This window comes from Aerosakkonema sp. BLCC-F183, from assembly GCF_041929145.1.
GTDB lineage: Bacteria > Cyanobacteriota > Cyanobacteriia > Cyanobacteriales > Aerosakkonemataceae > Aerosakkonema.
In genome coordinates this window covers 1-55,339 of the sequence record NZ_JBHFNU010000127.1, presented here as the reverse complement: position 1 = coordinate 55,339, position 55,339 = coordinate 1, and the positions used below count along the sequence as shown (strand labels likewise).

At 42.4% G+C, this 55,339-nt stretch carries 62 protein-coding genes (1 of these 62 cut by a window edge); 32 read left to right on the top strand and 30 right to left on the bottom strand.

The features are described from left to right. On the bottom strand, positions 1-1,006 hold the 5' portion of the coding sequence (locus tag ACE1CD_RS37370; RefSeq protein ID WP_374827973.1) for an AAA family ATPase. Its footprint begins 392 nt before the window's first position; only the first 1,006 of its 1,398 coding nucleotides appear in the window; the start codon lies at positions 1,004-1,006; its stop codon lies beyond the left edge, outside the window. Between the two features lie 216 nt (positions 1,007-1,222). On the opposite strand from ACE1CD_RS37370, the gene ACE1CD_RS37365 reads away from it, so the two are divergent. Both ACE1CD_RS37365 and ACE1CD_RS37360 read left to right on the top strand, forming a co-directional pair. Continuing rightward, entirely contained in the window at positions 1,223-1,465 is a 243-nt protein-coding gene (locus tag ACE1CD_RS37365; protein WP_374827972.1) for a hypothetical protein, read from the top strand. 212 nt (positions 1,466-1,677) lie between these two features. Next, positions 1,678-2,649 (top strand): MvdC/MvdD family ATP grasp protein, encoded by a 972-nt coding sequence (locus tag ACE1CD_RS37360; protein ID WP_374827971.1) that lies wholly within the window; start codon positions 1,678-1,680, stop codon positions 2,647-2,649. A gap of 252 nt (positions 2,650-2,901) precedes the next feature. Here the strand turns inward: ACE1CD_RS37360 and ACE1CD_RS37355 are convergent, their stop codons facing one another. Both ACE1CD_RS37355 and ACE1CD_RS37350 read right to left on the bottom strand, forming a co-directional pair. Further along, positions 2,902-3,441, bottom strand: a complete 540-nt coding sequence (locus ACE1CD_RS37355; RefSeq protein ID WP_374797102.1) for an MgtC/SapB family protein — start codon at positions 3,439-3,441, stop codon at positions 2,902-2,904. Positions 3,442-3,632: 191 nt separating this feature from the next. Then, positions 3,633-4,583 carry a sulfite exporter TauE/SafE family protein gene (locus ACE1CD_RS37350; protein ID WP_374827969.1) on the bottom strand — a complete coding sequence of 317 codons (951 nt, stop codon included), beginning with the start codon at positions 4,581-4,583 and terminating at the stop codon, positions 3,633-3,635. Positions 4,584-5,014: 431 nt separating this feature from the next. Here ACE1CD_RS37350 and ACE1CD_RS37345 point away from each other — a divergent pair, with 431 nt between their 5' ends. The 3 genes from ACE1CD_RS37345 (at position 5,015) to ACE1CD_RS37335 (ending at position 7,170) form a co-directional block, all read left to right on the top strand. Next, complete coding sequence (locus ACE1CD_RS37345) at positions 5,015-5,392, top strand: four-helix bundle copper-binding protein (protein WP_374797098.1); 378 nt, start codon at positions 5,015-5,017, stop codon at positions 5,390-5,392. A gap of 208 nt (positions 5,393-5,600) precedes the next feature. After that, positions 5,601-6,404: a CBS domain-containing protein gene (locus tag ACE1CD_RS37340; protein ID WP_374797096.1), complete on the top strand. Its 804-nt coding sequence runs from the start codon at positions 5,601-5,603 to the stop codon at positions 6,402-6,404. 205 nt (positions 6,405-6,609) lie between these two features. Next, a complete protein-coding gene (locus tag ACE1CD_RS37335) occupies positions 6,610-7,170 on the top strand; it encodes a hypothetical protein (protein WP_374797094.1) in 561 nt (186 codons plus the stop codon). Between the two features lie 145 nt (positions 7,171-7,315). Here the strand turns inward: ACE1CD_RS37335 and ACE1CD_RS37330 are convergent, their stop codons facing one another. Together ACE1CD_RS37330 and ACE1CD_RS37325 are read right to left on the bottom strand one after the other, a co-directional pair. Further along, entirely contained in the window at positions 7,316-7,903 is a 588-nt protein-coding gene (locus tag ACE1CD_RS37330; protein ID WP_374797092.1) for a Crp/Fnr family transcriptional regulator, read from the bottom strand. Between the two features lie 76 nt (positions 7,904-7,979). After that, positions 7,980-8,555 carry an acireductone dioxygenase gene (locus ACE1CD_RS37325; protein WP_374797090.1) on the bottom strand — a complete coding sequence of 192 codons (576 nt, stop codon included), beginning with the start codon at positions 8,553-8,555 and terminating at the stop codon, positions 7,980-7,982. A gap of 416 nt (positions 8,556-8,971) precedes the next feature. Between ACE1CD_RS37325 and ACE1CD_RS37320 the strand changes: the two genes are divergently transcribed. Next, positions 8,972-9,997 (top strand): sulfate/molybdate ABC transporter ATP-binding protein, encoded by a 1,026-nt coding sequence (locus ACE1CD_RS37320; RefSeq protein WP_374827968.1) that lies wholly within the window; start codon positions 8,972-8,974, stop codon positions 9,995-9,997. A 65-nt stretch (positions 9,998-10,062) separates the two neighbouring features. Here ACE1CD_RS37320 and ACE1CD_RS37315 read toward each other — a convergent pair whose 3' ends face one another. The 3 genes from ACE1CD_RS37315 to ACE1CD_RS37305 form a co-directional block, all read right to left on the bottom strand. After that, the gene (locus ACE1CD_RS37315) at positions 10,063-10,971 is read right to left on the bottom strand and encodes an RNA ligase family protein (protein WP_374827967.1); all 909 of its coding nucleotides are present in this window, start codon (positions 10,969-10,971) and stop codon (positions 10,063-10,065) included. A gap of 2 nt (positions 10,972-10,973) precedes the next feature. Next, the gene (locus ACE1CD_RS37310; RefSeq protein WP_374827966.1) at positions 10,974-11,834 is read right to left on the bottom strand and encodes a nucleoside hydrolase; all 861 of its coding nucleotides are present in this window, start codon (positions 11,832-11,834) and stop codon (positions 10,974-10,976) included. Between the two features lie 67 nt (positions 11,835-11,901). Further along, on the bottom strand, positions 11,902-12,165 hold the full coding sequence (locus ACE1CD_RS37305) for a zinc ribbon domain-containing protein (RefSeq protein WP_374797082.1): 264 nt from the start codon (positions 12,163-12,165) through the stop codon (positions 11,902-11,904). A gap of 360 nt (positions 12,166-12,525) precedes the next feature. Between ACE1CD_RS37305 and ACE1CD_RS37300 the strand changes: the two genes are divergently transcribed. Both ACE1CD_RS37300 and ACE1CD_RS37295 read left to right on the top strand, forming a co-directional pair. Next, the gene (locus tag ACE1CD_RS37300; RefSeq protein ID WP_374797080.1) at positions 12,526-12,753 is read left to right on the top strand and encodes a photosystem II protein, Psb35-related; all 228 of its coding nucleotides are present in this window, start codon (positions 12,526-12,528) and stop codon (positions 12,751-12,753) included. A 492-nt stretch (positions 12,754-13,245) separates the two neighbouring features. Further along, positions 13,246-16,161, top strand: a complete 2,916-nt coding sequence (locus ACE1CD_RS37295) for an ATP-binding protein (RefSeq protein ID WP_374827965.1) — start codon at positions 13,246-13,248, stop codon at positions 16,159-16,161. A gap of 168 nt (positions 16,162-16,329) precedes the next feature. On the opposite strand, the gene ACE1CD_RS37290 is transcribed toward ACE1CD_RS37295, so the two are convergent. The 5 genes from ACE1CD_RS37290 to ACE1CD_RS37270 form a co-directional block, all read right to left on the bottom strand. Continuing rightward, positions 16,330-17,445, bottom strand: coding sequence for a response regulator (locus ACE1CD_RS37290; RefSeq protein WP_374793633.1), 1,116 nt, complete (start codon positions 17,443-17,445; stop codon positions 16,330-16,332). Between the two features lie 92 nt (positions 17,446-17,537). Beyond that, entirely contained in the window at positions 17,538-18,560 is a 1,023-nt protein-coding gene (locus ACE1CD_RS37285) for a YhdH/YhfP family quinone oxidoreductase (protein WP_374827964.1), read from the bottom strand. Between the two features lie 387 nt (positions 18,561-18,947). Beyond that, entirely contained in the window at positions 18,948-19,751 is an 804-nt protein-coding gene (locus ACE1CD_RS37280) for a radical SAM protein (RefSeq protein ID WP_374827963.1), read from the bottom strand. A 302-nt stretch (positions 19,752-20,053) separates the two neighbouring features. Next, positions 20,054-21,385 (bottom strand): TMEM143 family protein, encoded by a 1,332-nt coding sequence (locus tag ACE1CD_RS37275; protein WP_374827962.1) that lies wholly within the window; start codon positions 21,383-21,385, stop codon positions 20,054-20,056. A 218-nt stretch (positions 21,386-21,603) separates the two neighbouring features. Further along, the gene (locus tag ACE1CD_RS37270) at positions 21,604-22,935 is read right to left on the bottom strand and encodes a TMEM143 family protein (protein ID WP_374793625.1); all 1,332 of its coding nucleotides are present in this window, start codon (positions 22,933-22,935) and stop codon (positions 21,604-21,606) included. 386 nt (positions 22,936-23,321) lie between these two features. Between ACE1CD_RS37270 and proS the strand changes: the two genes are divergently transcribed. The 4 genes from proS (at position 23,322) to ACE1CD_RS37250 (ending at position 28,216) form a co-directional block, all read left to right on the top strand. Beyond that, positions 23,322-25,130 carry a proline--tRNA ligase gene (proS, locus tag ACE1CD_RS37265; protein WP_374827961.1) on the top strand — a complete coding sequence of 603 codons (1,809 nt, stop codon included), beginning with the start codon at positions 23,322-23,324 and terminating at the stop codon, positions 25,128-25,130. A 66-nt stretch (positions 25,131-25,196) separates the two neighbouring features. Next, positions 25,197-26,510, top strand: a complete 1,314-nt coding sequence (locus ACE1CD_RS37260) for a hypothetical protein (protein WP_374827960.1) — start codon at positions 25,197-25,199, stop codon at positions 26,508-26,510. A gap of 128 nt (positions 26,511-26,638) precedes the next feature. Then, positions 26,639-27,508 (top strand): DUF2993 domain-containing protein, encoded by an 870-nt coding sequence (locus ACE1CD_RS37255; RefSeq protein WP_374827958.1) that lies wholly within the window; start codon positions 26,639-26,641, stop codon positions 27,506-27,508. Between the two features lie 75 nt (positions 27,509-27,583). Beyond that, positions 27,584-28,216: a GerMN domain-containing protein gene (locus ACE1CD_RS37250; RefSeq protein WP_374827957.1), complete on the top strand. Its 633-nt coding sequence runs from the start codon at positions 27,584-27,586 to the stop codon at positions 28,214-28,216. 154 nt (positions 28,217-28,370) lie between these two features. On the opposite strand, the gene ACE1CD_RS37245 is transcribed toward ACE1CD_RS37250, so the two are convergent. The 3 genes from ACE1CD_RS37245 to efp form a co-directional block, all read right to left on the bottom strand. Next, positions 28,371-28,724, bottom strand: a complete 354-nt coding sequence (locus ACE1CD_RS37245; protein ID WP_190468729.1) for a metalloregulator ArsR/SmtB family transcription factor — start codon at positions 28,722-28,724, stop codon at positions 28,371-28,373. An 84-nt stretch (positions 28,725-28,808) separates the two neighbouring features. Beyond that, positions 28,809-29,342 (bottom strand): acetyl-CoA carboxylase biotin carboxyl carrier protein, encoded by a 534-nt coding sequence (gene accB, locus ACE1CD_RS37240; protein ID WP_374793616.1) that lies wholly within the window; start codon positions 29,340-29,342, stop codon positions 28,809-28,811. 97 nt (positions 29,343-29,439) lie between these two features. Further along, positions 29,440-29,997: an elongation factor P gene (gene efp, locus ACE1CD_RS37235; RefSeq protein ID WP_374793614.1), complete on the bottom strand. Its 558-nt coding sequence runs from the start codon at positions 29,995-29,997 to the stop codon at positions 29,440-29,442. Positions 29,998-30,198: 201 nt separating this feature from the next. On the opposite strand from efp, the gene ACE1CD_RS37230 reads away from it, so the two are divergent. The 6 genes from ACE1CD_RS37230 to ACE1CD_RS37205 all read left to right on the top strand — a co-directional run bounded on the left by ACE1CD_RS37230 (position 30,199) and on the right by ACE1CD_RS37205 (position 35,362). Further along, positions 30,199-31,341 carry a peptidylprolyl isomerase gene (locus tag ACE1CD_RS37230; RefSeq protein ID WP_374793613.1) on the top strand — a complete coding sequence of 381 codons (1,143 nt, stop codon included), beginning with the start codon at positions 30,199-30,201 and terminating at the stop codon, positions 31,339-31,341. A gap of 158 nt (positions 31,342-31,499) precedes the next feature. Next, positions 31,500-32,186 (top strand): methyltransferase family protein, encoded by a 687-nt coding sequence (locus ACE1CD_RS37225; protein WP_374827956.1) that lies wholly within the window; start codon positions 31,500-31,502, stop codon positions 32,184-32,186. Positions 32,187-32,345: 159 nt separating this feature from the next. Further along, positions 32,346-32,630: a hypothetical protein gene (locus tag ACE1CD_RS37220; protein ID WP_374793610.1), complete on the top strand. Its 285-nt coding sequence runs from the start codon at positions 32,346-32,348 to the stop codon at positions 32,628-32,630. 282 nt (positions 32,631-32,912) lie between these two features. After that, the gene (locus tag ACE1CD_RS37215) at positions 32,913-34,277 is read left to right on the top strand and encodes a hypothetical protein (RefSeq protein WP_374827955.1); all 1,365 of its coding nucleotides are present in this window, start codon (positions 32,913-32,915) and stop codon (positions 34,275-34,277) included. A 67-nt stretch (positions 34,278-34,344) separates the two neighbouring features. Further along, on the top strand, positions 34,345-34,815 hold the full coding sequence (locus tag ACE1CD_RS37210; RefSeq protein WP_374827954.1) for an STAS-like domain-containing protein: 471 nt from the start codon (positions 34,345-34,347) through the stop codon (positions 34,813-34,815). Continuing rightward, entirely contained in the window at positions 34,805-35,362 is a 558-nt protein-coding gene (locus tag ACE1CD_RS37205) for a type II toxin-antitoxin system VapC family toxin (protein WP_374827952.1), read from the top strand. The genes ACE1CD_RS37210 and ACE1CD_RS37205 overlap by 11 nt, the downstream gene beginning before the upstream one ends. A gap of 48 nt (positions 35,363-35,410) precedes the next feature. On the opposite strand, the gene ACE1CD_RS37200 is transcribed toward ACE1CD_RS37205, so the two are convergent. Together ACE1CD_RS37200 and ACE1CD_RS37195 are read right to left on the bottom strand one after the other, a co-directional pair. Beyond that, positions 35,411-37,282: an AAA-like domain-containing protein gene (locus ACE1CD_RS37200; protein ID WP_374827951.1), complete on the bottom strand. Its 1,872-nt coding sequence runs from the start codon at positions 37,280-37,282 to the stop codon at positions 35,411-35,413. A 17-nt stretch (positions 37,283-37,299) separates the two neighbouring features. Then, positions 37,300-38,757 (bottom strand): AAA-like domain-containing protein, encoded by a 1,458-nt coding sequence (locus ACE1CD_RS37195; RefSeq protein ID WP_374827950.1) that lies wholly within the window; start codon positions 38,755-38,757, stop codon positions 37,300-37,302. 347 nt (positions 38,758-39,104) lie between these two features. Between ACE1CD_RS37195 and ACE1CD_RS37190 the strand changes: the two genes are divergently transcribed. From ACE1CD_RS37190 to thiL, 4 genes are all read left to right on the top strand, one after another. Next, a complete protein-coding gene (locus tag ACE1CD_RS37190) occupies positions 39,105-39,581 on the top strand; it encodes a hypothetical protein (RefSeq protein ID WP_374827949.1) in 477 nt (158 codons plus the stop codon). Between the two features lie 322 nt (positions 39,582-39,903). Further along, positions 39,904-40,344 carry a hypothetical protein gene (locus ACE1CD_RS37185; protein ID WP_374827948.1) on the top strand — a complete coding sequence of 147 codons (441 nt, stop codon included), beginning with the start codon at positions 39,904-39,906 and terminating at the stop codon, positions 40,342-40,344. A 21-nt stretch (positions 40,345-40,365) separates the two neighbouring features. After that, on the top strand, positions 40,366-40,644 hold the full coding sequence (locus ACE1CD_RS37180) for a hypothetical protein (protein ID WP_374827947.1): 279 nt from the start codon (positions 40,366-40,368) through the stop codon (positions 40,642-40,644). Between the two features lie 19 nt (positions 40,645-40,663). Beyond that, entirely contained in the window at positions 40,664-41,659 is a 996-nt protein-coding gene (gene thiL / locus ACE1CD_RS37175) for a thiamine-phosphate kinase (RefSeq protein ID WP_374827998.1), read from the top strand. Positions 41,660-41,670: 11 nt separating this feature from the next. Here the strand turns inward: thiL and ACE1CD_RS37170 are convergent, their stop codons facing one another. Next, positions 41,671-42,726, bottom strand: a complete 1,056-nt coding sequence (locus ACE1CD_RS37170) for a YhcG family protein (protein WP_374827946.1) — start codon at positions 42,724-42,726, stop codon at positions 41,671-41,673. 251 nt (positions 42,727-42,977) lie between these two features. Between ACE1CD_RS37170 and ACE1CD_RS37165 the strand changes: the two genes are divergently transcribed. The 3 genes from ACE1CD_RS37165 to ACE1CD_RS37155 are packed head-to-tail and all read left to right on the top strand — an operon-like array spanning position 42,978 to position 43,833. After that, a complete protein-coding gene (locus tag ACE1CD_RS37165) occupies positions 42,978-43,229 on the top strand; it encodes a UPF0175 family protein (protein ID WP_374827945.1) in 252 nt (83 codons plus the stop codon). Further along, entirely contained in the window at positions 43,226-43,714 is a 489-nt protein-coding gene (locus ACE1CD_RS37160) for a DUF3368 domain-containing protein (RefSeq protein ID WP_374827943.1), read from the top strand. Before ACE1CD_RS37165 ends, ACE1CD_RS37160 begins: the two co-directional genes overlap by 4 nt. Continuing rightward, positions 43,711-43,833 (top strand): hypothetical protein, encoded by a 123-nt coding sequence (locus ACE1CD_RS37155; protein ID WP_374827942.1) that lies wholly within the window; start codon positions 43,711-43,713, stop codon positions 43,831-43,833. The genes ACE1CD_RS37160 and ACE1CD_RS37155 overlap by 4 nt, the downstream gene beginning before the upstream one ends. A gap of 4 nt (positions 43,834-43,837) precedes the next feature. Here the strand turns inward: ACE1CD_RS37155 and ACE1CD_RS37150 are convergent, their stop codons facing one another. Genes ACE1CD_RS37150 through ACE1CD_RS37140 form a run of 3 tightly spaced genes read right to left on the bottom strand, consistent with a single transcriptional unit; the run spans position 43,838 to position 44,616 of the window. After that, positions 43,838-44,227, bottom strand: a complete 390-nt coding sequence (locus tag ACE1CD_RS37150) for a hypothetical protein (protein ID WP_374827941.1) — start codon at positions 44,225-44,227, stop codon at positions 43,838-43,840. Positions 44,228-44,236: 9 nt separating this feature from the next. Next, positions 44,237-44,413: a hypothetical protein gene (locus ACE1CD_RS37145; protein ID WP_374827940.1), complete on the bottom strand. Its 177-nt coding sequence runs from the start codon at positions 44,411-44,413 to the stop codon at positions 44,237-44,239. Further along, complete coding sequence (locus ACE1CD_RS37140) at positions 44,410-44,616, bottom strand: hypothetical protein (protein ID WP_374827939.1); 207 nt, start codon at positions 44,614-44,616, stop codon at positions 44,410-44,412. The genes ACE1CD_RS37145 and ACE1CD_RS37140 overlap by 4 nt, the downstream gene beginning before the upstream one ends. A gap of 94 nt (positions 44,617-44,710) precedes the next feature. On the opposite strand from ACE1CD_RS37140, the gene ACE1CD_RS37135 reads away from it, so the two are divergent. From ACE1CD_RS37135 to ACE1CD_RS37125, 3 genes are all read left to right on the top strand, one after another. Further along, on the top strand, positions 44,711-44,860 hold the full coding sequence (locus tag ACE1CD_RS37135; protein WP_374827938.1) for a hypothetical protein: 150 nt from the start codon (positions 44,711-44,713) through the stop codon (positions 44,858-44,860). Between the two features lie 63 nt (positions 44,861-44,923). After that, the gene (locus ACE1CD_RS37130; protein ID WP_374827937.1) at positions 44,924-45,298 is read left to right on the top strand and encodes a hypothetical protein; all 375 of its coding nucleotides are present in this window, start codon (positions 44,924-44,926) and stop codon (positions 45,296-45,298) included. 52 nt (positions 45,299-45,350) lie between these two features. Beyond that, the gene (locus ACE1CD_RS37125; protein ID WP_374827935.1) at positions 45,351-45,791 is read left to right on the top strand and encodes a hypothetical protein; all 441 of its coding nucleotides are present in this window, start codon (positions 45,351-45,353) and stop codon (positions 45,789-45,791) included. Positions 45,792-45,941: 150 nt separating this feature from the next. On the opposite strand, the gene ACE1CD_RS37120 is transcribed toward ACE1CD_RS37125, so the two are convergent. The 4 genes from ACE1CD_RS37120 to ACE1CD_RS37105 are packed head-to-tail and all read right to left on the bottom strand — an operon-like array spanning position 45,942 to position 48,784. After that, positions 45,942-46,166: a DUF433 domain-containing protein gene (locus tag ACE1CD_RS37120; RefSeq protein ID WP_374827934.1), complete on the bottom strand. Its 225-nt coding sequence runs from the start codon at positions 46,164-46,166 to the stop codon at positions 45,942-45,944. A gap of 32 nt (positions 46,167-46,198) precedes the next feature. Continuing rightward, positions 46,199-46,330 (bottom strand): hypothetical protein, encoded by a 132-nt coding sequence (locus ACE1CD_RS37115; RefSeq protein WP_374827933.1) that lies wholly within the window; start codon positions 46,328-46,330, stop codon positions 46,199-46,201. Further along, the gene (locus ACE1CD_RS37110; protein WP_374827932.1) at positions 46,327-47,502 is read right to left on the bottom strand and encodes an RDD family protein; all 1,176 of its coding nucleotides are present in this window, start codon (positions 47,500-47,502) and stop codon (positions 46,327-46,329) included. The genes ACE1CD_RS37115 and ACE1CD_RS37110 overlap by 4 nt, the downstream gene beginning before the upstream one ends. A gap of 4 nt (positions 47,503-47,506) precedes the next feature. Next, positions 47,507-48,784 carry a protein kinase gene (locus ACE1CD_RS37105; RefSeq protein ID WP_374827931.1) on the bottom strand — a complete coding sequence of 426 codons (1,278 nt, stop codon included), beginning with the start codon at positions 48,782-48,784 and terminating at the stop codon, positions 47,507-47,509. 348 nt (positions 48,785-49,132) lie between these two features. On the opposite strand from ACE1CD_RS37105, the gene ACE1CD_RS37100 reads away from it, so the two are divergent. Genes ACE1CD_RS37100 through ACE1CD_RS37090 form a run of 3 tightly spaced genes read left to right on the top strand, consistent with a single transcriptional unit; the run spans position 49,133 to position 50,514 of the window. Further along, positions 49,133-49,648: a helix-turn-helix transcriptional regulator gene (locus ACE1CD_RS37100; RefSeq protein WP_374827930.1), complete on the top strand. Its 516-nt coding sequence runs from the start codon at positions 49,133-49,135 to the stop codon at positions 49,646-49,648. A 48-nt stretch (positions 49,649-49,696) separates the two neighbouring features. After that, positions 49,697-50,056, top strand: a complete 360-nt coding sequence (locus ACE1CD_RS37095) for a hypothetical protein (protein ID WP_374827929.1) — start codon at positions 49,697-49,699, stop codon at positions 50,054-50,056. Further along, on the top strand, positions 50,056-50,514 hold the full coding sequence (locus ACE1CD_RS37090) for a hypothetical protein (protein WP_374827928.1): 459 nt from the start codon (positions 50,056-50,058) through the stop codon (positions 50,512-50,514). Before ACE1CD_RS37095 ends, ACE1CD_RS37090 begins: the two co-directional genes overlap by 1 nt. 153 nt (positions 50,515-50,667) lie before the next feature. On the opposite strand, the gene ACE1CD_RS37085 is transcribed toward ACE1CD_RS37090, so the two are convergent. From ACE1CD_RS37085 to ACE1CD_RS37070, 4 genes are all read right to left on the bottom strand, one after another. After that, complete coding sequence (locus ACE1CD_RS37085) at positions 50,668-51,186, bottom strand: hypothetical protein (RefSeq protein WP_374827927.1); 519 nt, start codon at positions 51,184-51,186, stop codon at positions 50,668-50,670. A gap of 181 nt (positions 51,187-51,367) precedes the next feature. Further along, positions 51,368-51,862, bottom strand: a complete 495-nt coding sequence (locus ACE1CD_RS37080) for a TIGR00725 family protein (protein ID WP_374827926.1) — start codon at positions 51,860-51,862, stop codon at positions 51,368-51,370. A gap of 168 nt (positions 51,863-52,030) precedes the next feature. After that, entirely contained in the window at positions 52,031-52,492 is a 462-nt protein-coding gene (locus ACE1CD_RS37075; protein WP_374793584.1) for a peroxiredoxin, read from the bottom strand. 75 nt (positions 52,493-52,567) lie between these two features. Beyond that, entirely contained in the window at positions 52,568-53,452 is an 885-nt protein-coding gene (locus ACE1CD_RS37070; RefSeq protein ID WP_374793582.1) for a 4-hydroxybenzoate solanesyltransferase, read from the bottom strand. A 95-nt stretch (positions 53,453-53,547) separates the two neighbouring features. On the opposite strand from ACE1CD_RS37070, the gene ACE1CD_RS37065 reads away from it, so the two are divergent. Then, complete coding sequence (locus tag ACE1CD_RS37065; protein ID WP_374827997.1) at positions 53,548-55,197, top strand: Ppx/GppA phosphatase family protein; 1,650 nt, start codon at positions 53,548-53,550, stop codon at positions 55,195-55,197. Positions 55,198-55,339: the final 142 nt, after the last annotated feature.

The window sequence follows — 55,339 nt, the reverse complement described above, 5'->3', positions numbered from 1 at the left end:
TTAATTCATCCCATTTTTCCTCATCTTGTAAATCTTTTTGTCTCAAGATTTCTTTGGCTTCTTCTCCTAATCCTTGAAGTTGTAATGATCTTGTGTATTTGTTTTCTTTTTCTAAAGCTTCTATTTCTCCAGGTTTTTCCCAACTAATTAAAATTAAACTACTTTGATGAGATAAGGTAGCAATTTGCTGAAAAAATTTACTATAATCTTTATATTCTGTTAAATACTGACCCGCTAAGTTACCAGGGTTAAAAATATTCTGCACGTCATCAAGGATTACTAAACAACGAGATGAGCGAAAATAATCTATTATTTCTGGTAATAGAGTTGCGTGAGATTGAGAAAAAAACTGTTTAAGTTCATCTTTAAGGTTGATTAGTTTAGGCAAATCCTCCAGACTGCGATAAATAATATAATCGAATTGTGTATTAATTTCTGAGATTAATTTCAGGGTTAAAGCCGTTTTTCCTATGCCACTCAATCCATAAATTATGATTAATCTAGTCTGATTTTCTAAAATCCATTCTTTAAGAGTAGAAATTTCTGAATTACGCCCGTAAGTATAGTTAAATTCTGGTGCTTTTGTTAGCTCAATTATGGAGGATTTATTTTCGTATTGGGTAGAGCGCGATCGTGTTTCTATATCCTCTAAATATTGGGAATTTTCCCTACAAATATTAATATGATTTTTATTAATGTTATGATTACTAATAATCAGTGAAGAATCACCAAAACTGTAGATAGTAGATCCAGCTTTATTTTCTAAAATAGAACGAACATTCTTTTGTTCAATCTCTTCTGAAAAAACATCGGAGAGAAGTTTCCATAATTTTGCTCCCTCTTTTTTAACATGATCGTAACTATATCCATTATTTCCCGCAATTTTATGAAAATTTTGACGTTGTAAAACACTTTCTAATATAGATTTTTGTAAAGAATCAAGATGTTGTCCTGTTTTCGCGAATACCTGTTCATCAGTCCATTTTGACAATTCTTTAACGTCCATATATTTTTAACCTTACTCAATCTTTTTAGTTTAGCCACGAAAACCCACTTTTAGCCACTAAAAGTTAAGTTTTGTAAAAGGTTACTAAAGATTAGCACCCAATGACACTATATCACACCAAATCCCCCTATATCAATTTTGCCAGAAGATGCCACTCCAGTCTAAAAATTAGAAAGTACAATCTTGAATGTTAACCACTTTTCAAGAATAAATCACATGAAAACCAAAACTTTTGATCGACCTGCAAGCTCAGTCCCTTTTACCCTAAGTTTGGTACAGAAACTCGACCAAGCATTGTATGATCAAGCGATTAAGGATTCAGAGATACTAAAACAATCCTATGATCCGAAAACTCAAACATCGAATATTCCTATATATGCTGGTACTTCATTGACATATGATGATACAACTAGCGGCATTTTTATGAGTAAAGATGATTCACAGCAATCTGATACTTAAACCTGAAATTGGCATTAGGTGAAGACCATTATCATGGCTTTCTCTATAAAATAAGATGGATTATACGGTACGGTAGAGTGCGAAGCATTCTATCGTACCGCTTTAAGCTGTTAGCTATCGTAAGTAGTAAAATCCTGGTTTGGATACCGCATAAAGATCGATTAACCAACATATCTGATTCATCACCCCAAAACGAGATTACAAATTAAAATATGATATTAATTTTTACGAACAAGCAGGATACACACACTGATGAAGTTATCAGAAAACTACATAAAAAAGATATTGAACTTTTTCGGTTAAACTCAGAAGATTTACTGAGAAAATATAAGATAAATCTTCATATCGATCAAAATGGGTTATGGACTGGACAGATTACTGACGAAATTGGGAGAATCTTAAACTTAGATCAACTAAAAGTAGCCTGGTTGAGAAAACCTGACTTTGATTTTTTTGGGAAAATTGATCAATCTACAGAGGAACAGTTTATCATTTCAGAAACAAAAGCTTTGATCAATATACTATATTCTATACCCAGCATAAGATGGATAAACGATCCATTTATCGCCAATAAAGCGAAAGTAAAATTTCAACAACTTTTACTGGCCAATAAATACGGGGTCAAAATCCCTAAAACACTGATAACAACACAGCCAGAAACAGCCAAAGAGTTTTTTATAGAGTGCGGAGAAGAGGTTTTAGTTAAAACCATTTATACTGGAAATGTGACCATCGATGGGATCAATCAAGGAATCCCCTCAAGAAAGATTGGCAAAGATGATTTTTATAAGTTCTATAAAAACATTTATTTATCACCGACTCAATTGCAAGAATATATCGAAAAAGCTTTTGAATTAAGGATTACAATTATTGGCAAAAAGGTATTTGCCGTTAAAATTGATTCACAAGCCCATGAAGAGACCAAAATTGATTGGCGACTTCATACTCAAATTAATCCACATTCTATCTTTGAACTACCAGCAAAAATAGAAAAGTTCTGCATCGAATTTTTGGAGGAGCAAAAACTATTATATGGGGCGATGGATTTTATTGTGACTCCCAACAATGAATATGTGTTTTTAGAAAATAATCCTTTTGGTCAATACCTTTGGTTAGAAATAGAAACAAAAATCCCATTAACGGAAGAGATGTGTGATTTGTTAATCAGCTATCTTGATGCTTGATTACTGTTTTTTGGGCTTCACCATTCGAGTGAAAGTTTTAGGTGGGTAAAACGGGGAAAAATCTTATTCAATCTGAGCTAAATACAATCACATTTGCTTCTGTAGATTCATCTACAAGCAGATTAGGCCAATCCTATGTAGTGCTAGGGTTTTTTTCCACCGCTTCTAGTAGCTAGGTGGATTTAATCTTTCTCCCGCTTGAAAAACTCTCGAAAAATCAGGAATATTCACATCTCGATCCTCTAAAGTCACTTATTGCTGCTGTACATCTTGACTGGAAGCAGTATCTTTTTGCCGTATTTTCGTCAGCTTGTAGCCATTAAGACGAATTAAGGGAGATTTCTTGATTTTTTTCACTCCACTGAGAACTGCTAACGCCATCAGCGTTCCGATGAGACACATTTGCCACAATCCACAACCTGCTGCTGCACCCAATCCAGCCGCCAGCCAAATAGTTGCGGCGCTGGTTAATCCCTTGACTTCTGGTTTACCGAATTTCTGACCGGATTGTTGCAAAATCATTCCCGCACCCAAAAATCCAATTCCGGCTGCAACGCCTTGGATAGTTCTACTCAGAGCATTTGTGGAGTAAAAGGTACTTTCGCCATCTACTTGCAAGGGAATCATGACAAACGCAGCTGAACCTAAGCTAACTATCATGAATGTTCGCAAGCCTGCGGGTCTACCGGGCTGCTGCCGATTATAGCCGATCGCACCGCCAACCACTAGCGCCGTACTCAGTCTGAAGACTATAGTTTGCCAATCGCTGGAACTGAAAAAGATGGAACTCATTGTTTGTACTCCCGCAAAACTAGAACGCGCATCCCTCAGTCCGCCAGTGTGCCAAGTAACTACGGTAATTCGCTCGGCTTACTAGAGATTAATATTAAGTGTAGGTTAAATAGAGGTTAAATTCAACGATCGCCCGAAATACAGCAGTTTCGATTTGACTTAGCCGAAAGCTGCTGTAGGCGATCGCTGCGTTATGCTGCTCGATTCGATAAAGTCGAGGTAAGTCGGTAGACGTTTGGGTGTGGTGAAGTAGTAATAAAGCGCTCTCTGTATAGCATTTTTATAACTATTAAAGATTGAGGAATTTTGTGGCTATCTGCTTCTAGCTGCTGTGCGATCGGTTGTTTCCCTCTGCTCATCCCCGTTTGCCAAAAAAAGTAAATCGGTAAAATTGCTAAAACAACCTGAAAACGTAATTTAGCAATTATATCGGGTATTTTGGGCAGCAGTCGCGTCCCGATTTGAACGCCGATCGCTCCTGTAATTCCCAACAAAATGCCGATCGAATATAGCACATTTCCTTTCATCGCATGACCTGTGAAAGCTGAGGATGCTGACAGGACAACCACTCCCAAACTCGTCGGCGCAGCGATGTTCATCGGTTCTCCTAACAGTGCAATTTGCAAGGGAACCATAATTATGCCGCCACCAATGCCAAATAAACCTGCCAATAAACCCGCCGCGCTACCAGTGAAAAACCGCCCTAAATTTGATAGCCAAGAATGCTTTTTTGGTGCAGCAATATCTTCTGTTTTACTGAAGCTTCGCTGGAGTTGGATGACAAAAATATTCGCTAATAATAATCCGCCAAAAGCACTCATAACTAAATAACCTGGGATATGCTTTACCAAATAAACTCCCAGTTGTGCAGTCGCCAAGGAAGGAAGCCCTAAAATTATCACCTTTTGGAAGTTCAATTTGCCCATCCGCCAGTTTTGCAAGCTTCCAGAGATAGATATAAACAGCATCGCAAAGCTACTCGTAGCTACAGCTTGAATGGGCGTCAAACCCAGGCTCACCATCAGAGGTACCAGAAAAATACCGCCACCAATGCCTAAAAGCCCAGCTAAACAACCTGCAATCAAGCCGCCGAAACCGAAAGCTAGCTGATAGGAGTGGAAAATCAATGCCAGGTAATTCATAACAGATAGCAATATGAGTTATTTACCTTTTTAACTTAAGAGGCTAACTCTTTTACAAGTGTCAATTTTCATATTATACACATTTGTTTACGCTTGGCCTAGTTTTTTAAAAAATGTAAATCTAATGAGCGAATTGGCCAGATAAATCGTCTGCAAAGCCGATGTTTGTCACAATCAACTTAATCTCCGGTAAATTTATCGGGATACTTTAAATAAATTCTGAGTAATGTCCGGTAAATTTATCGGAATAGTTGAAATAAAATATTAATCTTATATCACGATTTTTTAAGGTGTAACAACATCAATTATTAATGTGTTAGGATGCGAATGCAAGCAGAAAAAAAGATTTTTTCACTTGCAACAAAAATTGGGAGCAGTTACGTTTCTGCTCCCTCAGATAGATGCGCTTTTCCTAAATTAGGAGCAAATTTATGATGATGATGATGACGAAAGAAGCCATGCCCATGAGCAAAGATATGCAGGAATGTATGCAAGCCTGCATGGATTGCTACAAAATGTGCATGGAATCCATGACTTATTGCATGGAAATGGGCGGCAAGTACATGGAAGGCTCGATGATGGGCATGATGCGCGACTGCATGGAAATGTGCCAAATGTCCATGAACATGATGATGATGGGTTCTGAGTTCATGGGACGCACCTGCGAGCTGTGTGGGGAAATGTGTATGCGCTGTGCGGAATGCTGCGACATGATGGGCGACGATGCCAAGATGAAAGCTTGTGCTGATTCTTGCCGTCATTGTGCCGAAATGTGCAAGAAAATGTCCATGATGATGATGGCTGCTTAATAATCTAAAACCTCGCAGAAGGATGTCTGCAACCTAAGAACAAACGCCCGGAATGAAACAAGTCCGGGCGTTTGAAATTGTGCTAGAGATTGAAACTGATGGAATAATTATATAGTAACCGCCAAGAGATTCTTAATTCCTGAAAACCTTTATTCTAAAGCCTTCTTCCCCTAACCTCTAGCCCCTAGCAATCGCCTTGTCTCACAGCATGAAACAACTGAAATCCACTTCTGCTGACTTACGGAGTCTGTTCGAGGATAGTATCACCGTCAAATACGTTGCCGAACCTCTCAAGTCTGTACTAGCTACCCAGTCGGCACCAGTTGTGCGGCAGTGGATGGAAAGCCTCAACTTTGACGTTCTCGGAGTTGAAGATAATGGTATCATTTGTGGCTATATCGATCGCCAAAGTTTGGCAGATGGTCTATGCGGCGACTACCAGCGCATTTTTCACCCCTCGGAATTAATCGCCGCATCCACGCCCCTGATAGAATTGCTGCGGATTTTGCGGTATAAAACAAAAGTGTTTGTGTTGGATCGCGATCGCGTCAGCGGTATCGTCACACGCGGAGACTTACAAAAAGCACCAGTACGGATGTTATTGTTTGGACTCGTCACCTTACTAGAAATGCAGATCCTCCGGCTAGTACGGATTTACTACCCAAATGATTCTTGGCAGCCTTTCGTCAAAAGCGATCGAGTGGCATTGGCAAAAAAATTATGGCACGATCGGCAAGCGAAAAATGAAGCAATGAACTTGACAGATTATCTGCAATTCTCCGATAAGCGGGAACTAATCCTCGCCAAAACAGAAATAGTCGATCGACTTGGGCTAAAATCCAAAAGAGCTGGAGAGCGTTTCCTCAAATCAGCCGAAGCATTAAGAAACAAGCTCGCTCACGCCCAAGACTTAGTAAATGATTCATCTTGGCCAGAGTTAATTGAATTAGCAGCTGAAATTGAAACACTCCTGCAACGCTGTGAAGAAATTGAATCTGACGATATGATTTAGGGCAAGTCGAGTAGGTTAGAAGGGTCTAGAGGGTTTATGGTGGAAAATGTTTGTGTATTTTACAGATAGGTGGGATGGTGGGTTACGGCACGGCAACTTAATTATTGCTTGAAAGTGTTGAAATTATCGCCCGTGCCTAACCCACCCTACAATTAAATAAGTTTTTATTATCACCACCAAACGGGAGAGTAAGTTAGAAAAAACTATGAAATTCAAATTTTTGCTTTCCGCAGCCCTGAAAACTGTAGCGTTTTTAGGATTTGTTACGCTGCCCTATACAGTTTTTGGGACAAAGATTGGTGTCGCACAAAATAGTCCCGTCACCACAGAAACGAGATTTTTAACTTACGTAGAACCGCGTGAATATGCAATTCAGTATCCTTTTGGTTGGTTTGTAGAGAGAAACAGGAGCGACCTGACAATCATCACAAACGATCGTCTGGCTATCGTAGGAAATGAAGATTTTCCAGAAAATTTTATCAAAACGGATATATATATTCAACCCAAAACTTTTGAGACGGTTGTTAAGGAGGCAATTTCAGCCCAGGAAAAAGTTGGTTATCAGATCAAAAGAAGAAGCAGGCTGAATATTAGCGGACTAGAAGCAGTTCAACTATGGATATCCGAATCAGAAACGGATGCAATTATTACGATGATTCGTTATCAGAATAACAAAACCATTTATATGGCTAGTTTCTACGCTCCCAGCAATACATCGGCAATCTCTATGATTCAGAGAATACATAACTCTTTCAGAGCCATCTAAAAAAGTCAAAAGTCAAAAGTCAAAAGTCAAAAACTAGAGGGAGAGCGGGGGAGCAGAAGAATTAATATTTTCCCTCTTCCTCTTCCCTCTCCCTCTTCCCTAGCCCCGACGCCCTAGCTCCGACGCCCTAGTCCCGACGCCCTAGTTAAATTTCGTAGTGCCACAAAGACTGCTCTTGCATAACGACAACTTTGCGATGCAGGCGTTGAATAATTCCCTGCTTTTCAAAGTTATTGAGAATGCGGGTGACAGTAACTCTGCTAGCGCCAATAATTTCAGCCATTTGCTGATGGGTTAAGCGCAAATCGATAATTTGTCCTCGATCGATTTCGCGACCGAACCTTTTGCCCAACCAATTCATCAATCGAAACAGCGAGGCGTCAATAGGTTTGCTGTGTACAATTTCCAAAAATTCTCCCAGTCGTTGAGCGTGTAGAAGCATGGCATCAGTAACTAGATCCCAGTTACCAGCGGGCAGTAATGTTGCCTGTACATCAGTTAAGCATTCTATTTGAAGGGGATCGGCTTTTGATAGGGCTCTACCGACAATATCTCCTGGCCCCCACAATCCAAAGGTGATACAAGTTCCATCTTCCTGCCACGTCATGGTGCGGATGACACCCGTTTCAATTTGCCATAGAAAATCTTCGCCCAAAGGCAGTAGCGACGCTCGTGCAAATTTACGTTGCGTCAGAACATAAACACCATTTGTTGTAGGTGGGAAAACGGTCATTGTTAATTATTCCAAAGCTAAAAAAATAAAAACTTGTTGCTAGGCGTAGGGTTGCCCAGGACTTACAAACTTTAAGTTAAGGGCAGTCGCCAGGATATCTTCTGGCAACGGGTTTGTGAAACTGAATTTTAGTATCGGTGTATTGAGGCGTCCACCCGCCTACACTTGTAAAGTACCGTACTGCTTTGAAATGAAGCAATCCTGTAGGACGGAACCAATGCTCGGTACCGGATGGCACGTTAATATATTCTTCTGCTTCGACAATTAGTTCTGCTTGCTTGCCATCAGGAAGCACAAACCCGAAAACGCACTCTCCAGAAAGGATATAGAGTGCTTCGTCGTCTGCGTGAGTGTGGCAGCGATCGAATTGCGTGATCAGGGCCCAAAGATAGGGCGAACCAGGATGCAAAACCGTCAATTCACGCCATTTATAACCAAATCTGCGCTGGAATTGGACAAAGTAGCGATCGAAACCAGCTAATACCTCCTCTTTTTCCGCAAGGCTAAGAATGTCTTGTGTCAGCAATTCGGCGATATAGGAGTTACTCCCCAAGGACAAGCGTTTGATGTGAATATCTAGTGCTGCAAGTTTCCGTGTGATGTCGCTGAGATGGGTGTAAACCGAACTGTCTTCGAGTTGCAAGATGGCCATTGTAGACTCCAGTGTTGGACGGATCTGGGTTCGGGCTTGGTAGAAGTTGGCAGTCAAAAAACATTGCCGATAAAAGGCATTTTCACAAAAACACCTAAATCCCGATAGATAAACTGTAGATTATTTTAGTACAATTTACAAGACACAGCAAAAAGGATTGTCGCGGGCCAGAAACCCTTTCTAAAGGCCAGAAACCCGGTTTTTCTAAAAAACCGGGTTTCTGAAAGCCCTCGGTCAGGGAGTCAGTTGTACCGAAGGTCAAGAAATTTGACAAAAGTTACCAATAAATTAGGATATGTGGTATGTAAGTACAGTAAATTGGGCGATAAATCGGTGTAAGAAAAAGGTCTGCCAACAAAATCCGGTTTTCGATCGAGTCAAAGGTCAATTACCAAAAGTTCAGGGAAAGAGTAGCGATGAGCATTTTGATTGAGGGCGTATCAAAGCGATTTGGTTCGTTTCAGGCAGTGGATTCGGTAAATTTGGACATTCACAGTGGCAAGCTGGTGGCACTTTTGGGGCCTTCGGGGTCAGGGAAATCCACCTTACTGCGGCTAATTGCGGGACTGGAAACTCCAGATACGGGCAGAATTAGAATCAGCGGTAAGGACATGACCTCCGAAAACGTGCAATCGCGGGGCATTGGCTTCGTGTTTCAGCACTATGCTTTGTTTAAGCACATGACCGTCCGCGAGAATGTCGCTTTTGGTCTACAAATACGCAAAGCGTCCAAATTTTATGTCCGGGAACGAGTGGAAGAATTGTTAGACTTGGTGCAACTGCGGGGGTTAGGCGATCGCTATCCGTCTCAACTTTCTGGCGGACAGCGACAACGGGTAGCTTTGGCGAGAACTTTAGCTGTAAATCCGCAAGTACTTTTATTAGATGAACCGTTTGGAGCTTTGGATGCTAAAGTTCGTAAAGAACTGCGAGCTTCCCTGCGACACCTGCACGAACAAGTTAACGTTACCACTGTCTTTGTTACCCACGATCAAGAAGAGGCGATGGAACTTGCCGATGAAATTGCTGTTTTTAATAAAGGTCAGGTGGAACAGGTAGGCACTCCAGAGGATATTTACGACCATCCAGCTACCCCCTTTGTGATGAGTTTCTTTGGCCCTGTCAACGTTCTATCGAGCGCTGCGGGAATTTTCGATCTTAACCATTCGCAATCTCACAATTCTCATGTGTTTTTGCGTCCTCACGATGTTTTAATTCAAACAAAGGCGGAAGAAACCGCCGTACCCGCGAAGGTAAAGCGGATTGTGCATTTGGGTTGGGAAGTTGTAGTGGAGTTGAGTCTCAGGGACGGTCAACTGGTGACAGCGCAACTGACACGCGATCGCTTCACGCAATTACAACTGCTACAAGAACAGTCTGTTTATGTGAAACCCAAAAGCGCCAAGACTTTCCCCGTCGGCGTACAGCTGACTTACACATAGTTTGGCGGTTCATAGTTCATAGTTTCTAGAAACAGAAATTGTGAACTATGAAAAATAGAAATATCTTAAATTTTATTTGTGAAATACCGCTCGACTAAATTTTCTGATTCTCGCTGCAATTTCGCGATTAAATTTGCTTGACTCGGACTCGGCAAAGTGCATTCTTCTGTACTAACAATCTGAGAATAGTTAGAAGATTGTTGCTGATGCCATTTAGTTGCCTGATGAAATCGACTATCTTCGGCAAATTCAGGAATCTTGATTTTCAGAATCGGTCTGATTCTACCCTTCGCACTCTCCAACCAAAATGATTTTACAGGTTTAATAACGATGCCTTCTGCCTTATTCGCAAAAGGTAATTTCGGTAACCCTAACAAACCGGGTATGGTAGAATCAAACTCTGGGTGATAAGCAAGAGCTGTCTCGTATTTGCCGACAAACAACGGTAAGGCATTCATCATACCTACTTGCTGAAATATTGTCAGCGCTTTGTGGTAATCCTTGTAATTTCGCGAAGCTAAGTTATTATTTTCGACAATTGCAATATCAAAAGCGCAGAATTCGATGTCCGGTGAATAGTAAACGCCAGTTTGCACAGCTTGTACGTTGGTCACAGAAGGAACATCTGGATGGGGATATTCTCCGCCAAATAATTCGCCATAAACAAAAACTTTAAGGGGAACCTTTGCTTCAGCTTGCAAAATTTTAAATATTTCGTTGACTTGGTTAATTAATCGGCTTTCTTTCGACTTAAACCCAAAAAAGTCTTCTCCTGGCTGCAAGAACTCTTTCCTTTTGGCAAAGCGAACATTCGAGCCATCTGTTGTTATGCAAAAGTTGGCACCGTGAATCTTTTCTGTTACCACCCAATCGGTTTTCTTGAAAGCGCGAAGATCGGCTGGGGTGAGGTTCCATTTTGTCTGACTTTCAAAGATTTTTTCATAGCCGATAAAGTGGTCTTGAGACGAGTGCATTTTTAATATGCCGTCAAAGTAGAGATAAATTTTTCTGGGTTGTAGTCTATAATAATCCAAGTTCCGGAACCGGGAGATAATCTGGCTCCCCACTGGCCTTTTTCTCGGTATATTTCCACTTCTGCCCAAGTCGCGATCGACTCGTCAATAGCACAACAAGCAGCTAAAGGATCGTGTAATTTTTTACCATCGGGGTGATGACGCAGATAGGCATCCATACCTTTCCATATCAAAGCGAGAGACAAACTTTTATGTTTGAATGATTGGAAAATATCGTGCATTTTTCGGTCATAGTAAACGCGATGGCAAACGTTTTTAGACACAAATCTTTTCACCCTAATAGCTTCATAAGAAAGTGCTGCTAAAGCAGATTTTGAATCGCCGTTGAGGTTGTAAGTGGGACAAGTCGTCATTCCTTTGAATTTGTCTAGTTGAAGTTCTGATGGTACTACACCTTCACCGGCAAATCCACCTTGGGCAATCCAGCGATCGACTTGAAAATTTAATTTAATGGCAGCTCCCAAATTTTTTAGCGGGCCACCTGTAATTAAGGTAGTGTTCGAGTCACAATATCGCCGCAAAACTTCGCCGCCATTTTCTGCATCTTGGGAAGTTGGAATATCTCCATAAACATCTGTGTGCCATTTGGAAACACAGGGTTTAGGGTGTTCTTTGTGATGGGCTCCGACTGGAATATCTATATTAAATAGAGCCAATGCTTTCCTTACCAGTCCGATCTGTTGGGGAGAACCTGGGGTGATGGTAACAGCTTTGAGGTTAACTTCCGGGTGTCCCATCAACAACAATAAGGTAAGGAAGTCATCGGGGTCGCCGGTTTCCATATCCCAAATTACATCTATCATTTATAGGAATGCCCCCACCTCAGAATAACTAGCTGGAGTGGCTATTTAGAATCTGACTTTTTCAATGCTAGGTGGTGACGTTTTCATAGACTCCAGAGTCTCGTTTCACCAGCTTGGTTAATCCCGCATTCTTGTAGTCGCTATTCGATGTTGGAACGAGCAAGCTTGGTACGCTAATCAAGCGCTGGACAGGTGCATCGAGTGGCGTTTCGCCTGGGTCGCATTGAGCTAGCTTACACAACTCGCCCCAATTGGTAAGTTTTTCGTGAATACTGTGGCGAACTTCAACTTTTTGATTGTTGCTGGCACAAAAGTAATCGTAGGTGGGCATAACAATTCTTCTCCAGCCCTAAATTGAAATCAATGATAATTTACCGCGATCGTCGGTTTTTGGCAATTGATTATGTAGTACGGTTTCCCGAACGATGGAAACACACTCTTTCCAGCTACTCGGTTGTTTCCGGTTGACTCAGATCTTGCAGCTGTTATAGAAACTGGGTTTCTTGCAAATAGCTAAACTGGGATTTTATTATCTAATCCAAAATCTAAAATCCAAAATCCTGGCATCGGGTGACGCTCTAGTGGCATTTGTGATAAACATCACTTAGGTAATTGAGTCAAGTCACAAACAGATATTGTTAAACTTCGTTACATTTATTTACATAAAGATACAAACGGGAGAAAACGAGTGATGACTATCCTGATTGCGCTATTCATCGTCGGTTGGGTTGCTGCTGCTGCGATCGGTACTCAAGCTTACTTCCGAGGCGAGCAGTCGAAGCCAATTCACGAACGTAACTGGCGCTCTGAGTCTTTTGAGAAGCTATCTGAAAGTATTACCGGCAGCAAGATAGACTATAGCGATCGCGTTCCTGCCTTCAGCGTGGATGCTTATGGCAGCAACAACTTGCCCAACTAATAGCGACGACATCCTCTGGACGATCGAACCCCAGCACCCCGCTGGGGTTTTTTTTTGGCGGGGAAGGGGGGAGTGGGGGAGTGGGGGAGTGGGGGAGCGGGGGAGCGGAAGAATTAATATTTCCCCTTTTCCCTCTTTCCCAACGCCCTAACCGCGACGCCCTAACCGCGACGCCCCCAGCCCCTAGCTAGGGCTTGATGAAACTCTTGCCCAGAGACAATTCCAGCATTTTTACACTGGTTCTTGCCTATAAAGCTAAAACATATACACCATAAATTATGTAAATTGTTCTATCCTAAGTAAGGTTTAGCAGAGATTGATAGTAAAAATAAAGATAGTATAGGCTTTAAAGTGATAAAGCAAAAGCTAGAGCTCGATTTTGGGTGTATCTTTTCAAAGCATCAACTCTTAGGCTAACTCCAAGAAACTTAATCAGAACAAATGTATTTTCATAAAAATAAATCGGGCTGGTCGCCTTCGAGTCCCTAATTTATGGTTGAACTTAACATAAACACTACTTACTCGCGAAAGTCTAATAGTTGTGCCGACGTGGATAAAGGAAAACTGAATCATCGTTTCTCCCAACGTCTCGAACCGAGCCTAAGTCCGATGGAAAGCTGGGGATTCGGGCTTTCCGGTTTGTTGCTATGGCTTGGTACCGCACCGAGTATGCACGCAGAGTTAGGGCCGAAAGCAATTTTTGTATGGTTGCCGGGAGCGATCGTCGGTATTATGCTGAACCTGCAAATCAAGCGCCTGGGTATTCAGTGGCCGAAAGTATCGGGAGGAACGCCCAATTACACAACCAGACTGCTGAAAAGCTATCCCGGACTGGCTCGCTATGCAGCGATCGGCTATCTTTTGGGATGGGTATCCGTACCGCCGATGAATGCGATTATACTCACTGATTTAATCGAGGCGACTCTTTCTCCGCTTGGCATTTCGTGTCCGGTAACGTTGTTGAGAATTGGATTTACTTTACTTCCTTTTCTAGTAGCTTTTAGCGGCACGAGAGCGTTGGGAATTTTGCATTCATGTTTTGTCTTTCCAGCGATAGGATTGTTACTTGCTTTTTCCATTCAAGGAATTGGATGGTTAAGTTTAGCAAGCTCCAGTCCCGGTTTTTTTCCCAGCATTGGGTTAGAAATACAAAATCTGCCGCCGCTCAATTTTGTGGAATGGGCGAAGTGGTTTTTTATTGCCGTATATGCCGTTTACGGTTGCGAAACAGCTTCTTCTTTTGTGGCAGATAGCAAAAATTCCAGAGTCACCTTGCGTTGTTTAGATTTTGCTGCCTGGTTGATTGTGCCAGTTTATCTGGGTGGTTCTTGGGTACTGATGCGGTTGGCAAATGCTGACGAAATAGGCAACAATGCTTTTTTAAATCTGGTGGGTGCAGCTAAACCATTTTGGGGTGAATCAGCTTCATTTTTGGTGACATTTCTGATTGCTTGCGGCTGTCTTTTGAGTTCGGCTACAGCCGTTTCCAACTCGCCCCGAATTTTATATCAACTGGCAATAGACGGATATATTTCACCTGTATTTGCAGTCGTTTCGCGGCGGGGTGTTTTCGGCCCGGGTCTGACATTTACCCTTTTACTGAATCTGGTTTGTCTGATGTGGGGAGATGTCGATCGAGTGGTGATGATTGCTGGAACGGGATATCTTTTTTCGATGCTGGCGATCCATCTGGGATTGTGGCTGGGGCGAGGTAGATCGGCTGTATTGTGGCCGTGGTGGTCGGGAGGCTTTTTTGTAGTCGAAGCGATCGTCCTGGTGGTGGGAGGTTTAGCTTGGAACTGGAAATATTTGGCGATCGGATTGCTGTTGCCGATCGCTATTTTGGCAGCAGATGCAGCTGTACTTCGCCTCAAATTTGCACCTTTCCATCCATCTTGGTGGAAAGAACGCCATCGTGCTGCTTCTCAGGAAAGGAAGACAGATTTTGTGCTGGTACAGGTGGGAGTTTTAATTTTCTTAATTTGCAGCGCCACAGCGATAGGATGGACGGCTAGAGCTAAATTAGATACCGCATCTGTCGAAAACTATACGAATGTTTTTGTCCTTTTGCTGCTGATAAGTGCATTTGTAGGAGTAGCGATCGCTTGTTGGACTAGCTTACCGCAAGTCACCAGTATTATCGAAGCGCGAGAACAAGCCGAATACCTTTTTAAAATAGCTCTGGATGCAATTATAGTGTTAGATGAAAATTGTGTAATTTTGCAAGCAAATCCCGCAACAGAACTATTGTTTGGGGTAAAAAATGAATATTTACTCGGAAATCGTTTAAACCAAATACTTTTGGATTTACCGGATGTGCCGGAGCGTTGGCCATCCCGTAGCGAACAGATCGTAACTCGTGGAGATGGAAAATCGCGATTTCTGGAAGTGGCAATTTCAGGCCGAAATAATCAAGAACGACAAGAATATGTTGTGCTGCTACGCGACATTACAAAGCGCAAACAGACTGAAGCAGAACTGCGGCAAGCATTACAAATTAAGGAAGAATTGGCAGCTACTGCTACGGCACAAGCTCAACAATTAGAAAGAACTTTGCGCCAATTGCAGCAAACTCAAGCGCAACTAATTCAATCCGAAAAAATGTCTAGCCTCAGTCAATTGGTTGGTGGGATTGCACACGAAATTAATAACCCGATTAATTTTATTTACGGCAACATTCAATACGCGAAACAGTACGCTCAAGATTTGCTGTATTTGCTTAATCTCTACAAATATTATTATCCCAATCCAGTTCCGGAACTGCAAGTAGAAATTGAAGACAAGGAAGTCGATTTTTTAGTAGAAGATTTTCCCAAACTGTTGGATTCGATGAAAGTAGGGGCCGATCGCATTCGGGATATAGTTCTGTCTTTGCGAAATTTCTCCCGTTTGGATGAAGCAGAAAAGAAGAGGGTGGATATTCACGAGGGGATTGAGTCAGCGTTGATGTTTTTGCATAATCGTCTGAAAGCTAAAGGTGATTATCCGGGTATTCAGGTGATTAAAGAGTACGGTGATGTACCCAAAATCGAGTGCTACGCCGGACAAATAAACCAAGTATTTATGAATCTGCTGTGTAATGCTATTGATTCCATAAACGAATACAACAAACAGCGATCGCTGGCAGAAATTAAGGCTTGCCAGGGTACGATCGCAATTCGCACATTTGTAAAAGAAAACAACCGTTTATTTATCCGCATCGCAGATAATGGTTTAGGCATTGCTGATGATGTCCAAAGAAAGCTATTTGACCCATTTTTTACAACCAAACCTATCGGTCAAGGAACTGGAATGGGATTGGCAATTAGCTACCAAATTGTGGTCAGAAAACATGGTGGAAAATTGCATTGTATATCAGAGCCAGGAAAAGGCGCAGAGTTCGTAATTGAGATTCCTATTTGTAGCTAGGAGCTAGGGGAGTGTGGGGGTGTGGGAGAGCGGGAGAGTGGGGGAGTGGGGGAGTAGAAGAATTAATATTTTCGCTTTTCCCTTCTCTCTCTTCCTCTTCCTTTTTCCCTCTTCCCTAGCCCCTAGCCCCTAGCCCCTAGCCAAAATCCAAAATCTAAAATCTAAAATCTAAAATAGGCTGGGAGTGGGAAGAACAACCCGCACAGTTGTTTGCTGTCCGGGGATGCTTTCTACAAACAATTCTCCACCGTACAATTCTGCCAGCCGTTTAGCGATCGCCAATCCCAAACCAGAGCCTTGTTGTTCGTATAGTTTGCGATCGAACTGCATATAAGCTCCTAAATTAGCAATTTGTTCGGCGTTCATACCCCGTCCTTTATCGCTCACAGATAGAATAAAAAAATTATTTTTTACTATGCTGATGATATAAATTGGCGTTGCCGTTTCAGAAAATTTAAAAGCGTTATCTATCAGTTCTTCTAGCAGCTTATTCAGATGCTGTGCGGAAATTTGAATTTCTCCATCTGCTAAATGTAAATGCAGATCGTTTTCTCGTTGCACTTTTTTTGCTTGGTGAATGGCTATATCAGCAATCATTGTTTTGGCATACTCTATGCGATGACTCCGTAGCGCTTTGATTCGCTCTGGATGGGAAGCAATAACTTCTAGATCTGCATACAGCAAAAAGTTCTGAATCAGACGATACAAACGTTTGCTAGCAGCTTGGATTTGCTCGAGCATTTCCCGAATCTCAGATTTATCTAGCGAATCTAACTCGGCAAGTAGCAGTTGTGAAAACCCCATAATGCCATTTAAAGGAGTTCGCAATTCATGGGGAAGGGATAAAGTAATATTCCTACGCAATTCATCTAGTTTTTGTGCTTGTTGCTGCTTAATAGCGGCTTGTTTTTCGAGTCTAGCTGCGATCGCTTTCAGCAATTGGTCTGGTGTAAACGGTTTGATTATATAATCGTCCGCTCCCTCTTCCATACCCTTCCTGGTATCCGCTTTGTTAGATAAGCCAGTGATAAAAATGAAGGGGATAGCTGCCGTCGCAGGTTCGCTTCTGAGCGCTTTGAGGACACCGTAGCCATCTAGTTCGCGCATCCGCACGTCGCAAATAATTAGATCTGGCTTTTTTTCTCTAGCAATTTCGATGCCTTTGATGCCATTTTCGGCGTCAAATGTCTCAAAATTTTGTCTGGCTAGAATTTCTAAAATGGTTATGCGGACGATTTCTTCGTCTTCAATTACCAAAATTTTTATCTTCGAGTTATTTGACATAAGACTAAAATAAATTACTATTTACCTCTTCCTTAATTTTGCTGCTAGTTTGGTTTGTCACTGCATGGCCGTTGGCCATTACTATAATTTAACTATAATTTGGCTAGCCGATCTTGTCTGGATAGGTCAACTAGCACACGCCCTACAATTTTTCCTTGCAGAATTGCATTAACTTTCTCTCTCAATTCCTCTAAATTTACAGTTGTTACCACTCGCTCTAAATGCGAGGGTTTCCAATCAGATGCTAACTTTTTCCAAAGGGTCGATCTGGTTGCGATCGGACATTGAACCGAATCAATTCCAATCAGCCGCACTCCCCGCAAAATGAAAGGGTAAACAGTCGTTATTAACTCCGCACCACCTACCAAACCGCAAGCGGTAACGCAGCCGCTATGTTTGGTAGTTTCGATCAGCGTTGCTAAAGTATTTCCTCCCACCGTATCTACTACTCCAGCCCAACGTTCTTTCAACAGGGGCTTATCGCTGTTATCGTTGACTTCCTCTCTTGAGATTATTGATGATGCACCCAGGAACTTGAGGTAGTCATATTGCGATGCTTTGCCTGTAACCGCTACAACAGCGTAACCTAATTTTGCTAAAATAGAAATAGCAATACTGCCAACTCCACCAGTAGCACCAGTTACTAAAACTTCGCCTCTATCCGGAGTAATGTTATTTTGTTGTAGCGCGTCTATGCAAAGTGCTGCCGTAAAACCAGCCGTTCCAAATATCATGCTTTCCCTCAGACTCATTCCATCGGGAAGACTAACTACCCATTCAGCAGGAACGCGAATATATTCGGCAAATCCTCCCCAAGTATTCATTCCTAAATCGAAACCAGTCACAATCACAGAATCGTTTGCTTGAAACTGGGCAGATTTACTGATAACCACTCTTCCCGCAGCATCAATTCCCGGTACGTGAGGAAACTTTTTGGTAACACCAGGATTTCCCTTGGCTGATAGCGCGTCTTTGTAGTTTAGAGAAGAGTATTCCACGCGAATTAGAACGTCACCTTGTGGCAGGTCATCCACTAATTTTTCGACAATATTAGTCTGGTAATTTTTGTTATCTGTTTGGGTAACGAGAAAAGCTTTAAATGTTTCTTTTGTCATAAACACCTTGATATTATTGGCTGGATTAACTATTGCCTGCCAAAACGCCTGTAACCCTTTCAAGAGAGGCAATAGTGGGCAATTACCAATTATATTTAGATGGTCGGTGATGTCCAGCCTACAAATTATCGAATCACAGGGCAGAAGGGATTTTCCTGCAAGTTTAGCACGCTAAGTAGGAAAGAACTATATGTTGGAGATGTTTATTAAGGGAAGAGAAACTTCGATCTCTATTCGGATCGGGCGACAATTATACCTGAAAGTTGACTGGATAAGCTTTTCGGCTCTTCGACCTCGCCGGTGGTAAGGTCGTTTATGCGGACTTAAAGATATCAATTGCGCTCTAACGAAGATCGGTTGAATTTAGCTACTCTAAAATTCAGATACTTACCCAATAGGAGCATAACGTACAGGAATACCACTAGCGCGATGAATTTCGCTGGCCAATTCCTGCAAAACATCTAGACTGACACATTTGAGCGATCGCACTTCGTAAGGTCTATTATCGGCGCTGCTGTGATTCTCTCTTCCGTCTATTTCGTGTTTCAACGGTTTTGGGCGCGTCGGGGTATTGAGTTGAATTTCATCCGGCAGTAAAGATTGCATCATTTGCAGATATTCAGCTTTAGTAGCTTCATCCCATTTCGTTAAAATCATGGTTTGAATGCCTAAATGTCCGCGATATTCCTGACGAAAATTTTTAATATTTGTCCAAATATCTGACATTTCTATCCCTGACACAGGTCGATTGACACGCCGCAATTGTTCGGCGGAAATGGCATCGAGTTTGACCGAAATTTTGTCGGCTAAAGACAACGCCGCACGCACATCTGGGTCTGATAATAATGTGGCGTTTGTCAATACTAAAGTCGGTCGATGAGTGAGTTGTTTGATTGATGAGAGGATTTCTGCCAAATTAAGTGCTAAAGTGGGTTCGCCGCTACCGCTGAGGGTGATGACATCCACATCCCAAGGCGCGAAAGCTTGCAAATCTTGCAGAATTTGTGCCGTGGGGATGAAAATAGCGCGATCGCATATTTTGCGTTCAATTTCCCCCAATTGGCAATACACGCAGTTGAACGAACAAACAGACACTGGGCCAATGGGGTCTATACCGAGCGATCGACCGTATCGCCAAGATTTAACTGGGCCGTAAACAGAAGTAAACTTAGTACTTGTTTCAGCGGACATTACCTAAAACCGTCCTGGCTGCAATTGCACATCTATCTATTATTTTTATCGCAGATTCAACAAGAGATTTGCAAATTTAAACAGATTTTTATAATTTGTAAAATATTTTTATTCTAACTACATAAATTGCCTATTGCGTGTTCCTGCAAAGCAATACAAACAATGAGGCGACATCTAAATAATTATGGGTTGAGAGTTGAGGTTTCTGCTTGGGTAAATCTCAACTCTCAACTCTAAAATAGCTATCGTTTTTTAGGAAAGATAACGTTGACTCAAGCTTTTTTATCTAGAGCGATCGCACATCATTTAGCGTAGAGAAAAGCATTGTCCCAAACGTAGTCTATGACTGTTTTAGCATCGTCTAGAGATGGAATTTTGCAAAAACCTTGTTCATCATATGTCAGCAAAGGTATTTCCGAACTACTATCTGTCTCCACACCATCCTTGACAATTTTGCCGCGTATTGCTTGCAGGTTACGTAGAGGGCCATTGATATCGAAGTCAATTTTTGTGCCAAATCTTTTTTCCATCCAATTTTCAATTTTATCATCTAATTGTTTGGGAGTAAGAGGTGTCTTACTCGTCAATAAGTGATAATAAACCAGCAGTATTTCTTTACATTCTTCCTCTTCCGCAGCATCAATTAAAGCTCCAAAAACACTGCCATTATTAGCAAGGGCTCTGAAAAAAAGCGTGTCGGTAATATTTTTTTGAAATTTGATTTTCTTGCTGTTGTAATTGTTATATTGCCGGACAGCAAACCCACCAAGCGCGACCACCAGCGATAACGCCGCCACCAGTACTGGCATAAGGTTACTCAATTGCTCTTGGTTGATACTAAAATTTGCGATGCTGGACTTTCCAAAGACAACAAATGATATTATCGCTATAATCAGCAAAAGTTGGGGTAAGACTTTGATCGCCACCGGCACAGCCGCCCCAATCGCTGGCACGCCAAACAGGAGACGGTCTTTCCACGTCATGCTAATTTTGATGTTCGGAAATAAAAATTCTAAATCGAATTTGGGAATATTTTTGTAATAGTAAACGTACATTTTACCTGGGCTAAAATTGAGCTTGTCTGCTTTAATTTTTTTTGATGCGAAATAACTCTCATCTTTGAATTTCAGTAATAAAACTACTCGTTCGAGCACATCTACCGATTTTTCGATTTTTTGCAAAATTTTATTGACAGTAGTTGTTTTTTGACTGTCGCCACGGTAGTAACAAACTATGCGATCGAAGTCATTGAGATCGACATCTGTTTTTAACTCTATCAATGAGCTGATCTGAAAAGCACGTTGTAGCATTTCTTCAGACAAAGGAATGTAATTAGCTCGTTCCAGGAGAGTTTTAAAGGCTTCAACCAATTTGGCTTCCATATTCGCCTTTTGGTCTGGAGTTGCGACAGCGATCGACTTGGTATCGATATCCGGGTCAAAAGGAGCAAAATTATCCTTGATAACCTCTAATGTTTGATGTAGCTGAAAATGGTAATAGGCAGACAATATTTCGCAGAAATCGCGAAACTTTTGCACATCTGCGCCAGCCAATTGGCCGTCTTGAACGCAAAGTTCGATCAGGTCACGTCGCTGATAGGGAATAAATGCTTCGCGGTCTTGATAAGTTGCCATAATGCTGAGTTATGCCGATGTTTTAGATCGTAAAGAATTTGAAAGGGATGAACTAGGCATCAGCATAAACTATTTTTGGCTCCAAGGAAATAGCGATCGCACTGTCTCAAACTACACATCTGAAACTATCGGGTCGTGGGGAAGCGGGGGAACGGGGGAGAAAATCTTCGTATATGAACTTTTCCATAGAGATTCCGAAAGAAGCGTGCGATCGAGCCTCATTTTTCACAGATAAAGGCATTATCCCAAACATAATCTACGATCTGTTTGGCATCCTCTAGGGAGGTAACTTTGCAAAACCCTCGCTCATCGTAACTCAGCAAAGGTATTTCTGGCGTACTGGCTTCATCCCAGCCTTCTTTAACGATTTTGCCGCGTATTGCTTCCAGATTGTGTAGAGGGCCATTGATATCAAAATCTATTTTCGTGCCAAATTTTTCATCCATCCATTCCTCAATGCGATCGTCCAATTGTGCCGGGGTAAGAGATGTTTCGCTTGTTAACAGATGATAATAAACTAAGATAATCTCTTTACATTCTTCTTCTTCGGCGGCATCTATTAAAGCTCCAAATACGCTCGCATTGTTAGCTAAATTCCTAAAAAATAAAGTGTCGGTAACTTTTTTTTGAAATTTGACTTTCTTGCTTTTGTAACTGTTGTATTGCTTGAAAGCAAAACCGCCAAATGTCATCGCCAGAGACAGCGTAGCCACCAATACTGGTGTAACATCGCGTAGCGCATTTTTGCTGGCATTATTTTTGCCGACATTTACTTGTCCGAAGACGACAAATAAGATCGTGCTGATAATCAGCAATAGTTGAGGTATAACTTTAAGTATAATTGGAATAGCAGCCCCAATAGCTGGAATACCAAAGAGGATACGGTCTTTCCAGGTCATGCTAATTTTAACGTTGGGAAATAGTAACTCCAAGTCAAATTTGGGGATGTTTTTATAAAAATAAATATAAATTTTACCCGGCGTGAAATTAAGGCGATCGTACTTGATTTTTTTTGATTCAAAATAAGCTTCATCTTTAAATTTTAGCAGCAATACCACCCGTTCAAAAACTGCTAACTTACGTTTTTTCTGCTGAAACCACTTCTTAACTGTAGTGATCTTTTTACTGTCGCCTCGGTAATAGCAAACCACTCGTTCAAAGTCATCAAAATCAACCTTTGTTTTTAATTCTATCAATGTCTTTTCCTGAAAAACCCGTTGTAACATTTCTTCTGTTAAAGCTATATAATTAGCTCTTGAAAGAATATTTTCAAAGCCTGCAATCAGTTCGGCTTCCATCTTTGCCTTTCGCTCGCTCGTAAGTGCAATCCTCGGTTCGCTATCGGCATCTGGATTAAATGAATCGAAATAATCCTTTAATATTTCCAATGTATGATGCAGATGAAAATGATAATAAGCCGATAATATTTCGCAGAATTCGCGGAACTTTTGCTCATCTGTGGCCGATAACTTGCCGTCTTCAATGCAAATTTCGATGAGATCGCGCCGATGATAGGGAATGAACGCTTCGCGGTCTTGATAAACTGCCATTATACTGAGTTATAGCGAGATTTTGTACAGTAGGGATTGTGAGACGAGAGAACTACGTATTAGCATAAACAATTGTTGACCCGAAGGGAATAGTCTGCCTGCATATATTAAAAAAATGGCCAATGCCTGCCGAATTGCCACAGTCAACAAAGCGGCAATTTCCACAGCACTTATAGCCAATTTTCGAGATTTTGAAGATGCAATCTAATACAGTACAGACGCAATCAACCTACTGGATACCATTGTTACTGACAATACAGAAGACTGCGTAAATGTCACCGTACCGATTTTCACCCATAGCGACTTGATTCAAGAACTTGAGATATTATCCTGATGATGTTCTAGACTGAGAAAGCAAACATCTCAGTTGGGAACAGGAACAAACGATGCGACTCTCTCAAATGTTATTCGTCACACTGCGGGAAGACCCAGCCGAAGCAGAAATCCCCAGTCATAAATTACTACTCCGCGCAGGTTACATCCGTCGCATCGGTAGCGGTATCTATGCCTATCTCCCCCTCATGTGGCGCGTTCTGCAAAAAGTTTCTCAAATTGTGCGCGAGGAAATGAACGCTACAGGCGCACAAGAGTGTCTCTTACCGCAACTGCAACCGTCAGAGTTGTGGCGCGAATCCGGTCGTTGGGATACGTACACCCAAGCTGAGGGTATCATGTTCGCCCTCAAAGACAGACAAGAGCGAGAATTAAGTTTGGGGCCAACTCATGAAGAAGTAATTACGACTGTTGCCAAGGAAATGATACGTTCTTATCGGCAATTACCTCTGCATCTCTACCAAATTCAAACTAAATTTCGCGATGAAATTCGCCCTAGATTTGGTTTGATGCGCGGACGCGAATTCATTATGAAAGATGGTTATTCGTTCCACGCGGATGAGGAAAGCCTCAAAAAAACTTACGACGATATGCACAAAGCTTATAGCAATATGCTGCGGCGCAGTGGTTTGGCTTTCCGTCCTGTACAAGCTGATTCGGGGGCAATTGGCGGTTCCGGTTCCCAAGAATTTATGGTACTGGCGGAAGCGGGAGAAGATGAAGTTTTATACACAGAAGATGGCGAGTACGCCGCGAATGTAGAAAAGGCTGTTTCTTTGCCAGCGGATGCAGAACCTTCACCTTTTAGCAGTTATGAAAAAAGAGAAACTCCCGGTACGGACACTATAGAAAAAATCTCTCAATTTCTCAAGTGTTTTCCCACGCAAATTGTGAAAAACGTCCTGTATCAGGGTGTTTACGATAATGGTATGACGGTGTTGGTGCTGGTAAGCATTCGCGGCGACCAAGAAGTCAATGAAGTAAAGTTGCAAAATGAATTAACAAAATTAGCCGATCGCTACGGCGGTAAAACTTTATTATCGCTGAAGGTTCCCGATGCAGAAGCACAGTCAAAATGGGCGGCGAAACCTTTACCTTTGGGCTATATTGCTTCCGATATTGCTGACGATTATATTGCTGACCAAAAACAACTCGATCGCAAGTTTTTGCGGTTAGTCGATAAAACTGCTGTCGAACTTAAAAATTTCGTCACCGGTGCGAATGAATCTGGTTATCACGTTGTCGGTGCTAACTGGAAAGAGCAATTCAAATTACCGGAAATTGTGGTAGATGTGCGAAAAGCACGACCGGGCGATCGCGCTTTTCACAATCCCACACAAACCCTGCAAAGTGCCAGAGGAATTGAAGTCGGTCACATTTTCCAATTAGGCATCAAATACTCCAAAGCAATGGGAGCAACTTATACTAACGAACAAGGCGAAGAAGTTCCCTTAGTCATGGGTTGTTACGGTGTAGGCGTATCGCGGTTAGCGCAAGCAGCAGTAGAGCAATCATACGACAAAGATGGCATAATTTGGCCTGTAGCGATCGCACCCTATCACGTCATCATCTCAGTTCCCAATATCAGCGATGCCGAACAACTGCAAGCAGCGGAAAAACTTTACAGCCAACTCAACGAAGCGGGAATTGAAACTTTGCTAGATGACCGCAACGAACGCGCTGGAGTTAAATTTAAAGACGCCGATTTAATCGGTATTCCCTATCGCATAGTCACGGGAAAATCTCTCAAATCCGGTAAATTAGAAGTCGTCGAAAGAGCCAGCCACAAATCCGAGGAAATCCCTTTGGATGAAGTTGTATCCATTCTCAAGCAGCGAATCGAAGCAGCAACACACAAGTAGAAAAACCGCATCTGAGCGAGGGTATTTTCCCTGCTCAGCATCGGCCACCTAGCTTTTCTGAAAATCATGAAATATTACTATCAACTAGCCCGCAAAGCTTTATGGGCATTTCTCATTTACTTACCTTTCATCGGCACTTTCACATACGCGATCGCAGGAGGTAATCCACTTTTTTTTATAACTAAAGATATCCTCTACATACCCGCGCTTATTGCTTTAATTATTTACTGTCAGCGCTCGCATTTACCCATCGTAATTGCCAAACCCCTCAAGCAGCCACTGTTGTTTTTATTGGCGTGTTGTTCGGTCACTTTAGTTTATGTCAACGGCTATCAACAGTTCAATTCCGATCTTGACGAACAACCATTTTTAATGGGTATATTGGGCTTAAAAGTGCTAATCGGATACATTCCCCTGATTTTTTGTGCCTATTACCTGATTCGCAACAAACAGGAATTGCGATTTTTAATCCGCCTGCACGTTGTTCTGGCCTTAATTTGCTGCACTCTGGCTTTGATTCAATACTTGTTACTTAGCAGCGGTGTGTGTACAGGTACGAGCGGACTGGAAGGAGATGCTTTATTCAAAGCAGCTCTCGATGCTAGGTGTTTTGTCGGCGGTGCTTTACTTTACAATCCCGAACTGGGGGTAATTCGCTTACCGGGAACATTTGCCGCACCCTGGCAATGGGGTTGGTTTCTGATTTCAAATGGTTTTTTCACCGTTGCTTCTGCTGTGAGCGAAACTTCTCGTCGTTGGCGAAATGCAAGCTTCGTAGCTATGGCTTTAGTCTTGTTCGTAGCAGTTGTTTCCGGTCAAAAAATCGCTTTAGTTTTAATCATTACCATCTTTGCACTGCTGCTATTTTTTGCAGCTCCTGGGGGAAATTTCAAGCGCGGGATTATAATTTACTTGGGAGGAGCAATTGTGCTTGTACTTGGCTTAAACACTGATTTTTTCAGTTATTGGAAAGATTCGCTCCTTTACGAATTTATTGTTCCGCAGTTTGATTGGGCGCTGGGCAACCTAGAAACCTTTTTTGGTAGTGGTTTGGGACGAGCTACTAATGCAGCACGTATTTTTGGCGAAACTGCGTTAGTTGAAACCTACTATCCCAAGGTGCTTTACGAAATAGGGCCGCTTGGCCTGCTCGCTATGCTAACAGTGATTTCTATCTTAACTTTCCTCACGTTCAAAGCTTACCGCTCGGTTAAAGATATCAAGTTGCGTCGCTTGGGAATTTGTCTGTGGGCATTTGTCTTGTTTATCAGCTACAACATTTACTATTACCCGCTAGATGTTCTGCCAGTGGCAATCTATTATTGGTTTTTTGCTGGTGTTCTGCTCAAATTACCGCAACTCGAATCTAATCAGCAATAGGTAATAGTTATAATTCTCTACTACCTAACCCCTAACTCATTTTTTTCTTTTGACTTTTGACTTTTGACTTTTGACTTTTGACTTTTGACTTTTGACTTTTGACTTTTCTAGCCCCTAACCAATCACCAATGGAATTATTCACACTCCTCTTATCTGGCTTACTTGGTTTCCTTTCCCCAGTTGGTTTCGTTGTCGATAGCGTCGCCCAAAATGTGATTCGCTCTCGCATGGAAAAGGTAGAACAGCTGCAAGTGCGCGTTGACAACGCTCCCTCTCACCAACTCATACAAGGCAAAGTCGAACGAGTGCGAATTGCAGGACGAGGCTTATGGGTGACGCCAGACTTCCGCATCGCAGCTCTAGAAATGGAAACCGACCCCCTGAATTTGAATATACAGCGTCTCAGGCAACGCAGTGAGCGATCGCCCGTCGAGGGTAACCAAAGTCAAACATTGCCCAGCGGAGCTTTGCGGCAACCGATACAGGCTGGATTGCGTTTCGTTTTAACCCAGGATGATGTCAACAAACTGCTCGCATCACCGACAGTCACAGCTCGGTTGCGTAATCTGGGAAGCGGTTTTTTGGGCAATATGGGCGGTCAACAAGCACAAGCTTACGAGTTTGTCAATCCACGGATAGAATTTCTGGCTGATAACCGCGTGCGTTTTCAGGTAGCATTACAGGAAAAAGGTGAAGGTGGCGACAAGCAAACCAATCCCAAACAGCTAAATCTCAAGGTAGAGTCGGGACTGGGCGTAGTTTCCGGGCATCAGATCCAATTGATTTCGCCAACTGCCTCGATCAACGATAGTGCCCTGCCAGCTTTTTTGATCGGACCGATCGCCGAAACCATCAGCGAGCAGTTTGATTTCCGTAAATTGGAAGATGCAGGAATCACAGCTCGGCTTCTACAATTGAATATAAAACCACAGCAAATGGAGATAGCAGCCTTTGTGCAAATAAAACCGGACTCTTTGCCTCAAACTGACAAAAAGTAACCTTTTTCCGGAAATTATTATCCTCCGATCGTCTCCTCACACAGAACCTGCCAATTCTCAAGGAGCTACGTATTTATGGACAAGCGAAAACCCGATCGTGCCGTTTCTCAGCGTGCAATTGCGACTATCGGGGGTATAATTTTGGCTATTGGTGGCGGAACGGTTTGGTTGGCATTGAACTCGCGTACTCCGGCCCCCACCCCTACACCGACAAACTCTGCAAACTCCACAACAAACAGCCCCAATACACCACAGCCAGTACCTGTACCGGAAACGGCAGAAATTTATTGGCTTCAAGATCGAGGCAATAAACTAGAACTGGTGGGTCGTCCGGTAACGCTGGATAAGGCTGCCAGTAAAAGTCCCAATGCTATTTTGGCACAAGCTTTTGTCCGCTTACTGGCGGGGCCTAACGCTACCGATGACAAAATTTCTACAAGTATTCCCAAAGGAACCAAACTCCGCAGCGTTACTGTTCAAAACGATACCGTTACGGTCGATCTATCTCAGGAGTTTAACTCTGGGGGTGGCAGCGCTGCCATGACGGGGCGCTTGGGACAGGTCATTTACACCGCTACCAGTTTAGATCCCAATGCCAAGGTGATTATCTCCGTCGATGGGAAACCCCTGGAAACTTTAGGTGGTGAAGGCTTGGAGCTAGAACAGCCACTAACTCGCCAAACTTTTCAGAAAAACTTTCCCCTCTAGTTGAGCTTGGGAAAAGTCACTCAGTCAACATTCAAAAGTCAAAAAGAAAAGGGAGAGGAGATAAGGAAGAGAAAAAAGGAAAGAGTGGAAAAATTCGGATTTTCCCGCGTTTATGCCGCTCTATTCTCCCTCTCCCTCTTGTTTTTGACTTTTCTTATTCTTTGCTAGCTAGACTGAACTCCCGAAAGTGACGCGCTTGCTGCTCAATGCGCGTTGCTAAGCGGTCGCACACCAAGTTACACAGATCGAAGATTAGCTCATCCTCCACTTTGTAGTAGGCGGAAGTGCCTTCGCTACGGCGGCTGAGGATACCCGCTTGCAGCATCACTTTTAGGTGTTTAGAAACGTTAGCCTGACTGGTTTCGGTCGCCTCTACCAGTTCTTGCACGCATTTTTCGCCGTTGCGGAGCAAGTTTAACAGCCGCAGGCGCATAGGCTCGCTTAAAATGCTGAAGTATTCAGCCACTTGTTGCACAACTTCTTGCGGTACGGGTTGCGCTTGTTTCATCGAATTAACTCGGAACCGACCGATCCCCAGATTGTACGAGTTCTTTTTTCTATCACAATACAGTAATCGATAATACACTTTTTATCAATCGGGGTTAACCCGCATCAGAACTTGACCGTATTCTACAGGTTGGCCGTTGGTCACCAAAATTTCCATCACCTGTCCTGAGACTTCGGCTTCGATTTCGTTCATCAGCTTCATTGCTTCAATGATACAGACTGTTTGTCCAGTGCGGATGCGATCGCCGACTTCCGCAAATGGCGGTTCGTCAGGAGCAGGCGAGCGGTAAAACGTTCCCACCATAGGGGAAGTAATTGTTACCCATTTTTGCTCAACTTGGGGGGGAGGAGCCCCGCTCGGTGAGCTGGCAGTTGCGCTCTCAGGCACACCGATCGACACCGGAGGTTGAGGATAAAATGGCATTGCTAGAGCGTCGCTCGGCATAGGTGGTACAGGTGGCTGCACGCGAGCTAGAGGCTCCGATACTTCCCGAATAGGGTCGGGGGTGCTTTTCCGCACCGTTAGTTCAAAATCGGCGCTCTTAAGAGTCAGCTCCGCGATATCGGTTCCATTCAAAACCGTCAGGAGTTCGCGAAGTTCGTTAAAATCCAATTCCACAGCTTGTTCGATCTCGTTAAATTGGCTTTCAGCTATATCGATGGGTAGATTTGAGATTTTGGATTTTGGGTAAAATCTAAAATCTCAAATCTCAAATTTATTCACGACCCAGGTAGGAATCGGTGCGGGTATCGATGCGGATGCGTTCACCCACAGAAATAAACAGGGGAACCATCACTTGGGCACCGGTTTCTACGATCGCAGGTTTGCTGCCGCCAGTAGCGGTATCTCCCTTGACTCCGGGATCGGTTTGGGTCACTCCCAACACAACCGCGTTGGGCAATTCTACTTCCAGTACCTGTTCTCCCCAGCGGATGACGTTGACTTCCATGCCTTCTTTAAGGTACTTGACGCGCTCGCCGATTTGGGTGGCAGAAAGTCGGGCTTCTTCATAACTTTCCATCTCCATAAAGACGAACTCTTCCCCGTCTTTATAGGTATGCTGCATAGTAGATTTTTCCAGGTTAGCTTGGGGCACAGTTTCCCCAGCCCGGAAGGTTTGTTCTACCACGTTGCCAGTTTGCACGTTTTTGAGCTTTGTCCGCACAAAAGCCGAACCTTTACCTGGCTTGACGTGGAGAAATTCCACGACCCGCCAAACGCCGCCATTCCATTCGATCGAAACACCGGGTCGAAAGTCGTTACTCGAAATCATGAACGTTTATTAGCCAGATCAATCGGCCTTTAATTGTACCGCTCTTGGGGGACTGGGGAGAAAGTCGATCGAGAGGGCATTCGATCGAGAGGGCATTGAATCATTTGAATTTTTGTGATTTTGACGTTTTTAGCTATACCTAATCGCCAATCACCGACGGTGTGGGAAAATCTAAAATTGTGTGTACTTAGAAATTTATTTATGCCTCGTTCTAGTCTTCCAGTCTTAGATGCGCTAAAACGCTGGCTGCTTCTCGGCGTAATGATGCTGCTGGCGATCTTCCTCAATATCGGTCTAAGCGGTGCCGGGTGGAACTTTTTTGGTAGCAGCGGTCGCGAAAGTCGCTTACCTGCTGGAAATGCAATTACCGATGCGAAAGCGCTTTTGCGGTACGCCCTACCCATAGACAACCAGCCGGTGCGCGAACTGCAAGCGAGTTTGGAAGACATTTCTACCCAACTGCGGTCTAATCGCCGTTGGAGTGCTATCTCTTCAGATATCAGCAAGGCTTCATTGATTTTGACCGATCGGCAAGACCAACTGCTAGCCAGCGTTCCTGAAGAACGCAAAGCGGAAGCAGAAACTGCGATTGCAGACCTGAAAGCAGGTCTGGCGGATATCCAAGCTGCTCTCGAAGCCAAGGATAAAGAACAAATCTCCCAAGAGAGGACAAAGCTGCTGGATAAAGTTGGCCTGCTGGAATACACAATGGTACAAAAATACCCCTTTGAAGTACCAACCGAGTACAGCAACCTGCCTCAACTCAAAGGTCGTGCCACTGTGGAAATGGTCACCAACAAGGGCAATCTCACCATCGTTGTGGACGGCTATAGTGCCCCCGTTACTGCCGGTAACTTCGTCGATTTGGTACAGCGCGGCTTTTACGACGGTTTGCCGTTCATCCGTGCCGAAGAATCTTACTACCTGCAAACCGGAGACCCCGTAGGCCCAGACCAGGGTTTCATCGATCCAGCTACCGGAAAGTATCGTGCTATTCCCCTAGAAATCCTGGTTAGGGGAGACGAAGCGCCCACCTACGGCATTACCCTCGAAGATGCCGGTCGTTATCTCGATCGACCCGTGCTGCCTTTCTCCGCTTACGGTGCCCTGGCAATGGCTAGACCGGAATTTGAACCGAATGGCGGTTCTTCTCAGTTTTTCTTTTTCCTGTTTGAACCAGAACTGACACCAGCCGGTCTCAACTTGCTGGACGGTCGCTATGCCGTCTTTGGCTTCGTAATCCAAGGGAAAGAAGTGTTGGAAAAGCTCCGGCAGGGCGATAAAATTGAGTCCGCTAAGGTGATCGAAGGTGCGGAAAATCTCATTCAACCACAGGTAGCTTAAGCTCGCTGCTTGGCAGGTCATGCGACTCAAAGAAAGTTAATATAGAGATTAATGGGGAATTTCAGATTGAAAATTTTAGATGGCCAATTGAAAAATTGAATTTGTCATCTGAAATGTTAAATTTGAAATTTCCTTCACCACCTACCATTTCTGTAACTATGAGCAGTTTTGTCAGAGCTATACAGTTAAGTGTGGTATTGGTGGGGATGCTTGCCATATTGATTGTGCTGCCAGCAGTTTTATTTGATGCGATGCAGCAGTGGCAAGTAATTTTTTTATTGCACGCCTATGCGATCTTCTTTATGGCCACAATTTGGCGTGCCGTTAAATATGGCAAACTGACCAAAACCACAGAAGATGAGCAATATAAGCGCACTTCCGGTCGTTGGGCTTTGGTTGTGCAATTTATCGGTCTATTAGTGGTGCATTGGTTAGCGCTGTTTGAATTTTCGCGCTCTGTGGCTCTCACCAATCCTGCCGATCGCACTTTAGCAGGGATTGTTGGAATTATGGCGATCGCAGTCGCCATAATTATTAATCAAGTGGCAATTCGCACGCTGAAAGGATTTTTTGACAGGATCGCGATTAAGCCCGATCATCGGCTGGTAACAACAGGCATTTACAGTATCGTGCGTCACCCAATTTATCTAAGCTATGTTTTACTTTTTGCGGGATATTGCACAATGCTGCAAAGCTTTGCTAGCTTTATGTTGCTGGGCTTGGTTTGTGCAGTTTGGCTGGGCAACAGAATGGCGATCGAGGAAGAAATGCTCGCCGCCAGGTTCGGTGAAGATTACAAAGCTTATCAGCAAAACACAAAAAGGCTGTTTCCTTTTATTTATTAACCCAAAAACAAAACTTTTATCCGACTTATGGAAAGAAATCTGGTTAGTCGCAAAAGACCGGATTGAACAGCTAAAATTTTCAATTTACTATGGCGGTTTAGAGATGGTATCTCAATCTGAAATCTAAAAATTAAAATTACCCTTACTAGATGTCAGATTATGGCAATTATTGAGTTGATATTTTTGCTGACTCTGGCTGGTATGCCAGTCTTACTGATTTTGAGGACAGTAGCAACTTCTCACAAGCAACAGCAGTTGCAAAATGCTTTCTATCAATTGCTAAAAGAGCAAAATAGCCGCATTTCTCTAATCCAGCTAGCTGCCACTGCTAAAGTTGAGCCACAGCTAGCCCAGCAGTACTTAGAACAGCAGATTAACACCTTTGGTGCAGTTCCGGAAGTGGATGCCGACGGGGATATATTCTATCGGTTTCCTAAACTTTAAGTCAGGGTGGTAGAGTCCCCAGGACTAACTTTTGTGCTAAATGGGGCGATGCGATCGGGGCGGTGATAGGAGGAGGACAGAAGCACTGCTTTACCTGGTGTGTCAAACCCCTCTACGCGCTCATTCCGGAAGTCGGTTGTTGAAATGGGTAATTTCCGTCAATCTTAGCAGGGTGAACAGATTTAGAGAGGAGCAAATGCTTAAGTGAATAAGTTGCAGATGGCGTTTTTGTGGATGCCTTTGATACCATGCACTTGTATCAGGGACAACGGGGAGACCGATATGGAACTTAAAGAAGCTCAGGAAAGATGCCTAAATAGTTTAGTTTGGGCCATTAATGAGCTAGGAAGTCAAATTACAAGGACTGAAGTTGAGCCGATCGCCGAACTGATTATCCAAACCATGACCGGCCCTTGGCGCTATTTCCACACTCCGGAACACATTTTTGACGTCGGCGGCGAGGAACATCCGATTGAGGTCTTGGCAGCGCTGTTTCACGACCTAGTGTACGTGCAAGTGGATCAAGGCGTCAGTTTCAACATTAGCAGTTACATTACTCCCTTTGTCAGGGACGTTAGGGGACAGCTCGTGATTCGAGACTCTACTCAACTAACCAAGGATTTAATGTTTGAGATTGTATCGACGGTATTCGGGTTTTCTCCCGGTCAGACGCTTTCTCCGTTCGCAGGACAAAATGAATTTCTGAGTGCGGCGATCGCGGCCAAATGTCTCAAGCCGTTTCTTTCTCCTAGTTTAATCGCGCAAATCGCCGCCTGTATCGAGGCGACGATTCCTTTTCGTCCGAAGCTGGAATCGGGTTTCAGCGCTATGGATATGCTGTACCAGCGCTTGATAAGTGCTAACAAGCAGTTCAATTTGGGGTGGACAGATGCCGAAACCTGTGAGGCGGTGAAGCGAGCTGTGCGATTGGCAAACCGAGATGTGGAAAATTTTGCCTCTACTAACTCTGCTGATTTTTTAGATAATACCTGGAATCTTTTACCCGAAACTAACCACGAACTTCCCAACGCCAATTCTTACACGGTGCAGGTATACCGAAAATCTCTGCAAAAAATGGAAGGATTTATGAACTTCCTCAAACCAGAACTGGTTTTTCAGCAGTTTATGGGCGAACCCAATGAGGAAACTTACCGCAATATGCTGGAAAGAACTAGAAAAAATCTGGAAGTAGCTAAGCTTTATTTGGGAAGTAAGCTAACTACGATCGCTATCCTTGAAGCGCTTTCCTATCGTATGGGACGGGATATTCCTCTTTCTACTATGATGGGAGAATTACCTGATATAAATGTAAAATCAGCTGCATTGCAGCATTTTATCCCCAATATCGATGAAGGTTATCAACCCAAAAATGAACTGGAAAGTGAGGTATTAGAGCTTTTAGCGAAGGGTCGCAATAAAGATTCTCCTTACGATATTAAGAATTCCCCAGTAACTACGTTTATCATCAAATCTATAGGGTTTGACTCTGGTGGATACTTGCTTCAAAAAGCTAAAGATTTCTTTAACCAAAAAATTGAAGGAGAAGAATTTCTCAAAGAGTGCGACCCGTATGCTATTAAAACGGTAATAGAGGCTGTGGGACAACTTTTTGAAAGTCGTAAGATGGCATTGCGAGGACTCAATTGAAGGAAAAGATAGGAGCATAAATACAAACAATTCAAGCCTAATTAAAACCAATGGAGAGCGATCGCTCGTGCCACGTTATCGGCGGCGGGCGCAGCTTTTATTTGTTAAAATTATTGTGGAAGTTAACCAAGCCATTTTAATTATGAATTACTTAACATCTGACCATCCCCAAACCGAAAATACCTTCAAGATTGTTGTCACGGAAGTAATTGGAGATAATTTATGTATAGCCAGTGAAGATGGGCAAAAAGTATACGATCGCATAGCAGCAGCTTTTAAAGAAGGGAAAAAAGTAATAGTTTCTTTTCAGGATGCAGAAGATATTACTTCCGCTTTTCTGGCGGATGCGATCGGTAATTTATACGGTGAATTTCCAGAAGAACAGATCGAATCATCACTCAGCGTCATCGATATGCAGCCCGATGATGCAGCAGACCTTGAGTGTACAATTGAAAGCGTGAAGGAATATCTAAAAGACCCTGAACGATGGAAGGCTGCTGCACGAGAAGCATTCGGAGATTACTACTTTGACGAATAACCAAATTTACAACATCAACGATTACTCATTTAGTCAGATGGATGCTGTATTATTTGATGCAAATATCTGGCTGTACATTTATGGACGACAGGGTGAACGATATCCTCGAATCAAAGCCACATACACCTTGGCACTAAGGCGAATTCGCAGTGTAAAAGGTCGGATATTGGTGGACGGTTTTGTGCTTGCTGAATTCATTAACGCTTATGCTCGATTTTTCTACAACATATTGCCAGAAGTAAACAAACCAGCAGAGTTCAAGATATATCGCAATAGTGCTGAATTCAAACCTTTCGCCCAAGAAATTGCCAGACAATCTCGGAAGATACTGGAAAAGTGTGAGCGAGTAGATAGCGGTTTTGAGACGGCGGATTGGCGGGAAATTTTGAGAAAGTATGCAGCAGGCGAGTCGGATTTCAATGACCAAATATTAGCGGAATTGTGTAAAGCAAAAAATTTGAAACTGGTAACGCACGATGCCGATTTCAAGGGAGACAATTTGACGATTATCACCGCTAATCCAAAGTTGCTCAACTCAGAAATGTGAGATGATTAGCATCGTGCAATCACCTGATTCGAGTTTTCTCGATAACACCTACTCTTTCAGACTGAACCCTTGTCTCATCGCTGTAGTATCAAAAATTTGACGCTCCATCAGTTCAATAATATCCTCCATTTCGGTAGCCAGATCGAAAACTACAATATCGCAAGGATTACCATTTTTATCTGAGTTCTTTTTCGTATCCAACTTATCAAAATACTCTCGATCCACTTCCTTGCCAATACCAATAATCAAGATCTTGATGACACTCTCATCTTCAAGCTTAGCGCAAGTTTCTACAATTAACTTCTCAAAAGCTTTTGTATCGTCAAATTGACCGTCTGTATAAATAATAAAGAAAGCTCCTTGAGTTTTGGAAGTGGCGCGACTGCTAAACCATTGATCGAGGCACTTACTTAGAGTAGGTGCAATAAAAGTTGTAGAATCAGGGCGATTTTCAATAAAAATACTTTCTACACGCTCCACATTTTTCACGAGAATAGGGTCTCTTCTAACAATGTTTCTGCTGAATAAAGCAATATTAATTACATCACAAATTTTTTCCATATCCTCCTCACTCTCTTTACTAAGAATTGCATCGACATGGGACATAACAATTTCCTTTAAAGAATCCCAACGTTTCATGTTACCGTCAGCATCGCGTTTCGTCATCGACCCACTTTGGTCAATTAGCATGAAAACATCGCGGTTGTAAATTTTGTTAAGAGATTGTGACATAATAGGCTCCGGGTTGTGCAGTAATTGTTGTTGTTTATCTTGAAGAAAACTTTCTATTTTGAGAATCCAGTTTTTATTAAAAATTCTTCTATAAATTTCATTGCTAACTCGTAATGTATTTTCTTGTGATTTTACTATTATACCTGAAATGAGTAAATCCATCTGAATTGGATTAGTTGCATCCAAACATACATATTTTTCGTCGAATATTTCTCTATACAACGCCAAACATTTTAAATTTTCAGCGATTTTATTTTCCGTCTTATCGGTTAAAAAAAAGTAATTTTGGATACTTTGGAAGTGTGACTGTCTATCTATTTTCGGCCATTGGTCGATGATTTCCCTAATCACGATTCTGTTGACATAATCTGGAATTGATACCCCATACCTACTTAGCTCGGAATTAGCTACCAAAGCACAAACAAGTTGAGTTAAAAAAGGCTGTCCTCCTGTCCACCAAAGGATGGCTTTTAAAACTTCTGAACGACGAGTTTTAGGAAAATTTGTAAGACCTGCTAGTAATGGTTTAGAATTTAGGCTTAAACCTGTCAGTTCGATAAACTCGCCTGTGTTAGCGGCAAAGTTTCGATCTGTGATTAAATCTGAGGCTTTGGCAACACCCAATAGTATAAATTTTAATCGCTGGAGAGGCTTTGTTGTCTTATCTTCCGATAAGGCATTCATAAAACCCAAAAAACTATTTTGTAAATTTAAAGTAATTAAGCTCTGAACTTCATCCAGGTAAATAACCAAACTTCTCTCACCTATAGCCATCAAAGCTTCTTTAACTAAGAAGTCTTTAAATTTTTGAGCATCGGCAATGTTTGGTTTGTCCCAATATAAATCCAGCTTTTCTAGCAAACATTCTTTTCCTTCAAGTTGCTGAATTATTTGTTCGTAGATATTGTAAAGGATAGTATAATAAAATTCCTCTGAAGACTCAATTTTACCAATACCTTGCAGATTATACTGAACGCAGACAAATTTTTCTCTGGGAAGTTGATTGGCAGTTCGCACCATGAGGCTGGATTTCCCCATCTGAGGCGGCGCTAGGACAAAACACAAACGGTTTGGCGAGTTTTGGATAAAATCAAGCAGTTTTTTATCTGCGTCTCGTTCAACGTAGGTGGGATGGTGGTAATCTAACGATCCACCTTTAATTTGGTAGTATTTGTTAGTGATGTACATAAAGTATTTAATCCAGTTCAATCCAAATTACGCTCGAAAAATATTCGATATAAGTTACAACTGATAGCGATTTCATCTAAACTTTTTTCCTTAATTATACCTGCCTTGATTAACTTTTGCTTGCTCATCGTTTTGTCGCCTAATTTGCTATTGGACTTTAATATATTTCTCATCCATTCATATAATTGCTTGTCCGCTCTAATTTCTCTTAAAATGTCTGACAAAAATTTCATAACAGGTTCATTTTTTGAGTTGGCGTCATCAAGGAGTTTGTCTAAGTCATTGAGAGAAATCTGATTTTGGCTAACTTTGTAGAGTATCCAATTGACGAGCCTGGGATAACCACCTACGAAGTTCATCAAAATCTTCGCATCCACTTCGTTCCAATCTAAGTGAAATGCTGTCTTCGCTAATGACAAAATCTCATTGAGATTGAATTGTCGTAGTTCTATATTTATACCTATATTGTAGAAAGAAGCAGCAAAAGAAGAATTATAATCAGGCTGTGGTTCTAATGAGTAGGCCAGCAACATACTAGGCCAAACAATGTCTGCGTCACTCCTAACCTTTTTCATTTTAGTTTCATACCAAGATTTAAGTAAGCTGAAAAATTCCATTTCCAGTTTGTCTTTCGACTGGTCTTTCAATTGGTTTTTCTCTATAAAATCTAACCCATCGATTAAGAGAGTCTTAGGTTTGTCAGACTCCCTCTCATTCAGCTTTTTAAATATAGATTCCAGGTAATTTGTACACTTCGCACCAATTGCTAACTTACTTTGCCATTGCTCATCTAACTTTTTCAAGTTGTTATCGAGATGTTCTCCACCAAGACAATCGCTAAATTTTTGTACTACCACACTGGCGAATTGCTGGAGAAACTTTTCTAAATCCTGAAAGGCTTCACGATCTAAAATATCGCTGCTCAAATCTACACAAGCTACTAGATGACCGTTATCTTCAGCAAATTGACGGAGACGTACTAGGAGAGATGATTTCCCCATCGATTTAGTCCCGACCAGCTTCAGCATAACCGGATTTTGGGTGTCAGCTTTTGCCAATTCCTCTTCGCACACATCATCAACACCCTTGCGCCGCACATAAAAAGGCGAATCCAGGGGGATAATTCCCGAAAGAGTAGGCTCGATATCTTTAGTATTTTTTGACGCCTCTTCCCGTGGACTGATTTTTTCTGGAGTAAGAGTATCTGAGAGAAGGTTAGGTGTAGGTTCGATACCCATACCGTGTTGTGCAAATAGCTGTCTTAACTCCAAACGTCGATCGCGCCGCCGTCCGGGTTGACTCTTGATGTCAAAATACTCACTGATTTCCTGAACGTGCTTTCGCACTGTTGCGAGACTGATCTCGTATTTGTCTTTGATTTCAGTGTCCGGCGTACCTTTGAGCAGTTCGGATAGTATCTCTCGGCGACGAGGAGAGATGGTTTTGAGCTTGAGGTAGAACTCGGTCTTGTCCATTACGATTGCAACTTAAACTACTATCCTACTGTATATATTATAGATATTTGGTAATACTTCCGACATATTTTACTCATTTCCGGGAAGTTTTTGTGTACTGGAGTACTCCTTAACAAATTTAATAAATATTTATATTAGGGCTGACAAGTCGCCAAATCCCTGTAAATCCGAACTGTTGGCTGCTTTGCCCACGAATAAGCAGCCATGCGAAGCCAAACTTACTCATCGATGAAACATTAGAATAAATTTGTACTGATAGTGAGTACATACTTGTTTAGAAAGGAAGTCCCCCCATCCTTTCCCCACTGAGGTTATACGGTCTAGGGGGAATCTATTAAGGTGATAACATGATAACTTCATCTGGCGGCTTCGATCGCCTTTCTGTGACTTGGTTGAAAGACCAGCTCTATCGTTGGCGAGTTCTAGCTGCTTTGGTCTTCTCAATACCTCTCAATACCAGGGTGCTAGAGAAGTTGGAACAGCAAGCCACAGCTCACCCGGCTGGCTATAAATACCTGTATCTCTTTAACGTACACCTGTTTGGCGTCCCTTTGTGGGAAGCGCTAATTTTTTGGCTGATACAAGGTGCAGCCACTGGGGAACATGATCATCAAGAGAGCAATAATTTCAGTAAGGTCATCCAAGAGCGTATTGAGGAGCGCAAATTTAGGGTATCTCGCGGTGAGATTATCTTACGCCAAAAAAGAGAGGTGCGGGCAGGCCATTGGTTGCGGACGGCCAAGTTTCAAATTCATGAATTGCAGGGCTTAGGGCCAAAAACGGCGATTGTTTTAAGTTTATACGTCCCTGGAAGAAAGTTCTAAGGGATTTGCTCTCTCCCACAGCCACGCGCCGCCGCGTGGCTTTTTTATCTCTTCTGGCTTATTTGTTTGCTCGATCTAAAGGCGATACTACTGAAGCTTCCTACTCTTTTGACTACGTTTATTGTGAAATTAAAGTATTTTAGTGCTTTACAAGAGTATTAAATGCTAATATAAGCGAAATTAGTGCGGTAAACCTTGGTCTTTGTGAGGGGTTGCAAGTGAAGTTGAGTTACTAGGGACGGGCGGGACGCCCATCCCACAAGAAGTCCCTCAAGAAGAGTATTGTCCAACGCTCCAGTTATGCTCCATTAGGAGGTATGTCATGTCTTGTATCTGTAGCAAAATCAAAGAACGTCAATGCAAACTGCAACTATTTTTGGTTCGCTCAGGTTACGACTTTGAGGTTCGCAATGTAGCGAAAAGAACCGAAAAATTGCGCTTTGCTGGGGAGAATAGCGAAAAAATAGCTCGATATGCTCATCAACTCAGGACTGAAATAAAAATCAAATATAGAGTGGTTACGCCACTCCAACAACAGCGAGAAATTTCTGCCTATACTCTTGCTAGTTATCAAGACGAGTTAGGGCCTAGTATTGAGTATCTCCGAAATGTAAAAAATAAAACCTGGGAAGAAATAATCGAAAGCGCGTCACGATCGAATCGCGAAATGAATCACAGGTTAAGAGTGGATAACTACTGGTTTCCCGCTATACTGGTGGTGTTAGTAGTGAACTTGTACTGGCACATACGGAAGAGCAAATAACCTATTTTAAGAGCGGATGCTATGAAAGTCAAACGAGTCCCTCATCATCCAGAACTAATTTTAGTTGACAATGGTGATGAAAACGAATCGTATTTTGCTAAAATTGAATCTACTCTACTGGCAAGTTTTTCAGCCAAAAAAACTAAAGAATTAGAGGGACTCGATGAAATCTATATTGACTTTGACTTTGAGGGCAATTCAGTAATACTAGCATGGAATGCTTTGGCAGGAATCTCTATAGTCTGTAAAAATGCCGATCTGGAAGAGAAGATTTTCCAACATTTACAAAATCTAAAATAGTCTTTGAACACCGATGCAAATGAAAGTTCGAGATATCGGGGAACGAGGACTGCTGAAACGATTGCAAAGTTTTTGTTCTGCTGAGATTATTGGCGATGATGCGGCGGTGATGCAAATGTCGCCGGGACAATCTTTAGTTGTGACGACTGATGTATTAGTTGATGGTGTACATTTTAGCGATCGCACTACTTCCCCGTCAGATGTGGGATGGCGTGCTGCGGCGGCAAATTTATCGGATTTAGCAGCAATGGGTGCAACGCCGTTGGGAATTACAGTAGGATTGGGAGTGTCAGGCGATATAGCAGTTAGCTGGGTAGAACAAGTTTACGAAGGAATGGCGGAATGCCTGCAACAATATAATACTGTTATTGTGGGTGGAGATGTGGTGCGATCGCCTGTCATCACCATTTCTATTACCGCTTTTGGCGAAGCTTTCCCGAATCAAATTATCCGCCGTTCTCATGCTAAAGTGGGAGATGCGATCGTTGTAACAGGTTTTCACGGTGCATCCCGCGCCGGACTAGAATTATTACTGCATCCCGAACTAGGAAAAAATCTCAGCGAAGCCGATCGAAAGTCATTAATTCAAGCACACCAACGTCCAAAACCCAGATTAGATATTTTACCAACTCTCTGGGATATTTTAAATTCCCAATCCAAAATTGAAGTTGCTGGAATGGATAGTAGCGATGGTTTGGCAGATGCAGTAGTGCAGATTTGTCAGATGAGTGGTGTGGGGGGGAGAATAGAGCGATCGCACATTCCCATTCCACAATCTTTACATAACTGGATATCGCCAGAACAAGCAATAAAATGGGCGTTATATGGCGGTGAAGACTTTGAATTAGTGTTGTGTCTTCCCCCAGAATTAGCTGAGATATTGGTGAAAAGATTGGGAGAAAGTGCTGCAATTGTGGGAACCATTACCAATGATTCTGATGTGCGATTAGTTGATGCTGCTGGTTGTTATCCGGAAGAGGTTCTTAACTTGATGCAAGGATTTCAACATTTTTGATATCAATCTGATTACCCAGGCGTGTCAGTGTCTGTTTCTATTTCTAAAGCTGCTGTATTCAATTCCATTTCTAACTGTTCGATCGTGGGTAAACTACCTTGCAATTGTTCTGGAAGTGCTTCTCTCAGCTGATAAGTTGAAATACCAATGGGTTTATTGATATCCCGAAGCGCATACTCTACAATGGTTTTATCTTGGGTTTTGCATAATATAATGCCAATAGTAGGTCGATCGTCCTCTCCTCGCAGTAAATCATCCACTGCTGAAACATAGAAATTCATTTTGCCTGAAAACTCCGGCTCGAATTCTACTACTTTTAAATCTATGACTACAAAACAGTGCAGGCGAAAGTGGTAGAATAATAAGTCAAGGCGGTATTGTTTTCCGCTTACTTCGATCGGATATTGACTACCAACAAAAGCAAACCCTACTCCCAACTCCAGCAAAAAATCTCGGATATGAGCTACTAAAGCATTTTCTAGATCCCGTTCTTGTGCTTCTTTACCTAAACTGAGGAAATCGAAATTGTAAGGGTCTTTCAAAACCTGCTGCGCTAGGTCTGATTGAGGCTTGGGAAGAGTGCGATCGAAGTTAGTTGTTGCTCCCCCTTGGCGACGATACAAACCACTATCTATCTGATGGGTTAATACGCTTCGACTCCAGCCATACTGAATAGTTTGCTGAATGTACCACAGTCGTTCTGCTGCGTCTTTAACTTTGTCGAGCAAGATACAGTTATGAAACCAGGGAATTTGTGCAGCAAGCTGCTGCACAAATTGCTCATCAGGGTATGCCTCTGCAAATGCTCGCATATACTTAAGGTTGCGGGGAGAAAATCCTTTCATTTCTGGGAAGGCTTTTTGCAAGTCTTTTGCCAACTTATTAATCACCTTTGCTCCCCATCCCTGTTGTTGCTGGCGGGTCAGAATCTCGCCGCCAATTTGCCAGTAAAGCAATACGAGTTCGCGGTTGACTGCAAGAGATGCTCGTATTTGAGCATTGCGGATATGCTCTTTCAAATCCCGCAAAAATTTGTCATAGTCTGCTAGAGGTAGATCGATTTCCATAAACCGTTACAAATAGGTATTAGTTGAGTTAAACTTAACTATATTGTAATTGCACCAATGCCATCAACTTGTCTAATCAATTAAAGTTCGACTAATGTTATTGGTAAGTCATTTAGTTTTTAGGCGCGATCGCACTTGGGAAAGGAACAGGCAATAATGCTACATATCGCTATCTCGATACGGCTACGCCACGCTAGGCGATCGCCTAACTATAATGTAAGGTAAATTACCGTTAAATGGGAAAAAGTAATATGCAAATTATTCTGGAAATTCCCGACGATATCGCTCAAAATACTGCTTTAGGGGAAGCAGACTGGCTGCGAGAAATTGCGATCGCTTTATTTCAAAAAGAACTGATTACTTTGGGTCGTGCTAGCAGAATTGCCCAAATGCACCAAATCGAATTCCAGAAACTTCTTGCTAGTCGTGGTATTTGCGTTCATTATGATGTTGAGGAATTTGAACAAGACATTCAGCATTTACGCGATCGAGGCTGGTTATGATTGTCGTCAGCGACACTTCACCGTTATGCAATTTGATATTAGTAGAACATCTTTGGTTGCTACGCGAAATTTACGGCATTGTCATAATTCCTAATGTTGTAGCTGACGAACTTAAGGCGGCTAGTAATGTTGAAATTCAAAATATTTGCAATCTGGAATGGATACAAACGCGATCGCTTGCTAATCCAAGTTTTGCTGAAAGACTTCATAGCGAACGCGGACTCGATCTAGGAGAAGCTAATGCTATTGCTCTGGCGATCGAGCTAAAAGCCGACGACTTATTAATTGATGAACGACTAGGAAGACGAGAAGCTTTACAACTTGGACTATCAGTTATTGGTATATTAGGTATTCTTGTTACAGCTAAACAAAGAGGTTTGATTCCAATTGTAAAACCTGTGATGGAAGCTCTCATAGAGAAAGCTGGATTTCGTGTCAGTACCCAGTTATACTATCGAGTTCTTACCCTATCTGATGAAGAATGATTAGCGATAATGCTACGGATGGCGATCGCACTTGTGGGGAGAGTGAGTGCGATCCCCGAAGGGGTTGCGAAGCATTATCGCTTTTGGGATGTCGCTTTGCTTACGGAGAGCAAGTTTAGCACCCTAAACAAGACTGGTTTGCACGTATTCCGTTACAGGTTTCAAATCGATGTCGTCATTGGAAGTAAGCATTTTAAATAGATGACGCGGAATGCCAGCTGCGATGAGAATTTCCATATCCCGATCCAGCTTTAACCAGTCTCCATAGATACCGACAAACTGAGTCACGCAAGCTAAAGATGAATCCTTTGGGTCATTTACTCCCGTGTATCGATATTCAATTTCAAAACCTACTTTTTGCCCAATTTCTTCAATATCCCAGTCTACAATATCTAACGTTGTTGCTTCAATTGCTAGGGCAATATGACCGGGTGGGATAAAATCAAGAGGTTCGCAGCACCACCCAACAGTAGAGTTCCATACACTTTGACCAACTGATTCTCGAATTTTCATCTGTTTACCTCATTCAAAGTAACAACGAAACCAGGCTCTACCTTCGGGGCGAACATCTACCAAACGCCGTTCGTATTGATTTGCTAGCTGTTCGCATTTCTGTTTGGCTTCTTTTATGTTATATGCTTGTACGGGTTCGTTGATTGGATTGCCCAGTTCTTGTTTTTCTCTGTCTGGATCTCTCACTTATCCCCCTTTTTGTTGGATGAGGGGGCTGGCAAAGCATTTAACCACATCTCGATCGCCTCTTCCAAGCCTTCTCCGATGCTTAACTGCTTGAGAGTACAGGCAGCTTTAAATTGAAGTCCTAGTTCTTTTCGGACATCTCCAGATATCTGGATGTAATTTGGGTCGTGTCGCTTGGCTGGCACTTGAGTTTTGCTTCCCACTTAGGTTTCCTCTAACTCCTATATTCTCACGATCGCACATTTCATTTTTGCTAATATGTTAGCATGATAGCATATCAACAAAATAGTGGCAGGGGTGAAGAGAAAAATGTCGATCGGCGGGAGGGATAATGCTACGGATTGCGATACGGCTATGCCAAGCTACGCGATCGCACTTGTGGCGAGAGTGAGTGCGAGGCTTTTGGGATGGGGGGAGGAAAGAGCGATCGCATTTATTGTGAGATAATGGGCAAATTTATAGTAAAAAATTGACAAAGAGATAAAATTTTAATTAAACGGAGAGATCGGGATGTTAGATTTGTACGATTTGCTAGGGAAAATTAAGCAAAGACCATCTTTATATTTGGGCAAGCGATCGCTCAGTCACCTTCATGTTTTCCTAGATGGCTATACTTTTGCCCGCCGTCAAATTGGTATCCCAATTACAGCACAAGAAAAAGATTTTGAAAAATTTCAAGAATGGATAGAACATCGTTTTAAGCAAGCAAATACTCAATCTTGGAGTCGGATTATTCTTTTTTATTCTGAAGATGAAGCAGATGCAATGAAGCGCTTTTTTGAGTTGTTTGAGGAGTTTTTGCAGCGAGAAAATTTGCCAAAAGTTGATGAAATAGCTAATTTGGAAATGGTAGATGAATTGAGTATTGTAGTTGGGAGTAGTTGAGTTTGATGTTGATGCTGAGAGGGCGATAATGCTACGTATTAAGTAGAGCGATATGGCTGGGTCACGCACTCGCGATCGCTCTTGTTGTGAGATAATGGAGAAAGTTATAGTAAAAAAACAAGGAATTGAAAGATATATGGAAAAAGCCTATCGAATTTCTGGAGCAAATGCTTGTTTTTCTTACCCGATTGTAGATACAGCAGATTTAGAAGCAACTTTTTTAGAACTAGCAGAACAATGGCGACGCGAGACAGGTATGATGTCGCTAATTATGAAAATGTCAATGCACCCAGCTTATCAAAGAATTATTGGTATGGGTCAAGCGGTGGTTCCCCTAATTTTGAGAGATTTAGAAAAAGAACCCGACCATTGGTTTTGGGCGTTGCAAGCCATTACAGGCGCTAATCCTGTTAAATCAGAACAACGTGGCAGATTACAACAAATGGCACAAGCATGGCTGCAATGGGGTAGAGAAAATGGCTATAGATGGTAGGTTGGAAAAATATCAAGAAGACGATCACAGCAATGTCGGGAGATTCAATGGGGATGTAATCTCTCAAAACTAAAACTTGATGACCTGCATCATGAATAGTTTGGATAATAGAATTAGGAACGCATTGATCGATGAAAAATCTTAAACTCATTAGGCAACTGTTTCAAACTCTGACAAATCGCGAGCGTAATCAAGACAAGCATCTATCTGTTCTTTGACTAGATCGGGAAACTCTTGAATAATTTGTTCGACGGTATTACCTGATGCTAAATAACCTAAAATCAGACTTACGGGAATTCTTGTTCCTTTGATTCGTGGTTTACCTCGCAGTACCTCTGGGGTACTAATAATATGTTCTCTCCAGTTTACGGGCATAATTTGTCTTTTCCGAGCCGACAACTTATATTTTAACTTAGGAATGGCGATCGCACAGTTAGAGGAGAGTGAGTGCGAGAGCTTTTGAGATGGGTAGAGGAAAGTGCGATCGCACAATTAGGAGAGAGCTTTTGGGATGGGGGAATGAAAAGGATAAATTTCATTCATTATTATTGTATGGTTCTACCTTGACAGGTGAAATATTGCCCCCATCATCACAGTTTTTAATTGTAATAGAACCATCTAGTTCCTGTTTAATAAGAAAATTATCAGCCTGATAAGAAGTAACACGCTCTCCAGTGTCAGGATTTACTGGATTAAAACCTAACAAAACCAATCCTTGAGACGAACTATACAATTGCATTGTTTGATCTACTTTACCCACTTTTCTTCCTTCACCACTACTGTCGGGAAATATAACTCTCATTATTCCTGAATCTCCTTGCATTTTAAGTCTTGCTATATGGGTAGTTGCGCCACCGCTAAACTGCAATTTCCAGTCACCATCAATGTTATTATTACCAGGCTCAATCAGCTGTTCTTCAGATCCACAAATAGTAAATTTACCTGACTTAGGAATACCTGAATTATTGGTTTCTACTTGAGATGTAGTGGTTTCTGTAGGCGTAGGCGTAGCAGTTTCCGTAGGCGTTAACGTAGGTGAAATAGTCGGCGATCCAGATCTTGTAGGAATTGGTGTTGGTGTTGGATCGGGCTTTGGGGTAACAGGAGTCGAGGGAAACTGTGCTATAACACCTCTAGATAAAATTGCTGTTATTGCCAATCCAATGATAATTTTCCAGGGAATAGCAGTAGATTGACCGCTTCCATTCACAACTAAACATCTAGCGATAATATCATGGAGAGCTTGCTTTTCTGACGTGAAACCCGCCATCAAGAAGCCGATGATTAATATTAAAAATCCAATAATAAATACCAATCTAGCTACACCCCAGTAAGGAGAGTTATCTCCTGCTATAGATGCCATAACTGCAATAATGAAAGCTATTATCCAAATAGCAAGAAAAACTGACTTAGCAAAATACCTACCTGTCGCTTTTCCAAAAGAAATTTTATTGCCCTTCGTATCGGTTACAACAATTCCCAATACTTGTTTTCCAAAAGTTGCTTGTAAGTCGGAACTTTCCATTCCAGCAAAGTAAATCCAGCTTATAACAGTTGTCAAAACACTGTAGATAATAAATCCTTTGGGGTTATTCTCCGGGTTAGGGGCTTTCCCACAAGCAATGAAGTATAGAAATGACAGAAAAATTCCGTCAATCAAAATAGCAACAAATCTTTTGTTAATACCTGCGTAGTAACTCGATCTAGACATCTGATTATTTCCTCACTACTAAAGTTTGGCAAATTTTGTCATGCAAAGCTTGCTTTTGGATTGTCCAGCCAGCCATAAAAAAACCTATGAAAAGAGTTAAGTAAGATAGCAATTTACTACTATGCCTCTTAGTAGCTTGCTCAAAAGATAGCTGATTCCCGTTGATATCGGTTACAACAATTCCCAGTAACTTTTTGCCTAGCGTTCCTTGAAAGTTAGAACTTTCCATAACTGGACAATAGAGAAATCCAAGTATTACATAAGCCACTATAATTCTGCCCAAAAATTCTTCGCCATTAGTTGTAGGTGTTTGTGTAATTAAATCCCACATTACACTTCCAACTATTAAGATAGTTTTATCAATAATGTCGGCTACCAGTCTTGTGGAAAAACCTGCGTATTTTATGAAATTTGGTGGTGGTGGTATTGGTGGTTGTGATAGAGGTTTAGTTATTGTTAACTTACGAATATCTTTTAGTGCCTCTGATGCTGATTGATAGCGCTTGCTAGGATGGTAACGCACCATTTTATCTAAAACATTAGCCACATCATTTCTCACTTGTGCTTGGTTTCGCCACACAAGTTCGAGATTGTTAGGATCGATCGGAATATTGCTTGGAAGTATGCCAGTGAGAGCTTCAATGCCAATCATTCCTACTGCATAAACATCACTGCCCAATGCCGGATGTCCTCGCATCTGTTCTATAGGCATATAACCTGGTGTACCAACCCCAACAGTTGTTGCTACTACTTGTCCATGAGTGTTAAATACTTGAGTGCTGACTTGTTTTACAGCACCAAAATCAATTAGTATGATTTTATTATCTTTCTTTTGGATTATTATATTTTCTGGTTTAATATCGCGGTGAATGACTCCATTTTGCTGAACAAATTCCAAAACTTCTAAAATATATTGCAATAAAAAAATAACTTGGTTTTCATTCCACCGACTACCGATATTGATTTGGGTGCGAAGATTATTACCTTCAATATATTCTTGAACTAGGAAAAATTCTTGCTGTTCTGGGAAATAAGCTAGTAATTTAGGTATCTGGGGATGTTTTCCTAACTTTTTGAGCATTTGCGCTTCTTGCTCAAATGCCTGTTGCACCCATTTGATATTAGTTTGGCTTTGAGCTTTAAGTCTTTTAACAACACAAGGTTCATTGAAATCGCAAGTATCTATCGCTAGATAAGTTTCGCCAAAGCCACCTTCTCCCAGTTTTTGTGTAATGCGATAACGTCCTTGTAGGGTTTGCCCAACCAAGTTTGTCCCAAACATATATAAGGTTTACCATTTTTGAGTTAGCGATCGCCCAACCATTAGACTCCACGTTCCTTACTCACCCGCTTAGCCGCTGAGTAACCTCTCGCGAATATCTACTTATATTTCTGGTCTACGCCCCAACTTTTATGCAAAAGGTTGGCTTTTATTACAAATCTTTACATTTTGCCTTTTATCCCACACCTGTTTACCCCCAAGTATTTTTACTTAGCCAGAAAGTATGAAAGCAAACTCTATAATGTCCTGCTTTGGAAAGATGATAAACTAACCTTTGCTATTAATCGACTAACAAACGCTATAATTTTCAGTTAGCATCACACTATCAACTTACCCAAAACCCTTGCCATGTCTAACGATGAGATGTTTGCCGAGGCTGCAAATAACTGGGATTTAGAAAGGCTGTACCGAGATTTGGCGGAAGCTAAGCAGAAATGCGCTCCTCGTGCGAGAAAGGGACTGACTGAGCGGGAAAAGCTTTATTTGCGGGGGCTGCTGTGCGGTTGCAGTCCGGCTGAAATAGCCCGCAAACTGTTGCAAAGTCCCAAGGGTGTTGAGGTTTATGTTTGCAAAACTTTATACCAATACTTTAAAAGAATGCCAGATGTACCTAATGAAAAGGTAGGTAATTGGAGAAATATTAATAATTTTCTAGAAGGTGCGGGATATAAAAGTCAAACTAAGTCCTCTGTTAAATCTAAATTAAATTATTCTTTGCCGCTAGAGCCATTAGTAAAAATAGTGAATTTAGGTGTTGAACAACATACTATATCAATTGATATTAATATTCGATTAGCATTTCCTTTTGATGCAGAATCTCAAAGAACGGAAGATATGGGAGAGAGCGATCGCACTTCCTCATAAATTAAGTTAAAATACAATAGCACAGTCATATTATAGATAAGTTTCAATATGACCTACAACACTCCAGAAGATTACATCAATGCAATGCGAGAAGCCATATCCAGCGGCGCTCATACCAAAGCACAGGAACTTTCAACTCAAGCTCTCAAGCATTATCCCGATCGTGAAGACATCAAGAAGTGCGCCGACATTCTAGCGCCATCGAAGATAACTTCAGTAAAAAGACCTATTGATAAAGGTTGGCAAAAAAGTCGAGAATGGGTGAGTCAGCAACGTCGCGATCGTAAATATTTGAATCAATGGGTAGCAGTACGCGATGGTGAATTATTAGCCATAGGCAGTTCTATTGATGATTTAGTGGAGCAAATAGATGATACAAATGATGTGTTCTTCACGGTGATTTATTAATGGCTTTGCTACTGTTCCCTGACGGAGAAACTTTTGCGAGAGGGGCTATTCGGTATAATTATGCTCCGGCGACCCCAAGTGAAACTACAAATCGGATTATCCTACCTGTGAAAGTCGAAAATGTCAGGACAGAAGCTATACTCGACACAGGTGCGCCTTATCCGATTATCGCACCCAAAATAGCGAGACAGGCTGGTTTGGATCGCTTTACTCCCTTAGAAAGAATAACTATGCTAGTTAGAGGTATGCGGCTAGAGGGGGTTATAATTCGTTTAAACATGATTTTGCCTGCCGACGAGGGCGAAGAACAGGATATATCTGCTACGGCTTTTGTTCCCGATCTAGAAGAATATTGGGGAAATTTTCCCTCTTTTATCGGTCAAATTGGTTTTTTGGAAAGAATTTGCTACGCTGTCAACCCATCTACTAATACATTTTATTTTGGTGAACTTCCTTGAAAATGTGAAGTTGAAACCATCTGTGAAATAAAGCTGCGATCGCACCATTAACTGATGAAAGAAAAAGTGCGATCGACTATACAACTAAAAGAGCGATCGCCCACCCAAATTAACCGCGATCGCTCCCCCGTTCCATCTCAAGTACGAGCGCTATCAAATATCAAAAGGAACGCCGTTTGCAGTGAAATTTATTTCCTGAATATTGAACAGAGATTGGCTCAGCAGAGTTTGCCGAATCGATTCAAACAAAGCGTATTGATTGGCACCGCTCAAACTATCAAAAACTTCGGCTCCGCGAGGATCTTTGATGATAAAATTGATTGTGGCTACGTGGGTATTTGGGTCAATGCTCACGTTGTACCCGGTGATGCCAACATCCTGACCTTTGTAAGCTTGCAGAATTTTACCGACGGCATCGGTGACTGGGCGATTTGCTGCTACGGCAACTTCTTGCGGTGCGAGTTGCTGCAATTGCACATCGGGTAGATAAACTATTGCCGGTACTTGAGCTTGCTGAGAACGAGTGTTTCTCGATTGGGCAACGGGCTCGGCGTTTGCCGATACGGATAAGCTCAGAGCGATCGCCACAGCCGCAAACACTTTTGTGCTAACTTTGGTAAGGGAAAAAGAAGTCCCCGTGCGACGATCGAGTGACATCGTATTATCCTTCATATAACACCCCGCCAGCTTTCAGACTTTCGATAATTCGATCGTAGCGCTGTTGGATAAGCTTCACCTACCGCCTCAGAAAGGCTATCTTCGTTCCGTGCAAAGATAAATATAGTTTTATATAGTTTGTTTTATTTCCAAAGGCTGGCTAAAAAAGCAATACGATCGCTCTTTCGATAGTGGTTTAGGCAAAATCGCCTATTTCTTTGGCAGTTAAAATAGCTGACTGGGGATTTGTGACAATAAAAACGTTATCTTTTGATAGACTTGTAAAAAAAGCTTTACTTTCCTCTGTATTATTTAACAAAATTACTTTTTTGTTACTTCTGAGCGCAAGGGCAACCTCGGAAGCAGTCCCCGTACTCATTCCACAGACTATCACTACATCGCTAGAAAGTACATTGATATTATTGCGGGCATTGCCCATATCGGTAAAGATGGCAATGTCAACTGCCTCAGAGATGGTGTTGCGATCGTTCTTGGGAAGAATACCGATAGTAAGACCGTTAGCTTCCTTTGCACCCTTAGTGGCGGCGTCCATCACACCCACATTTCTGCCGCCAGTCAGCAACACCCATCCCTCTTGGGCGATGAGTTTGCCCAACTCGTAAGCATAAGCCAAATCGGATGCAGTGGCACGATCGCCCGGGCCCATTACGCCGATAATGATTTTTGTCATAGCAATACCCTCATCATTTTTTGGTAGGTTGGGTTGAGCGAAGCGAAACCCAACGTATTTGTTGGGTTTCGTGCCTCAACCCAACCTACGAAGTTAATAGCTAAAGACAGAAATGATTGCAGATTTTAGATTTAAATCTAAAATCTGCAATCTAAAATTTAAAATTGCCTAGACTTTTTGAAGTTCTTGCAGCGTTTTGAGAGACTCATCAACATGAGCTTTGAAGTTTAACTGTGAGTTAAAGATATGCTGCACAACTCCATTTTTGTCAATCACATAGGTAACTCGTCCGGGCAGGAGTCCTAAAGTGGCAGGAACGCCGTATAGTTTTCGGACGTTGTTACCAGTATCGCTCAACAAAGTAAAGGGAAGCTGATACTTACTGGCAAATTGAGCGTGGGAATTTGATGAATCGCCGCTGATGCCAATCACTTCTGCACCAGCATCTTTGAAGGTTTCATAACTATCTCTAAAAGCACACGATTCAGCCGTACATCCTGGTGTGTCATCCTTGGGGTAGAAATAGAGAACAACGGCTTTTTGACCGCGAAAATCGTTAAGGCTGACTGAGGAGCCATTTTGGGAAGTTAGGGTGAAATCAGGCGCGATATCTCCAACTTTGACAGGCATAGGTGCTATTTAGTAAATTGAACGCGATCGTAATTTTCCATTCTCCCACATTCCCGGCTTAGCGATCTTTTGACATTAAAACAAATTGCCGGCGATCGTACCACCGAGTACAATAAAACCAATCCAAACATTTTGGCGGAAGATTTGACCGTAAACTGGTTTCGGTAAGTCTTCTTTTCGCAATTGGGAATAATGCCAAATCCATCCAATTGTTGCGATTACCAGGGATAGCCAAAAGCTCCCATGCAGCTGCATGAGGACGCCGAGACTTGCGAGCAAACTAGCTGTACCCAAAAAGAAAATACCCACAGCTTCAGCGGCGTAGTTTCCAAAGAAGATAGCGCTGGAATTAATGCCTATTTTCAGGTCGTCTTCTTTGTCGCTCATGGCATAAACTGTATCAAATCCCAATGTCCACAGTACAGTTGCGCCCCAAAGCAGCCAGCTGGATAATTCTAAATGTGCGATCGCCGCACTCCAGCTAATCAGTACCGCAAAACCCCAAGCAATAGAAAGCACCAACTGGGGTACGGGAAACACCCGCTTAGCTGTAGGGTAAAAAACGATAACCGGGACAGCCGCCACACACAGCCAGAAACTCAAGGGATTGAGATACAGCGCCAACACACCAGCGCAGCACATAGCAATAAATGCTACCACAATACCTGTACGTACCGTCAAAGCGCGAGACGCGAGAGGGCGATTGCGCGTCCGTTCCACTTGCGGATCGATATCCCGATCCCACAAATCGTTGATCGCACAACCGGCAGCACTGGTAGCTAAAGTACCCAGTACTATGACGCCGACAAGCGGCGCGGGAGGTGTACCGCGAGAAGCCAAAAATACAGACCAAAGGGCAGGAATCATCAAAATTAGGCGTCCTGCGGGTTTATCCCATCTCAGGAGGCGAATAACAGTCAGCCAGGTAGGTTCCGGTTGGCGTTCTTGCTGGGTAAGCATAGCATCGATTAATTATTTGCATTACTTTCCCTCCCTATAGGATATCTTTATACCTGGAGGGAGGGGCTGGGATTTTCACCCAACACAAGTTTATGATGGTCAATTCAATTTCTGAAAGCAGGGTGAGTATTTCTGGTAGCGCTTTGGAGAAAGACCGCTTTCTCGCTGCTATTGATATCGGTACAAATTCTATTCATATGGTGGTAGTGCGGATTATTCCCTCGCTACCAGCTTTTACCATCATCGACAGGGAGAAAGACACGGTAAGATTGGGCGATCGCGACCCCGAAACTGGGAACCTCAAACCAGATATAATGCAAAAAGCGATCGTCACCCTGCGCCGCTGTCAAGAAGTCGCCAAAAGCTTAAACGCCGAACAAATTATCGCCGTCGCCACCAGTGCGGTACGGGAAGCGCCCAACGGACGAGATTTCCTCAAACAAATCGAAGCTGAAATCGGGTTGCGCGTCGATTTAATTTCCGGACAAGAAGAAGCGCGACGCATTTATTTGGGCGTGCTGTCGGGGATGGAATTCAACAACCTACCCCACATTATTATAGATATCGGCGGCGGTTCCACAGAATTAATTTTAGGAGACAGTCAGGAACCGCGCAGTCTCAGCAGCACCAAAATAGGCGCAGTTCGACTCACGACGGAATTTGTCACTACCGACCCCATCAGCAATGGGGAATTTTTATCTCTACAAGCTTACGTGCGGGGGATGCTGGAAAGGTCAGTTGAAGAATTACGGGAAAATCTCAATCCCGGTGAGCGTCCCCGCCTGGTTGGTACCGCTGGCACAATAGAAACTTTAGCACTTATCCACGCCCGCGAAAAGTTGGGCATCGTTCCCACACCCCTGAACGGCTATCAGTTTAGCCTGAAAGATTTGCGCGAGATAATTCTGCGTTTGCGAAAGATGAATTATGCAGAACGCGCTGCTATTCCGGGAATGTCAGATAGGCGTTCCGAAATTATAGTTGCCGGTGCGGTAATCTTGCAAGAAGCGATGACGCTACTGGGTTTAGAGACAATCACAATTTGCGAACGCAGTCTTCGCGAAGGCGTCATTGTTGACTGGATGCTCACACATGGTTTAATTGAAGATCGACTGCGGTATCAAAGTTCAGTCCGTGAGCGCAGCGCGATCAGAACTGCCCAAAAATATCAAGTTAAACTGGAATACAGCCAGCGAGTTGCTGAATTTGCCCTCAGTTTATTTGACCAAACCAAAGGCATTCTTCATAATTGGGGTTTGCCAGAAAGAGAACTGCTTTGGGTTGCTGGTATTTTACACAACTGCGGTCACCACGTCGGTCATTCCTCGCATCACAAACACTCTTACTATTTAATCCGCAATAGCGAGTTGCTGGGTTACACCGAAACCGAGATCGACGTAATTGCCAATTTAGCGCGTTATCACCGCAAAAGTTGTCCGAAGAAAAAACACGATAACTATCGCAACTTGCCAACGAAAGAACATCGGCAGATAGTATGTCAGTTAAATACTTTATTGCGATTGGCAGTAGCGCTCGATCGAAGACAAATAGGTGCAATTCGACAAGTGAAGTGCGAATATCGCCCGGAGGTAAGAGAAGTTTGCTTGCGGCTTATTCCATCCCAACCAAATGATGACTGCGCCTTGGAACTGTGGAGTTTGGATTACAAAAAAGGCTGCTTTGAAACTGAGTTTGGCGTTAAGTTAGTAGCTAAGTTGGAATCGGCTGCTGTTGCTGCTGGTTAAGCTGGAGTTCCCTTTTGACAAAAAGGGGGAAGGTATGCTGGGCTTGGCTTTAAGGGTTCAAGCTCGGCCAATTACATGGGTACACTACAACCCAACTCCCAGCAAATCCAAAGCTGTTTGTTGCAGAGGAGTAGGCTGGGTA

Coding starts and splice junctions, on each gene's coding strand:
- ACE1CD_RS37250 (WP_374827957.1), top strand. CDS start 27,584: ATGGACAAGCGAAAACCCGATCGTGCCGTTTCTCAGCGTGCAATTGCG.
- ACE1CD_RS37320 (WP_374827968.1), top strand. CDS start 8,972: ATGAGCATTTTGATTGAGGGCGTATCAAAGCGATTTGGTTCGTTTCAG.
- ACE1CD_RS37280 (WP_374827963.1), bottom strand. CDS start 19,751: ATGTCCGCTGAAACAAGTACTAAGTTTACTTCTGTTTACGGCCCAGTT.
- ACE1CD_RS37065 (WP_374827997.1), top strand. CDS start 53,548: ATGGTCAATTCAATTTCTGAAAGCAGGGTGAGTATTTCTGGTAGCGCT.
- ACE1CD_RS37100 (WP_374827930.1), top strand. CDS start 49,133: ATGTCTAACGATGAGATGTTTGCCGAGGCTGCAAATAACTGGGATTTA.
- ACE1CD_RS37160 (WP_374827943.1), top strand. CDS start 43,226: ATGATTGTCGTCAGCGACACTTCACCGTTATGCAATTTGATATTAGTA.
- ACE1CD_RS37190 (WP_374827949.1), top strand. CDS start 39,105: ATGATAACTTCATCTGGCGGCTTCGATCGCCTTTCTGTGACTTGGTTG.
- ACE1CD_RS37350 (WP_374827969.1), bottom strand. CDS start 4,583: ATGAATTACCTGGCATTGATTTTCCACTCCTATCAGCTAGCTTTCGGT.
- ACE1CD_RS37225 (WP_374827956.1), top strand. CDS start 31,500: ATGAGCAGTTTTGTCAGAGCTATACAGTTAAGTGTGGTATTGGTGGGG.
- ACE1CD_RS37070 (WP_374793582.1), bottom strand. CDS start 53,452: ATGCTTACCCAGCAAGAACGCCAACCGGAACCTACCTGGCTGACTGTT.
- ACE1CD_RS37150 (WP_374827941.1), bottom strand. CDS start 44,227: ATGAAAATTCGAGAATCAGTTGGTCAAAGTGTATGGAACTCTACTGTT.
- ACE1CD_RS37220 (WP_374793610.1), top strand. CDS start 32,346: ATGGCAATTATTGAGTTGATATTTTTGCTGACTCTGGCTGGTATGCCA.
- ACE1CD_RS37180 (WP_374827947.1), top strand. CDS start 40,366: ATGAAAGTCAAACGAGTCCCTCATCATCCAGAACTAATTTTAGTTGAC.
- ACE1CD_RS37275 (WP_374827962.1), bottom strand. CDS start 21,385: ATGGCAACTTATCAAGACCGCGAAGCATTTATTCCCTATCAGCGACGT.
- ACE1CD_RS37340 (WP_374797096.1), top strand. CDS start 5,601: ATGAAACAACTGAAATCCACTTCTGCTGACTTACGGAGTCTGTTCGAG.
- ACE1CD_RS37155 (WP_374827942.1), top strand. CDS start 43,711: ATGATTAGCGATAATGCTACGGATGGCGATCGCACTTGTGGGGAGAGT.
- ACE1CD_RS37365 (WP_374827972.1), top strand. CDS start 1,223: ATGAAAACCAAAACTTTTGATCGACCTGCAAGCTCAGTCCCTTTTACC.
- ACE1CD_RS37195 (WP_374827950.1), bottom strand. CDS start 38,757: ATGGACAAGACCGAGTTCTACCTCAAGCTCAAAACCATCTCTCCTCGT.
- ACE1CD_RS37170 (WP_374827946.1), bottom strand. CDS start 42,726: ATGGAAATCGATCTACCTCTAGCAGACTATGACAAATTTTTGCGGGAT.
- ACE1CD_RS37315 (WP_374827967.1), bottom strand. CDS start 10,971: ATGCACTCGTCTCAAGACCACTTTATCGGCTATGAAAAAATCTTTGAA.
- ACE1CD_RS37200 (WP_374827951.1), bottom strand. CDS start 37,282: ATGTACATCACTAACAAATACTACCAAATTAAAGGTGGATCGTTAGAT.
- ACE1CD_RS37090 (WP_374827928.1), top strand. CDS start 50,056: ATGGCTTTGCTACTGTTCCCTGACGGAGAAACTTTTGCGAGAGGGGCT.
- ACE1CD_RS37125 (WP_374827935.1), top strand. CDS start 45,351: ATGGCTGGGTCACGCACTCGCGATCGCTCTTGTTGTGAGATAATGGAG.
- ACE1CD_RS37290 (WP_374793633.1), bottom strand. CDS start 17,445: ATGTCAAATAACTCGAAGATAAAAATTTTGGTAATTGAAGACGAAGAA.
- ACE1CD_RS37115 (WP_374827933.1), bottom strand. CDS start 46,330: ATGAAATTTATCCTTTTCATTCCCCCATCCCAAAAGCTCTCTCCTAAT.
- ACE1CD_RS37165 (WP_374827945.1), top strand. CDS start 42,978: ATGCAAATTATTCTGGAAATTCCCGACGATATCGCTCAAAATACTGCT.
- ACE1CD_RS37300 (WP_374797080.1), top strand. CDS start 12,526: ATGACTATCCTGATTGCGCTATTCATCGTCGGTTGGGTTGCTGCTGCT.
- ACE1CD_RS37345 (WP_374797098.1), top strand. CDS start 5,015: ATGATGATGATGATGACGAAAGAAGCCATGCCCATGAGCAAAGATATG.
- ACE1CD_RS37105 (WP_374827931.1), bottom strand. CDS start 48,784: ATGTTTGGGACAAACTTGGTTGGGCAAACCCTACAAGGACGTTATCGC.
- efp (WP_374793614.1), bottom strand. CDS start 29,997: ATGATTTCGAGTAACGACTTTCGACCCGGTGTTTCGATCGAATGGAAT.
- ACE1CD_RS37270 (WP_374793625.1), bottom strand. CDS start 22,935: ATGGCAGTTTATCAAGACCGCGAAGCGTTCATTCCCTATCATCGGCGC.
- ACE1CD_RS37355 (WP_374797102.1), bottom strand. CDS start 3,441: ATGAGTTCCATCTTTTTCAGTTCCAGCGATTGGCAAACTATAGTCTTC.
- ACE1CD_RS37215 (WP_374827955.1), top strand. CDS start 32,913: ATGGAACTTAAAGAAGCTCAGGAAAGATGCCTAAATAGTTTAGTTTGG.
- ACE1CD_RS37260 (WP_374827960.1), top strand. CDS start 25,197: ATGAAATATTACTATCAACTAGCCCGCAAAGCTTTATGGGCATTTCTC.
- ACE1CD_RS37130 (WP_374827937.1), top strand. CDS start 44,924: ATGTTAGATTTGTACGATTTGCTAGGGAAAATTAAGCAAAGACCATCT.
- ACE1CD_RS37295 (WP_374827965.1), top strand. CDS start 13,246: ATGGTTGAACTTAACATAAACACTACTTACTCGCGAAAGTCTAATAGT.
- ACE1CD_RS37335 (WP_374797094.1), top strand. CDS start 6,610: ATGAAATTCAAATTTTTGCTTTCCGCAGCCCTGAAAACTGTAGCGTTT.
- ACE1CD_RS37360 (WP_374827971.1), top strand. CDS start 1,678: ATGATATTAATTTTTACGAACAAGCAGGATACACACACTGATGAAGTT.
- ACE1CD_RS37080 (WP_374827926.1), bottom strand. CDS start 51,862: ATGACAAAAATCATTATCGGCGTAATGGGCCCGGGCGATCGTGCCACT.
- ACE1CD_RS37110 (WP_374827932.1), bottom strand. CDS start 47,502: ATGTCTAGATCGAGTTACTACGCAGGTATTAACAAAAGATTTGTTGCT.
- thiL (WP_374827998.1), top strand. CDS start 40,664: ATGAAAGTTCGAGATATCGGGGAACGAGGACTGCTGAAACGATTGCAA.
- ACE1CD_RS37185 (WP_374827948.1), top strand. CDS start 39,904: ATGTCTTGTATCTGTAGCAAAATCAAAGAACGTCAATGCAAACTGCAA.
- ACE1CD_RS37285 (WP_374827964.1), bottom strand. CDS start 18,560: ATGACAAAAGAAACATTTAAAGCTTTTCTCGTTACCCAAACAGATAAC.
- ACE1CD_RS37325 (WP_374797090.1), bottom strand. CDS start 8,555: ATGGCCATCTTGCAACTCGAAGACAGTTCGGTTTACACCCATCTCAGC.
- ACE1CD_RS37085 (WP_374827927.1), bottom strand. CDS start 51,186: ATGAAGGATAATACGATGTCACTCGATCGTCGCACGGGGACTTCTTTT.
- ACE1CD_RS37255 (WP_374827958.1), top strand. CDS start 26,639: ATGGAATTATTCACACTCCTCTTATCTGGCTTACTTGGTTTCCTTTCC.
- ACE1CD_RS37310 (WP_374827966.1), bottom strand. CDS start 11,834: ATGATAGATGTAATTTGGGATATGGAAACCGGCGACCCCGATGACTTC.
- ACE1CD_RS37305 (WP_374797082.1), bottom strand. CDS start 12,165: ATGCCCACCTACGATTACTTTTGTGCCAGCAACAATCAAAAAGTTGAA.
- ACE1CD_RS37230 (WP_374793613.1), top strand. CDS start 30,199: ATGCCTCGTTCTAGTCTTCCAGTCTTAGATGCGCTAAAACGCTGGCTG.
- ACE1CD_RS37075 (WP_374793584.1), bottom strand. CDS start 52,492: ATGCCTGTCAAAGTTGGAGATATCGCGCCTGATTTCACCCTAACTTCC.
- ACE1CD_RS37095 (WP_374827929.1), top strand. CDS start 49,697: ATGACCTACAACACTCCAGAAGATTACATCAATGCAATGCGAGAAGCC.
- ACE1CD_RS37245 (WP_190468729.1), bottom strand. CDS start 28,724: ATGAAACAAGCGCAACCCGTACCGCAAGAAGTTGTGCAACAAGTGGCT.
- ACE1CD_RS37120 (WP_374827934.1), bottom strand. CDS start 46,166: ATGCCCGTAAACTGGAGAGAACATATTATTAGTACCCCAGAGGTACTG.
- ACE1CD_RS37330 (WP_374797092.1), bottom strand. CDS start 7,903: ATGACCGTTTTCCCACCTACAACAAATGGTGTTTATGTTCTGACGCAA.
- proS (WP_374827961.1), top strand. CDS start 23,322: ATGCGACTCTCTCAAATGTTATTCGTCACACTGCGGGAAGACCCAGCC.